Here is a 57,335-nt window from a genome sequence, read left to right as displayed (position 1 = left end):
CGAAAACACCCCCTGACTAGTGCAGGGGGTGTTTTTTTATGTATGGAAAAGAAAAAGCACAAAATAGGAAAACGAGAGATATTTAAAAAGAATAAGGCTAAACAATGCTAAAAATTTACATCAAGGTGAGCCTATATTCTTTATAGTGAAGTTCAATCTCCAATGTATAAAAAGAATAGGATGTACATATGCTCCAAGATCTCGATGAAGTCTCTATTTTAGAGATATTGCAGCAACGCTTTGAGGCAAACATGCAGCGTCATCCAGTATTGCTTTGGGATGATGTAAAAAAACAATTGATTGCACAGCCCTCAAAACTAAAAATTTTAATCGAAATGGAAAATACAGGCGGTGAGCCAGATATTGTGACGCTGAATCGGCAATCTCTTGACCTGATATTTTATGATTGCAGCTTAGAGTCGCCAAAACCTAGACGAAGCTTATGTTATGACCGTGATGCCTTGGAGAATCGGAAGAATCATCCTCCCAAAAATAACGTTATAGATATGGTGCGAGACATCGGTGCTCAGCTGCTGACAGAAGAGGACTATCGTGCGTTACAGCAAGTTTTTCATTTCGATTTAAAGACTTCGAGTTGGATCGTAACGCCAGCGGATATTCGGCAAAAGGGCGGGGCACTGTTTTGTGATCGACGTTATGATCATGTATTTAGCTATCATAATAGCGCGCAGTCATATTATGCGTCTCGTGGATTTCGCTGTAAGCTGGTGATTGCTTAATCTCAGTGCTATCAAGGTATTTAAAACAATCAAGAGCATTAAAGTGAGCTTTTCTAAAGATGTAATTGCGTTTGTTTTTTAGACATTTAAAATTTTTCTAAACTAAAGATAGAAATAAATGATGGTGTGTCGTTCTGAAGTTGAATGAAAGAATAGAAGAATTAGACCTAAAAACAAGGACATTATTATTTAAAAAAAGAAGTTAAATAATCATATATTGATAATGTTTAATAATTAAACTAAAGCATGAAAAATAACACAATTAACATGTACTTATAAGAGACTAGATTTATTAAACATACGTCTAATATCCCTAGAAAACACTGTTCCGTATATTCCGTGGCTGTTGAATTTTACTTAAAAATTCAATGAATGTTATGGACAAGTACTCATGGGAGATGAGAACGATGACAACGGAAAAAATAGACATAAATTCTGTAGTCGATAAGGCTAAATTTACCCCGTTCCACTTCAATGTAGTGGCTTGGTGCTTATTGATTATTTTATTTGATGGCTACGATTTAGCGATTAATGGCGTGGTTTTACCATTATTGATGCAAGACTGGGGCTTAAGTGCAATGCAAGCGGGGATGCTTGCTAGTACTGCGCTCGCAGGCATGATGTTTGGTGCCATGTTCTTTGGTTCTTTAGCAGATAAGATTGGCCGTAAAAAAGTCATCATGATCTGTATCGTTTTATTTAGTGGTTTGACCTTTGCTGGTGGTTTTGCGTCGAATCCAACAGAATTTGGTATTTTGCGTTTCTTGGCTGGTTTAGGGATTGGCGGTGTAATGCCTAACCTTGTGGCTTTAACGTCGGAATACGCGCCGCAGAAGATGCGTAGCACACTAGTAACGACGATGTTTAGTGGTTATGCAGTCGGTGGTGTGATGGCGGCACTTTTAGGTTCATGGTTCACCCCTGACTTTGGTTGGCAAATCATGTTCTTTATTGCAGGTATTCCACTTTTCCTTTTACCTGTGATTTGGAAATTCTTACCTGAATCTTTGGCATTTATGGTGAAAGAAAACAAACAGGAAAAAGCCCGCAGTATCGTGAAGCGCTTAGCGCCTGAAGTGAAAGTGACTGAAAATACAGTGTTCACTTTACCGCAAGAAAATGTACCTGAAGCTGCTAACGTGGTGAGTTTGTTCCGCCGTGGTCGTGCCGTAAATACATTGCTGTTTTGGGTGGCGTTCTTTACGTGCCTATTGACCATGTATGCGCTAAGCAGCTGGTTACCAAAACTGATGATGGCAGCCGGTTATTCTATGGATAACAGCTTAATGTTCATGATGGTCATGAACGTGGGCGCAGTTGTGGGTATTGTTGGCGGTGGTATTTTGGCTGACCGTTTCCATTTAAAACCTGTGCTGATGGTTTTGGGTATGATGGGCGCGATTGTGATGAGCTTGATGGGCTTCCAATCGAATCAGTTCTTGCTATACATTTTGGTATTCTTGGCAGGTGCTGCATCTATTGGTTCGCAAATGCTGCTGTACAGCTATGTGGCACAGTATTACCCACTTGCTGTACGTTCGACAGGAATTGGTTGGTCTTCTGCGATTGGTCGTATGGGCGCGATTGTAGGGCCGATTCTGATTGGTGGTTTGCTCGGTATGAACTTACCTGCACATTTCAACTTTATGGCGGTGGGTTTACCTGTACTGATTACTGCGATCGCGGTTGCATTGATCATGCATGAAAATGACAGTGATAAAATTGATGTTAAAGAGGCATCTACAGCCAAAGCTTAAGTTGTGATTCTTTAAAAAGAAAAGCCTCCGAAAGGGGGCTTTTTTTGGGTTATTTAAAATGCTAATAAAATAATTATTTTATATTTTCTAATATTCTATATTTATAAGTTTTTAAAAAAGATATAAAAACTTAACTATGACTATTTTATGGGGGGAGAGATGGAGTTTATTGAGCAAATTAAAGAAGTAATGAAGGAATCGCGAAAAGAAATGCATGTTGATCAAATAGCAGAAGCAATCGTAGCGAAATATCCTCATACTCAGCAGCATCTAGATGTTTTATCTAAGAAAATCTCTTCGATACTTTCAAAGGATATTGACAAATATAAAACAAAATCAGAGTTCACAAAACCAAAAAATTCTAAAGGTGCTCCAAGACGGGGAATTTACAGATTAAAAATCAAAAAAGTTGTACCTGATATTGTTCCACCGCCACCTACAGTTAATGCACTGTATACGGGCAAGGCTGGTGAATTTGCAGTGATGGCTGAATTATTATTTTTTGGATTTAATACATCATATATGGCTGTTGATGATGGTATTGATCTTGTCGCAGCAAAAGATAATAAATATTTTCATATACAGGTTAAAACAGCCAATATATCTGAATCAAATAATCAGTATAGATTCACGATAAATCAGAGATCTTATGATTCAAAGGATGCATCATCTACTTTCTATATTTTTGTATTACGATCATGTAATGGTCCATCTTATGTAAATAATTATATTATTCTTCCAAATAGTGATATCAGTCGATTACTGGAATCTGGAACTATTACACAAGCGGCTAAATTATCCATTCGTATTGAACGCGATAAAAATGGAAAATATTTATTAAATTCAAAGGAAACTGTGAATTACGCTTTAAATAGATTTGATAAAATTCGTTAAATAAACTGATTTATATGACCAATTCTGCCATGGTCATTAATTGACAAGCGATATTTATAGAAATTACAAATAGGTATTATGATCATGCAATTTAATTCTATCTCGCCAATCCCTGAAGATGATGCAGAACTGCATCTGCCTGAACTGGTGTACTGGGCATCTTTAGGTGAACTCGCAGAAGTCGAAAAATCTTTAGCGAATGGCACAGACGTAAACACTGCCGATGAAGAAGGCTATAGCGCACTGCATGCAGCCGCAGAAAACGGCTATTTAGACGTGGTGAAGCTTTTGGTAGCTAATGGTGCAAATGTACAGCATAAGACCCAATACACAGCATTAGAGCTTGCAGAAATGGCAGGCAATGATGATGTGGTAGCTTACTTAAAAAATTTGTAAGCCATAATATTTTATGAATCAACATTATAAAATACCCGCATGCAATATGCGGGTATTTTCATTTTAGTATTATTGTTGCTGTTGCTGTTGCTGTTGCTGTTGCTGTTGCTGTTGCTGTTGCTGTTGCTGTTGCTGTTGCTGTTGCTGTTGCTGTTGCTGTTGCTGTTGCTGTTGCTGTTGCTGTTGCTGTTGCTCAAGCTCCTGCTGAATCGCTTGATTAAACGCAGGCAAGTCATCTGGACAACGAGAAGTAATGAGCACCCAACCACCCGTATTACAGCGGTGCACCTGCTCATCGACCCAATGTGCACCCGCATTTTCCAAATCCAAACGAATACTTTTATAAGACGTCAGAGTTTTATCACGAATTCGTTCAGCATTAATGAGCGCCCAAGGACCATGACAAATTGCAGCAATAGGTTTTTGATGGTCAGCAAAGTTTTGAATAAGTCGCAGTGCATCTTCATCGATCCGTAGATGATCTGCATTGACAGTTCCGCCTGGAATTACTAACACATCATAGTCTTCAGCATTTACGTTGCTCAATTGGGCATTGGGTTGAACTTCAGCTTCGACCTTTTTGTCGGCTTTTACTGTTTGGACAACCGCATGTTTAATAGCGGCATGAATGGCTTCAATTCCCTTTTCATTTAAATAATTTAATGGTTGGATCAGCTCGTCATGTTCAACACCGACATTTGAAGTTATCACTAAAGCTTTTAAAGTCATGATTGACTCCTTGCAATGAGGATTGTCTACCACGCTAACAAGCTGACGGATTTGGGTATGTAATAATTTCGCAGGAAACTGTAAGAAGTTTTGACAGAGATGTTATGCGAAAGTTCTAGATTAGGGCGAATTCTTTAAAAAATCAGCTAGAAAAAAGAAAACCCCGACATCCTGTCGGGGTTTTCTTCGTATTTCGTGTTCTAGATACAACTCCTTATCATATCTCACGTCCTGATGCAGAAACTTATTGTTATTGTTTTATGTTTCGGAAACTTCCTGTCTCCTGATAACTGTAGATTAGGCCTGTTTCTGAAACTTGGAAAGCCGCAATTTTCTGCATGTCATGTAAGCCAAAACGTACAAAATTATTCTGTTACCTTTCCAAAGAAAAATCATCTGATTAATTGATTAGAATCAAATGATTATAAAAGGGATGGGAACAGTAGATGAAACAATGCATACAATATTTTCGAACGCCTAGCCTGATCGTTGGCATCCTGATGACAGCCGCATGCCATGCGGAAAACACCACAACTACAGCACAAGATCAAACACCAAGCCAAGCTCAAAAATCGGCACAAATCCAGCAAGAACAGCGCTTTAAAATACAAAAAATCGCTCAATTTAATGAGCCTTGGGCCATTCAGTCGCTCACAGATGGACGCTTATTGCTTACAGAAAGAAAAGGTCAGCTAATTATCTTTAATCCTCAAAACCAGCAAAAAATACAGGTGAAAAACCTTCCGAAAGTTGCCTATGGTGGACAAGGTGGATTAGGTGATATTGCACTTGATCCACAATTTGAAAAAAATCATCATATATATCTGAGCTATGCAGAAGCAGGACAGGGCGGTTATGGCGCTGTCATCGAAAAAGCCACATTAAACCTCAATGAAGCTGTGCCAAGTTTAAAACAGCGAAAAATCATTTGGAGGCAAATTCCAAAAGTAGAAGGTCAAGGCCATTATTCACACCGAATGCAGTTTGGTACAGATGGAAAATTATGGGTGAGTTCGGGCGAACGTCAGAAGTTTGATCCTGCACAAGATCTGCAGTCAAATTTGGGTAAAGTACTGCGCTTAAATAGTGATGGAACACCTGCTGTAGATAATCCATTTCAGACCCAAGGCGAAGTTGCCAAGCAAGTGTGGAGCTTCGGGCACCGTAACCCTTTAGGCATGGCATTTGATGCAAAACAGCAGCTTTGGGTGGCCGAAATGGGACCGAAAGGCGGCGATGAGTTAAATCTTGTGCAGCGTGGGAAAAACTATGGCTATCCGCATGTGTCGAATGGCGATCATTATGATGATCAGCCGATTCCTGATCATCATACGCGACCTGAATTTGAAGCGCCTGCCATTAGCTGGACACCGGTGATTTCACCGTCGAGTTTGATGTTTTACCAAGGGCAAAAGTTCCCCTTGTGGAAAAATAAAGCGCTGATTGGTGGTTTGTCGTCTCAAGCAATCCTGATTGTGGATACAACACATCAACCGGCAACAGAAATCCAGCGCATCGACATGAAACAGCGGATCCGTGGCTTGATTGAAGCCAAAGATGGTGCCATTTGGGGGATTGAAGACGGTGAAAAAGCATGGTTATTCAAAATTGAGCCAAAATAGCGGCTAAAAAATAAACAAAAAATTCAAAAAATAAAAAAAAGCCCCTACGGGGCTTCTCACATACAGGCCTGCACGAATTTTAAATCTGTTAGCTAAGCCGCATAGTGTTCATCGGCATTAAATGCATTGGCTTGAATTTGAATTAATTTACGATTTCCTTGTTCTCCATTCATTCGCCAATGCGCAATTTTAATATTATCGACGATCGCAACATCACCTTTATGCCACTGCAAAAGCAGGGCATCTTTATACATCGCATCAAAAAATTGCTGCTTTTCGGCATCGCTCCATTCAATTTGTTGACCTTCTGGCGTGTAAATTTCCCAAGTCAGTTGCATGCCGTCCGCTGTCGAATCGATTTCAATCTCCCCGCGATTTTCAAAGCAATTTTTGGCCGCCTGATGGGCAAATGGATTGGTATTATTAGCAAAAGCCCACGGCTGAATCACATGCTTTTTCGTATCGGGGTGATGAATCACCAGTGGCGAACGCTGCAAGGTCAGTTTGGCTTTTTTATCTTGTCGAATCTCTAGACTAAACGGGCTCTTTTTCAGCAATAATCGGTCAAATAGCCCCACCTCGCGCGCCGAGACATAAGAAAAATGGTTCCATGCACCAAGATATTTTTCCTGTAGATGTTTCGGAAAATTCTCCCAAATCTGCTCTAAGTTATTAAATCCTGTTTCTGCCAAATACGTCGAAGGTTTCTGACAAAATAAGGCGATATAACGCGAGCGTTCTGAGCGCACGCCACCTTCAACATGTGGGCCTTGTACCGAGTTTTCGACTGGACCCAATTGCACTGTGTTGCGATCGATATAACGACGGTAGTCGCCTGCGCCGAGCAATTTCTCGCTGTATTTTCGCATCCAAGATGCAACCCAGCTGGGCATGTTGGGGTTAAATGCATTCCATGGCGTAAACTGAAAATATTGTTCAATCAGTTGGTTAAATTGTTCGGGTTGCTCGATGTTAAAACCACGGAACAGCAAGATGCCATTTTCATGGATTTGTTGTAAAAGCTCTTGTCGATGCGCGCCAATATATTGTGCAAGATCTTGCGGGCTATTGTGTTCTGGAGCGGCATGAAAAATGCGGGTAAAACTATTCAGTTGTTGCTGTTGCAATTGCATAGGTCATTCTCTAATTTTTTAATTCAATTTTTATTGTTGTCGCCTAATCCCTAAGCGCTGACAGTTCGAGCTGCTGAACTCGCAGCCGTTATTCTGTCTAAAATCTCTGCCGATTATAAGTACAGTTTTACTGTTGCGATGTAAGTATTGTTGATAAATTGCGATTTTTCGACGAATAGAGTGCGATAGCTGAATGAATGACGACATGAAAAAAGCCCTCGACATCCTATCGAGGGCTTTTTAGATTCATTCTAAAGATATGACTCCTGTCATACCGATCAGCGTTCCTGCTGCATGTGCATTATTTATTTTTATTGCAAGACATCCTGTCTCTGTATGTTCTTACTATAGGCGCGTTGCTGTTGAGGCCATAGGCGTAAATACTGCAAGCGCTGTAGGTAAATGCCTACAGCAGAACGTCGCTAAATCCTGCTAGTGTAGTGATTTAAATAACAACAATGAGTTTCGCGCATGCCTGCAACACAAATCGATATACGGATGCAATACAGCATAGAACAAGAACAACAGTTGATAAATGCTGTCTTTGACGCCTTACAACAGAGTTTTCAACTACCTTCATATGACCGCAATATGCGTTTGCAAGTGCATGCGCCACATCGGTTTCAGGTGTTTGATCATTTGACGCAGCCTGAGCGCTTTACACATATCACCATTGATTGTTTTGCGGGACGAACCGTAGCAACCAAGCGTAAGTTATATCAAATGTTGGTGCATAATTTGGTGGAATTTGGCATTCCAGCCGACCATATCATCATAACATTACGTGAAAGCCCTCTAGAAAATTGGGGGATACGAGGTGGTCAAGCCGCTTGTGATGTCGATTTAGGTTTTCAGGTCGATGTTTAGTCTGTGCAAATACATGGAATGTTGCTTTCACATCGCCTAAACGAAAAAAGCCCCGACATCCTGTCGGGGCTTTTTCGGATTCATTCTAGCGGTATAACTCCTGTCCTACCGTAAGCTTCCTGCTCATTGTCTTATCATTGTTGTTTTATGTTCAGTGACATCCTGTCGCTGTATGACCTTAATATAAAAGTAATCCAATAACGTGAATAGTGTCTATTATCCGCATCTGATGTAAGCCAAAACGTACAACACCTAAATTATCATTCTGTCCGTCGCGTCAATATATTGCACAGCATTAAGGCTCTCGATCGTTAGATCTATGTATCCATATTGATCTAAACCGCTTTTAAAACAGCAGGAAGCTGGTTTTGAAGTGACTAAAAGCTTTATCAGCGGTGTTACATATTTTTGCGATTAATTGGTTGAATGGTGAACTAATTTATCAGACATTAAAAATTCATAATGAAAAATATACAGGGAATAAGATCGATGCTAAGAATACTTACACAACAACGGACGACATCAAATCTTCAGCTCGCATTAGGCTGCGTTATTGCGCTTAGTGCTTCAGCAAGTTGGGCAGCATCTCCACAAGAGATTAAGCAAATTGCGGAAAGTCAAAAGCAAAGTTATTTAGAGACCTTGAAAACCTTGGTCAATATTGAATCTGGCAGTAAAGATATTGAGGGTTTGAATCAAATTGCTAAGGTGGTCGCAGAGCAATTAAAAGCCACAGGGGCTGAGGTGAACGTGATTCAGCCCAAAGACATCATGAAACTCGATGGTGCGCCAGATCAGACAGGGCCGATTGTCAAGGCGGTACTGAAAGGCAAAGGTAAAACGAACATTATGTTGTTGGCACATAATGATACGGTGTATCAAAAGGGCCAATTACAAGGTCAACCGTTTCGTATAGATGGTAATAAAGCCTATGGTTTAGGTATTTTGGACGACAAGCAAGGTGTTGCTGCAGTGATTCATGTCTTGGATATGCTGAAACAGCTGAAGTACCAAGATTACGGCACCATTACGGTGTTAATTAATTCAGATGAAGAAATCAGTTCACCCGGCTCGCGCCAATTGATTATGGATACAGCTCAAAATCAGGACGTTGTCCTCTCCTTTGAAACCGGTGGTTTAGAGGGAAGTTTGATGTTAGCCACTAGTGGGATTGGTGCGGCTTATTTAGATATTAAAGGGCGGGGTTCGCATGCGGGGGTAAAACCTGAAGCAGGGGTCAATGCCTTGACAGAACTGGCTTTTCAGATTCAACAATTAGAAAATCTATCCAATCCGAAAACGGGTTTAAAGCTGAATTGGACTGTTGCGACGGCTGGAAAAACCCGAAATGTGATTCCTGACCATGCGACAGCGCAGGCAGATGCTCGTTCCTTAAAACCACAAGATTTTGCTGAGTTGGAAAAAACCTTGAAGCAAAAAGTCAAAACCAAAAAATTGGCGGAAAGTCAGGTCGAGGTCAAATTTGAAGTCCGTCGACCACCTTTAGAAGCCAGTCCACAAGCCAAAAAATTGGCCGCGACAGCCCAGCAGATTTACACAAACGAATTAAAGCTGCCGATGAAAGTTGAAACGACCGCTTGGGGTGGTGGTACTGATGCCGCTTTTGCTGGGGTTAGTTCGAGAGCCGCGATCATTGAGGGACTAGGCATGTCAGGTGATGGATTACATTCAGATAAAGCTGAATATATTTTGACAGATTCTATCGTACCGCGTTTGTACCTGGTGACGCGTTTAATTGTGGAGAGTTCTAAAAAGTAATCGTATCCGATTGGGTGAGACCCATTGAGCCATGGCCCTGAGTTCGGTTGTGGCTCATGTTAGAGCTATTCTTGTGTAGCATTTGAAATGAAAAAAGCCTCGACATCCTGTCGAGGCTTTTTTCAGATTCATTCTAGCGGTATAACTCCTGTCCTACCGTAAGCTTCCTGCTTAGTCTTATCATTGTTGTTTTATGTTCAGTGACATCCTGTCTCTGTATGTTTTAACTTTATCGTGGATGATGCATGGGGTATAGCTGCCATCTGCCGAAAATAATGTAAGCCTGAACCTACAAAAGGCGGCATTTATCACGCGAACGGCAAGAATTAAGCACTCACATATTGCAGTAATTTTTTGAAAATCGCTTTAACCGCTTTGTTGTCAAATTCATTCGGTTCGAATTTATCTGTTTGATTACGCGAGAAAATGTCACGAATTTCAACTACAGCATTACTGTCAATTAAGCCCAATTGAGTTGCCACTTGGCGAATTTGATCAATCGAACGTGAACCATTGGTGCCACCATAGCTAACGTATGCCGCAGGTTTTCCGCCCCATTCTTTACCAAGGTAATCCAATGCATTTTTGAGCGCAGGGCTGTAGCCGTGGTTGTATTCAGGGCTAATGAAAATAAATGCGTCGCCTTGCGCGATTTTATCTGCCCATGCTTGTTGTTTGGGTTGGTCATAAATCCCAGTTAATGGTGGATGTGCGCCTGCAAAAATAGGCAGATCCCATTCTTTTAAATCGACAATTTCAGTTTCTACGGTACTGTAGTTATAGCTTTCGATTTCTGAAAGTAGCCAGTTTGCAATCTTAATTGCCGTACGGCCTTCGCGGACACTGCCGACAATAATATGCAGTTTCATCGTATTTCCTGTCTTGTTTTAAAGTCTTGCATTAAATTAATATGAATTCAATCTGTTGCATATACAGAAAATGTATCGAGTCGATTGATAGTTATAAAAATAGTGATAAAAAAAGCTCCCGAAGGAGCTTTTTATTTGCTGAAACTTAGATCAGTTTCACGCCTTGTTGACCGGCAGGGGTCACTTTGAAAATTTCAACTTCAAAGGTGATATTTTTACCGGCTAGAGGGTGGTTGAAATCCACTTCGGTAATGTCTTCACCTACAGTTTTGATTACTCCATACAGACTTTGTTTGGCTTTATCTTCAAACTCAATCATATGGCCTTCAACAGGACGTTGCTCAAATTTGACGGTATCAAATTTTTGTACGTTTTCTGGGTTCCATGGACCAAAAGCATCTTCAGGAGGAAGGCTCACGGTACGGCGGTCACCTGCACGTAAACCGAATAAAGCTTTCTCAAAACCCGGTAATAAGCTGCCATCACCCATGACAAGGCTGACAGGTTCAGCACGGCTACGGGTATTGTCAATTTCTACGCCATTTTCAATAGCAACAGAAAAGTGAAGGTCTACTTTAGAGCCTTCTTCAATACGAGTTTCCTCGTTAGGATTGATAAAATCAGTCATTTTGCGCTTCCGCACGTTGAATTCGGTGTTTTTCTAAGAAAAACGTATCGATAAGAAGCAGGATCGTGCCTAAAGTAATGGCACTGTCTGCAATATTAAATGCAGGAAAGTGGCTGTTGTTGTAATACACGTGAATGAAATCCACCACATAACCTAAAGATACACGGTCAATTAAGTTGCCGATTGCGCCACCTAAAATCAGGGCAATGGCAATCGGAAGGACTTTCACGTTTTTTGGCATACGCATGAGCCAAAATACAAAAATGACAGACACAAGTCCTGCGAGTGAAGTAAAGAAATAACGTTGCCATCCACCGGCATCGGACAAGAAACTAAAGGCAGCGCCATAGTTATGTAGTAATGTCCAATTTAAAAAGGGCATGACAGGTACAGGATCTGCGTAGTTCAGATGTGTACTTGCAATCCATTTAGTCCATTGATCCAAAATAATGGCAACAATGGATAAGCCCACCCACACTAAATTGTGTGGGTAGAATTGAAAGAAGCCCTTTTTTTCTTGTGGATTAGGCATATTTTCTCTCTTCGCCTTGACCTGTAGGAAGGTTAATAATACAACGAGAACAAAGACCTGGATGTTCGTGATGTGTATTCACATCTGGCAGTACATGCCAGCAGCGTGCACATTTTTCACCGTCAGCAGCAGAGACTTTGACATTTAAACCGTCAAGGTCAGAGGCTTCGCCTTGTGCTGCGTCAAATTCATTAACAATCACTTGAGAGGTGATGAGGACAAAACGCAGTTCTTCACCGAATTTGTCTAAAACAGCTTTCAGTTCAGCATTGGCCCAAAGTTCAACTTTGGCAGACAAGTTTGAACCCACAGTTTTTGCAGTACGTGCAGCTTCAATAAACTTGTTTACTGCAGATTTGACGGTGATCAAGGTTTGCCATTCAGCTTCAGTCACCAGATTCGCTGTAGAGGCTACAGGAATGTCATACCACTCCGCAGTAAATACATATTTCTCAGATTGCTCTGGAATCAACGGCCAAGCTTCTTGTGCGGTAAAGCTCAAGATAGGAGACATCCAACGGACAAAGGCCTGAACCAAGTGATACAACGCCGTTTGTGCAGAATGACGCGCTGCTGAGTCTGCTTTGGTGGTGTACTGACGGTCTTTGATGATGTCGAGGTAAAAACCACCCAAGTCATTAATACAGAAGTTGGTCAATGCGCTAGTCACGATATGGAAGTTCATATCTTCATAAGCTTGTTGAATAGTTTTTTGTACTTCCGCAGCACGTTGCAAGATGTATTGATCCAGTGCGATCAATTGATCGACAGGCAAAGCATCAGTCGATGGTTTGAAGCCATTCAAGTTAGCCAACAAGAAACGCAACGTATTACGGATACGGCGGTAACCATCTGATGCACGGCTGAAGATTTCTTTACCTGCAGTCATTTCATAACGGTAGTCTGCAGACGCAATCCAGAAACGTAGGCCATCTGCACCCATGTCTTTAATGATGTCTTGCGGAGTGATCACGTTACCGATCGACTTCGACATTTTGCGGCCTTTTTCGTCCACAACGAAGCCGTGAGTCAATAAGCCTTTGTACGGTGCGCGGTTATTAATCGCCATAGATGTTAACAATGAAGATTGGAACCAGCCACGATGTTGGTCAGAACCTTCAAGGTACAAGTCAGCAGGGTCTTGCAATTCTTCACGTTCACGAAGTACTGCAAAGTGTGTTGTTCCAGAGTCAAACCAAACGTCTAGAGTGTCACGAACCGCATTGTACTGCTCTGCATCTGCACCGATAAACTCAGATGCATCACGGTTATACCAACCGTCAATACCTTCTTGTTCAATCAGCTTCGCTACTTCTTCGATCAGCTCAGGCGTACGTGGGTGAAGTTCGTTAGTATCTTTATGCACGAAGAATGGAATCGGCACGCCCCATGTACGTTGACGTGAGATACACCAGTCTGGACGACCTTCAATCATCGATTGGATACGGTTTTTACCCCAATCCGGTACGAAGCTGATGTCATTTTCAATCGCGTTCAATGCACCTTGGCGTAAACCTTTTGCATCCATGCTGATAAACCATTGCGGTGTTGCACGGAAGATAATCGGTGTTTTATGGCGCCAGCAATGTGGGTAGCTATGTTTGATCACCACATGTGCCCAAAGTTTGCCTGCTTCGGTTAAAGCAGCAATGATTTTTGGATTGGCTTTGTAGATGTGTTCGCCTGCAAAAATTGGCGCACTCGGTAAATATACACCGTTGCCGCCGACTGGATTGTCGACTTTCAGGTTGTATTGTAGGCCAACTTTATAGTCGTCCACACCATGGCCTGGCGCGGTATGTACAGCACCTGTACCACTGCCATCAGTTACATGCTCACCTAAGATTACTGGTACTTGGCGTTCAGCAATTAACGGATGTTGTAGTACTAGGTTTTCAAGTTTTGCACCAGCAAACTCAGCAATCACTTCAACTGCATTAAAGCCATAACGCTGAGTTGCAGATTCAACCAATGATTTTGCAAGGATGAAGTTTTGCGCTGCTTTGTCTTCGCCAGTTGCTTTCACCAATTGGTATTCAAGTTCAGCGTGTAGAGCAACCGCTTGGTTGGCAGGCATAGTCCAAGGCGTAGTTGTCCAGATCACGATATCTGTAGAATCGCTAACTGTAACACCTAGGCGTGCAGATAAATCAGCTAAATCAACAACGCTAAAACCAACGTCAATCGCATCTGATTTTTTGTCTTCGTATTCCACTTCAGCTTCAGCTAAGGCAGAACCACAGTCTAAACACCAGTTGACTGGTTTAAGACCCGGCTCAATATGGCCTGCTTTGGCAATTTCACCGAGCGAACGAACGATGTCGGCTTCTTGTTTGAAGTTCATGGTGAGGTATGGGTTGTCCCAATCACCAAATACGCCCATACGCACGAAGTCTTTCTTTTGTAATTCGACTTGGGTGTAAGCATATTCACGGCAGGCTTTACGGAAAGTTGAGGCATCTACTTTCACGCCGACTTTACCGACTTTTTCTTCAACTTTCAGTTCGATTGGAAGACCGTGACAGTCCCAGCCTGGTACATACGGTGCGTCAAAACCGTCCATTACACGGCTTTTAATGATGATGTCTTTCAGGACTTTGTTTACCGCATGGCCTAAGTGAATTTGGCCATTTGCGTATGGAGGGCCATCATGAAGCACATATTTTTTCTTGCCAATACGCGATGCACGAATCTGCTGATAAATGTTGTCGGCATACCACTCTTCTAACCATTTTGCTTCACGTACTGCGAGATTTGCTTTCATCGCAAATTCAGTACCTGGGAGGTTTAGCGTGGCTTTATAATCCACTGCATTTTCAGGAGTTTGCTTATCGCTCATGCAAGTTGTCTTCCAAATTTATCAGCCCGTTGACTGACGCGTTTTACAATAAATAATCGGGGTTTAAAAGGGGAAATGAGGGTGCTGACCTCGAAACTCAAGGAGCTTTTCGACGTCGTCATCAATTCCGGCTTTCAGTGCTTCAAGCGAAGGGTAGTCCTTTTCGCCATGTAAAAAGTTCAAGAACGTCACCCGCATTAACAGGCCATACAGATTAGCAGAAACATCAGGAAAATGTACTTCTAATCGCCATTCAGGATGTTCCTGTTTAATTGCGGGACGCGTACCAACATGCCCTGCACCAAACAGGGCAGAGGGTGCATAACCTGCAACCCCTAATTTGTCAGCATTTTCGTTTTTTACTTTATCTGTTAAAGATTCGGTTTCACAAATGACATCGACTGCATAAATGCCATTTAAACAAGGTTTATGACGGTTTAAACGCACATTAATGGTAGGAAAATTAATCGTGCGACCGATTTGATCGCCATACTGTACACGACCTGTGATGCTATAAGGACGACCTAAAAGCTTTGCGGCATGGGCAAGGTCGCCTGCTTGTAATGTCTGACGAACCAGTGTTGAACTGACACGTTCGCCATCGACTTCGACATTTTGCAGGGCTGTGACTTGGAAGCCGTATTGGCGTAAAAATTCGCTATTGCCTTGACGGTTTTTACCAAAGTGATGATCTTCGCCCAAAACTAAACTTTGTGTATTGAGTTTATTTTTTAAAATATCGGCAAATTCTTCGGCGCTGAGATTACGAAAGGCATTGTCAAATTTCGCCACCACAATATAGTCGACGCCCAGTTCAGTTAAATATTCGACTTTTTCACGTAGTGAACTGATTCGAGGCGGTGCATCATAAGCTTTAAAGAATTCAAGCGGTTGTGGCTCAAAAATCATCACAGCTGTTTTTAAGTTTTGTTGCTGTGCTATGTCTTTGAGCTGGCTGACCATCGCTTGATGACCCAAATGTACACCATCAAAATTGCCAATGGTCACGGCAGTTTTGGGGAGTTCTAAGTGGGGCGCTAAAGCATTCAGACGGAGCAGCTTCATGGGCGAATCAATTGTTGAAAATGTTTGAGGGCTATATATTGCCATAATCTTCTGCGTTCGTCTTGTTGTTGTGTTTTTACTCAAGTTTTTTTATGCAGAGATGAATTCAATATCAATAAAATAAATTATAAAAATAAATATTAATCAATTTTTCTTATTTAATGGTGTGCTTAAACTATAGACATTCCATTTTGATGAGCATCATGCGATGAAAATGCCATTTTATCAACTCCAGCATAAACAAGACTTGATTCGTCATTTCACCCCAAACTGGTTTACGGTGGTGATGGGCACAGGTGTGGTGGCCCTCATTTTACCATCTATAGCGGTGGCGCCGCAGTGGATGTGGTCCTTCGGAGCAGCGCTGTGGCAGATCAGCATCGTGTTGTTCATATTGTTTAGTGGGATGTATCTCAGCCGATGGATATTGTACCCACAAGCAGATTTTCCAGCATCCAGTGATGAGTTTATTTCTTGGGGCGATCCCCATGGCACTGGCAACCCTGATCAATGGCGCATTGAAATTTGGCACCACGCTATACACAGAGTTTTTGGGCATGAGCATCATCACATAGGCTGAATATTTATGGTATGTCGATGTGTTGATGTCAATAGCGATTGCATGGTGTGTTCCATTTCTGATGTTTAGTCGTCAGCAACATGCGCTGCAAGGCATGACCGCAGTATGGTTATTGCCGATAGTGGCTTGCGAGGTGGCTGCCAGTTCAGGCGGTTTATTGTTGGCGCATTTACCTGCACAGGCTCATGCTGTCCATATTTTGCTGGGGAGTTATCTGCTTTGGGGAATCTCAGTATTTCCAGCATTTGCCATCTTAAGCATCTTGTTGCTGCGTCTAGCTTTACATCAATTGCCAAGCAAGGATATGGCGATCAGCAGTTGGTTGGCCTTAGGACCGATTGGGACAGGGGCTTTAGCGCTGTTACTTTTGGGAGAGCAAGCCCCGCGTATTTTGACAGTAGTAAATTTGGTTGATTTAGGACAGGTGTTGCTTCAAGGCGGCGTATTCGCAGCCCTTGTTCTACTTGGATTTGGTGTATGGTGGTTTGGAATCGCTATACTCATCACGCTAAAACATTTGCGAGATTTACCCTTTAATCTCGGGTGGTGGGCGATGACGTTTCCATTCGGCGTTTTTAGTTTGGCGGTCATCCATTTGGCGGAACAGACGCAATTACACGCTATTCAACAGTTCGGTACTTTTTTTGCAGTATTGCTCTGTACGCTTTGGTTATTGGTGATGCTGAAAACCATACAAGGGTTTTATCGCGGTAGCTTATTTTTTCTCCGTGTTTAAAAGCGTATTGTGATGCTCAGAGCGCATCTTAAATGATGTCGGGTGAATGTAAATCCGTTGAAGAAAACTATAGCGCGTTGGCTTTGACGGATTTCAGCAAACAAATATAGAGCTTGTGCAAGCGTGTGATGCAGTTACGTTATTTTGCTATCCAAGCAAAACATTCATGTATAAAATTTGCGCGTATTTTCAAGAGATCAATTGGCTTCGAGATATAAACTTGCTTGAAGTATAGGAACTAGAGCAAGGCATATGGATTAAAACAAAAAAGATAAAAATAAGGATTGAATTATGTGTAATCAAACCAGTTTTTGGGATGATGCCAAAGGATTATTAGAAGAGTGGTACGTCGCTTGTACCTCTAAAGAACTCAAAAAAGATCAACCTTTTTCAGCCACCCTGTATGGTAAAAAAATTGTTCTGTTCCGACAAAAACATGGAACAGCCGCTGCATTGCTCGATCAATGTGTGCATCGTGGTGTGCCTTTGTCTCAGGGTAAAATGACTGATGGCTGCGTGAGATGTCCATATCATGGTTGGTCGTATCAGGGTGATGGCCATGTGGCGCATATTCCCAGTGTCAATGGGCAGTTTTTTCCAGAAAAACCGCATCCCTTTAAACAGCGTAGTTTTGATGTGTGTGAGCAAGATGGGGTGGTATGGATTTATCTCGGTGAAAAGCCCAAACAGGAACGCCCGGAAATATTTAAATTACCGTTTTATGATCAAGCCGGCTGGGTCAGCTATTACATGGTCGGCAGTTATGATGGCGAGATGGGCGCTGTTGCACAAAATATTATGGATGTAACCCATACCATATTTGTCCATGAAGGCTGGTTTCGTTCAGAGTCGGGAAAAGCCGTGGATGCCACCATAGATGTCGGGCCGCGCAAAGTAGTCGTTGACTATCATGACCATGATGCAGATGTCGGCATGATGCCATGGCTGACCAATCCGCATGGTGCTGAACAGGTCCACCGCGACAGTTTTATCGCGCCGAATATTACCTTGGTGGAATACCATTGGGGAGAGCCATCGGGCATGGTGTTTAATAGTCTGATTAGCCCTGTGGGGCCGTATGAGTCACGGGTTTATACCTGTGTCAGTTATAAATTTCCGATTCCAAAATTGTTGTCTAAGGCATTGATGCCGGCTGTGAATGCCTATACTTGGGTGGTCAACAAACAAGACATTAAAATTTTGTCAGCGCGAAGAGCTGGCATCGAGCATATGCCGATGACCCATTCGCATAGTGTACGAGGGGATATGGCACATATTGCCTTAGAGAAGATTTTAGATGCCTTACGTCATGACCAACAATTGGTACCATCTTTTATTGGCAAGCGGCCGATGCAATTTCAAATTTGATAGCATTCAAATCTGCGTGAGGAATTTATTTTCTGAGCAATGTGATTTTTGAAGATGATTTTTTCTGCGCACGTGCAAATGTATGCTATATGAAGGCATCAATTTGAGGAGACCGCTATGCGTCAGCAAATCGCTTTAATTATGGCACTGCCGAGTGAATCTAAAGGCTTGTTTGAAGCCGCAGGCATTGAAGTACATTACAGTGGTATTGGTAAAGTCAATGCCGCATTTAAAGCCTTTGATGTGATTCAAAAAACCGGATGTCATACTTTGCTGAATTTGGGCACTGCGGGAAGTTCACATTTTGATGCACATGCTTTGGTTGAAGTAGCTCAATTTGTACAACGGGATATGGATGTATCGCCTTTGGGTTTTGATGTGGGGGTGACGCCGATGGATACCGATCATCCTGCTGAAATTCAGCCAGAGAGCATGTTTAGCCATTTGCCTAAAGGAATTTGTGGTACAGGCGACAGCTTTGAAACTGGGCTGCCGAAAGTACCGTGTAATCTTGTCGATATGGAAGGCTACGCAATCGCTAAAGTATGTAAAAAACTGGGTGTTCGCTTTGTATCGGTAAAATATATTACCGATGGTGCGAATGACACAGCGCATCTGGATTGGGAAGAAAATTTATTATTCGGCGCAAAGAAATTATTGAAATTATATCAAACAGTCAAATAAGGCATTTAGCTAATTTCGGTCGGCGACCATAGAATGCTATGGTCGTATGCCAATTCGACCCAATTCAATTTACTTTTCTGGGCGTGGAATTACACCGTAAAGCATCATATGAACGGTATGTTGAATAATCCGTTGTTGCATACTGCGATTACGTAAGGTTTTTCCAGTGACCATTTCCATTTGGGTTGCAAAGTCAGCATAGTTTTGCGTAATTGCCCAAATGTTCAGAATTAAAAGTTCTGGATCAATATCTTTTGAAATTTTACCTTGCTCTTGCCAGTTGCTAATGACTTTGGCTTTGCGTTTCACTAATTTTTTTAGTGGGCCTTTTAAAATTTCAAGAATGTGTGGTGCGCCCTGAATGACTTCAAGTGCGAACAAACGTGAGGCTTTCGGTTGCGTACGAGATACTTCAATTTTCTGCAATAGATAATTGGTGATCGCTTCTTCAGGCTCAAGGTCTGCTTCCAACATTTGTAGCGGAGCAAGCCACTTTTGTAGAACCGTTGTCAGAACTTCAACATAAAGCGCTTCTTTATTTTCATAGTAATAGAAAATATTCGATTTATGCATTTCTGCAATCTGTGCGATCTCATCCAAGCTGGCGCCATTGAAGCCATACAGGGAAAAGACATCCAGTGCTGCATTAAGTAACTGGTGGCGTTTCTGGGTACTCTTTTTTTGTTCCATTAGCTCTTTTAAGAAAATGAAAAGGGAATATTGAATTGTACGGCAAATCAACAGATTTGTGCACAATCATCGTTTCTAATTTTATGAATTTTGGCAGTTTATTCTATTCAACGGTCAAATAAATACGACGAATGCCATAATATTTCAAATAATCATTTTAGGGTGAAATTTAAATAAATCATTATTTTTAGTCATGGATTTATATGATTTGTCGTAATTTTTGTGATGTATTTGTCAACAGGCGATAAATCTCCCCTCAATGCTAAACGTGGTTATGTTGCGATATTGCTTTAGAACAGGACAGGAAGTCACACAGTTTAAGTGATGATTTCCTGCACAAGTATAGCTTAAGTGGCCAAGACTGCTTGTAAGACTTGTTGTTCAAGTTCAGTAAATTCAATGCCTTTTTTTCGTGGGCGGGCCAAATCGACACTAAACTCTTTGGCGATATGGCCTTTATCGAGCAAGATTATACGGTCTGCTAACTGTACGGCTTCACTTACATCATGCGTGACCAAAATCGCGGTAAAACCTTGTTCAGTCCAAAGTTTTTCAATCAAATTCTGCATATCTAAACGTGTTAAGGCATCGAGCGCACCCAGTGGTTCATCTAGCAGCAAAATGCGTGGCTTATGTGATAAGGCCCGTGCCAGTGCAGTACGTTGACGTTGCCCCCCTGATAGCTGTGTTGGCCAAAGCCCCGCTTTGTCTTTTAAACCAACTTTCTCGAGGAGTGCTGTGGCATTGGCATGTTGGTCTTTGCTTAAACCGAGTTGCACATTTTTCTCAATACTACGCCAAAGCAGGAGGCGAGGGTCTTGGAACATCACACGAATATCATCACTTGTGATGCCTTCACGAATATGACGTGCAGACTTAAATTTAATTTCGCCATAACTCGGTTTTTCTAAGTCGGCGATGAGGCGAAGCAGGGTACTTTTACCACAGCCACTACGACCGACAATTGCCAAGAATTCACCGGGTTGAATATGCAGGTCTAGGTCTTCAAGGACTTTAACATCGCCATAAAATTTGTGTAGTTGTTCAATCAGGATCTCTGCGCCCAACACCGCATGGGGGGTGATATCCTCGACTGAAGAACGCTGAGGTTGGGTTGAGTCGTCTGCATGACGGCTTATGCTTAAATCGGTCATCACATGCTCCTTATTTTTGGTAACCCGAGTGCCAACGGAGTAAATATTTTTCTAAGGCAACAGCCAGTACATCGGCCAATTTACCGAGTAGGGCATACAATAAAATCCCGACCAAGACGATGTCGGTTTGTAGAAATTCGCGCGCATTCATGGTCATATAACCGATGCCGGCTTGTGCTGAAATGGTTTCTGCCACAATCAACAAAACCCAAACGAGACCGAGTGAAAAACGCAGACCAACCAAAATAGACGGCATCGCCCCTGGCAGAATAATTTCTTTATACAGTTGCCAGCCACTCAAACCGTAGCTTTTGCCCATTTCAATCAGTTGAGGGTCTACAGAACGAATACCATGATAGGTATTGATATAAATGGGAAAGAATACGCCAATAGCGACTAAAAAAAGTTTGGCCGATTCATTGATCCCAAACCATAAAATCACCAAGGGAATCAGGGCAAGAGCAGGAATATTACGGATCATTTGCAGCGTGGTATCGAGTAGCGTCGATGCTGTTTTGGATGAACCATTCAGCAGCCCTAAAAAAAGACCTAATCCACCGCCGACTAAAAGCCCAACCAAAGCACGACCGGCACTGATTTGAACATGCTTCCACAGTTCACCACTGATCAGTAAGTTCCAAAAGGCCACCACCACCGCACTTGGCGCAGGCAAAATACGACTTTCTAACAGCCCTGTAACAGAGGCAATTTGCCAAACAATAATTAATGCAATAGGAAACAACCAAGGCAGCAAACGCTGCCCGAGTTGTGTTCCACGTGAAACCTTCGGTGCTTTGAAGGTTTCAACAGAAACAGTTTTGGACATTAGGCCGGCTCCTGAATCTTTTCAGCTTTTTTATTTTCATCTGGTGTGTAATTGTTCGCGACAATCTCACCAAATGGGCCGGTTAAGTTAGGTTGAACCAATTTCTGACGTGTTTCCAATGGCAGTAATGGAAACACTAATTCTGCAAAACGGATCGACTCTTCAAGGTGTGGGTAACCAGAGAAAATAAAGGTGCTAATCCCGAGATCGGCATATTCTTGGATACGTGCGGCGACGGTTTCAGGATCACCAACGAGTGCCGTACCTGCACCACCACGAACCAGACCAACACCGGCCCATAAGTTTGGCGATACTTCTAATTTGCTACGGTCGCCATTGTGCAGTTCAGCCATACGGCGTTGACCAACAGAGTCCATGGTTTTGAACTTGGCTTGCGCGGCTGCAATGGTGGCATCGTCGACATATTGGATCAGCTCTTCTGCTGCTTTCCATGCCTCTTCATTGGTTTCGCGCACAATGACATGTAAACGAATGCCATAATTCAGTTCACGTCCTTTGGCTTTGGCTTTTTCACGCACCACTGCAATTTTTTCTTTTACCGCAGCAGGTGGCTCACCCCAAGTCAAATAGGTGTCAACTTGATCTGTTGCCAGTTCAACAGCAGCCTCTGAAGAACCGCCAAACCATAATGGTGGGTACGGTTTTTGTAGCGGCGGATAGAGTAATTTGGCGTCGTCCACACTCAGACGTTCACCATGGAAGGTATAGCTTTCACCGGTATGTGAGCGGGTTAAAATTTCACGCCAAATGGTGGTGTATTCCGCGGCAGTTTGGTAACGCGTTGCGTGATCTTCATAGACACCATCACCCTTGAGTTCCTGCTCATCACCGCCTGTAACTAAGTTCAGTAAGATACGGCCGCCAGATAAACGGTCAAAAGTTGCAGCCATACGTGCAGTTAGTGCAGGCGTTGTCACCCCCGGACGTAGCGCCACTAGAAATTTTAAATTTTTAGTGGCATCAATCAAGCTTGCAGCTGTAAGCCATGGATCTTCACATGAACGACCTGTTGGAATCAGAACGCCTTCATAGCCAAGATTATCCACCGCTACTGCAATTTGCTTCATGTAGGCATGATCGACTTGGCGTGCACCTTTACTTGTTCCTAAGTAGCGACTGTCACCGTGGGTAGGGATAAACCAGAAAATTTTCATGTTCAGTTCCTTGTATTTTTGATGGCTCGGGTATCAATGTGATGAAGGTGTCCAAACTTGCTTTTGGACTTGAATGTTGTTTGGAATCAGTTGGACTTGTTTAAATAAGTCCGCAATATTTTGCTGTGCTTGTATGACCTCGGGTGTCAGCGAGCGCACAGGAGATGGTTTAGATCGGCGTGAAAAGGCTTGCGCAGCAATATTCTTTTGCAGCCCTGTGCTGGTTTGATAAATCTCTAAAGCCACATTTTGGTTCTTCACAATCCACTGATCGGAAGCGTCTAAGGCCTTTAAAAATTTAGCTGGGGCATCAGGGTGCGCTTGAACGACTTTTGGATTTGCCACATAAAATGAATAGGTCTTTGGAAAATCACCAGATTGAATCAGCACTTTAGCCTGAGCATCCAACTCCGCTGCAGATAAAAACGGATCCCAAATGGCCCATGCATCAATTGATTTTTTATCAAATGCGGCACGTGCATCTGCTGGTGGAATCCAAATCGGTTGAATGTCATTCCAAGTCAAACCGGCTTTTTCTAAAGTTTTGGCTAATAACTCATGCGCACTCGAGCCTTTTTGTACAGCAACGCGTTTGCCACGTAATTCTTGAATGGTTTTGATTGAGCTGTCCGCTGGAATCACGACAGCAAGCGACTGTTCAGGCACCACTTCATAGCCAATATAATTCAGGTCTTTATTGGCAGCTTGGGCAAAAATAGGCGGGGTGTTGCCGACATAGCCATAATCCACCGCACCGACGGCAAGGGCTTCTAACATTTGTGGGCCAGCAGGGAATTCCTTCCATTCAATCTGAGCGCCGGGAAATTGTTGTTCAAAGAGCTTTTGTTCACGGGCAACCAGTAAATTTAGGGCTGATTTTTGAAAACCAATAACCAAGGTTTTTACGGCTGTTTCAGTTGGTTTTTCACGATCCTGCTGTGCTGTTTCTTGTTTTTGGCACGCACTGAGTCCAAGGCCCAAAGTGGCTAAAGTCAGTATGGAAAATGTTCTTAGAATACGCATGGCATCGCCCTTATGCTGTGGTCGGCTTATTTGATAATGGCCGACTCAATATTTAATTTATTTGGAATTAATTTTTCGTTATAAAACGCATCAGCGACTTGCTGCTGCTCTTGCGCCACTTGTGCAGTAATCGGCGTCACTTGATTGCCTAAGCGGGAAATTGATGTTTTAAGCACATCTAGACCTAAGCCGGTTTTGCCTTCGAGTAACTTGGCCGCTTCATCTTGATTTTTAGAAACCCATTGTGTGGTCAAATTCAACTCATTCACCACAGCTTGCAGGACTTTAGGATTTTCCTGAGCAAATTTGCGATCGGCCAAATAGAACTGGTAGTTCTTCACCAAGTTTTCGCCATTGGCAATGGTGCGAGCATTAAGTTGATGCTCAGCGGCAGAAAGGAACGGATCCCAAATTACCCACGCATCGACTGCACCTTTTTCAAAGGCAGCTCGTGCATCAGCAGGCGGTAAATACACGACATTGATGTCGCTAAACTTAATTTGATTGGCTTCCAACAGCTTGAGTAAGAGGTAATGCACGTTTGAGCCTTTGTTTAAGGCCACGCGTTTACCTTTTAAGTCCTGAATACTGTGAATAGCCGAATCTTTTTGCACAATTAACGCTTCAGCTTTTGGAACAGCAGGTTGGTTGGCAATGTAAACCAAATCGGTTTGAGCGGCTTGAGCAAAGATAGGTGGTGCTTCACCGACTTCACCAAATGAAACACTGCCCACATTGAGGCCTTCAAGCAGCTGTGGACCCGCAGGAAATTCCACCCATTTGATATTTACACCTTGGCTTTTTAAGGCTGTTTCTAAGGTTCCGCGTTCTTTTAAAATTGGCAATAAGCCATATTTTTGGAAACCAATATTTAAGGTGACATTTTCATCAGCCTCTTTTTTGCCACAGCCCGACATCATCATGGCACCCACAACCGCTGTAGACAGTACAAGTGTTTTTGTCCAAAGTTTTGCTTTGTGCGTACGCATGTGTTGCTCCTATAAAGGTCTAAATTTGCAGAACTGTTGATTTATGAACACATAAGCTAAAGAGTTTTCTTTTTCGAAAAAAATAAGAAAACTTAAATTTAAAATCAGGAAAAAAGATAAATAAAAATCAGCAAAACTTATGAAAAATTATGATTTTAGAAAAATATATAATGTGTCGAAGTATTGTTTTAAGTTGTTGAAATTATTTTATTTATTATGGTTATTTAAATGGTAGATATGGTTATTCTGTGGCTTGCAAAGTAATTTAAGGGTATTGCCAAGGGATTCGGCATAACCTTATGCAAAATAATGCTATTCAGCGCATAAAAAAAGCCACTTTAAAGTGACTTTTTACAAACCAATGAGTTTCGTTGGTAGTTATATAAGGCCTGACGGGCATTCGGTAAGTCATCGACACTGACTTGTTCAAAACCTTGTTCAAGGAACCAATGCGCTGTCCGTGTGGTCAAAATAAACAATTGTTCAATACCTAAATCTCGCGCTTTTTCTTCTAAATAATGCAAAATTTGGCTACCGCGATTTGATTTTCGATACCCCGGATGCACAGCTACGCACGCGATTTCAGCAGAGCGTTTTTCATTCCCTGTGACAGGAATCGGGTATAACGCAGCGCAGGCCAAAATCGTACCGTCACGTTCAATCACTGCAAATTGTCCAATTTCATTTTCTAGACGTTCGCGTGAGCGATAAACCAAGATGCCTTCTTGTTCGAGAGGGCGTAAGAGATTGATTAAGCCGCCAACATCTTGAATATCGGCAGTACGCACTTCTTCATAATGCGCATCAGTGATCATGGTGCCAGAGCCGTCACGCGTGAACAATTCTTCGATCAATGCGCCATCATAGGCATAGGAAATGAGATGAACACGGTGTACGCCTTGAAGGGAAGCATCTTTGGCAACGCTTAAATGCAGGGCTATGTCGGGGTTAGAATCTTGATATTGCAAAATATGCTGATCAAGTTGATGAGGCGTAATTTCGCGTTGTAGCTGCCCATGTTCATTGTGCAAACCATGTTGTTTGCCCAAGAAAATTAACTTATCCGCTTTTAAACTGATGGCGGTTTTGGTCGCAACTTCTTCAGCCAATAAATTAAACACTTCACCTGTCGTGGAATAACCTGTTGGCCCAAGCACCACAATATTTTGGCTCTCTAAATGACGTTGAATCGCATCAATATCGACGGAACGAACTTCACCAGACAGTTGAAAATCGATACCGTCACGAATGCCATACGGTTTTGCCGTGACCAAATTACCTGAGACCACATCAATGCGCGCGCCGTACATTGGTGAGTTGGCTAAACCCATAGACAGGAGCGCTTCAATTTGCAGACGAATGGAGCCGACGGCATTCATCACCGCAGGTAAGGATTCGCGCGTGGTGATGCGACGGTGATGATGAAATGGTGTCTTGATGCCGCTGCTTTGTAAATTATGATTGATTTGCGGACGGGCACCATGTACTAAAATTAGACGAATACCAAGCGAGTGTAATAAGGCAATATCGTGAATAATGTGTTGAAAATTTTCATGTTGCAGCGCTTCACCATCAAACATGATGACAAAGGTTTTGTTGCGATGCGCATTAATATAGGGTGCAGAATGACGGAACCAATGCACATACTGTAAGGTTGTGCTGGAAGATGGTTCAGTGATATTCGTTTGCATGCCTATGCCTGTTTATTCGCTTTGGTATGGATGATTCTAAACAAAAACATATGACAGCGGAAAGCAAATTTGACATCCTCACCCCCTTAAACGAGGGTGATTCCTACAGCTAGACGCTTATGCCCAAGCGCAAGAATGTTTAGAGCTGAGTTTATATCTCGATCATGAGCTGTACCACAGCTCATGCACTCCCATTCTCTTATTCCAAGATCTGTCTTACCTTTTGGACTACTTGAGGTGATCTCACCGCAGCACGAACAGATTTGGGTGGTATAGGCTTCTTGGACTTCTTCAAACAATACGCCTGCGTTCTCGCATTTATACTTGAGCATTGTTTTTAGTGCCGAAAATCCTGTATCCAAAACAGATTTTGCCATTTTGGTTTTTACTAATTTTTTAGCACTCAAGTCACCTGCAATAATCAATGCATTTTCATTCACAAGCTTGGTGCTTGCTTTATGCAAATGATCTTTTCGGCTATTTGCAATCTTGGCGTGTAATGCACGAACACGCTTCTTATTCCTGGCTCTCTGAGCAATACCTAATTTCTGCTCATATTTTCGATAGAATTTTGGATTTGAAATTACAGTGCCATCAGAACAGGTGGCAATATCTTTTAAGCCTAGATCAATACCAATCGCTTTGGTTGCTGTCGATTTATCTTGCTTAGGCGATTCAACAACAAGACATACATACCAACGCCCACGGCTATCCTCTACAAATGAACCTGTTTTTAACGTGTATTTGCTTAAACCGTAGCTATCCCAAAGCTTAAATTGGTGTTTTCCATACTGGACATATCCATTGGCATATTTGATAGCCAACTTTTTAAAGGGAACCCATCCCAAAGAGCGCCTTGCTGATTTTTTATTGCTGACACGCCATTTCAGCTTTGCCTTTTTAAATTGCTTTCTTAGGGTGACTAATTCTTCAGTTACAGCCTGAATGGTTTGACTATGTAAATTACATTCTTTGGATGTGCCTTTCGTATATTTGGCAATATCAAAAGCAGAGAGAAATTCACCTTTCCGCTTCAAATGTCTAAACCCTAAATCATTGACATAATTCCAGACGAAGTTCACTTCTGATGCTAGTTGGTCTAACACCTTGCAATGTTTGTCTTTTATACGTAATTTAAGGGTTTTCATGTACTTATATTAACAATCAAAACTCAAGAAAAATAGTCCTTAGTTAAATCAAACGACACTTCATGTCGTGTCGCTTATATCTCTGACCTGAAGGACAGAGTTTTACGCTCCATTTAATAAAAAAACACCTGAACAGTGTTCAGGTGTTGGGAAAGGGACTTAAGAGATCGTCGAATGATTAGCCATTCTTAATGCGAATGATGCGATCGGTACGATCATTGACTAGCACGTAGTCACCATTGATTTTGTACCATTGTTGATAACGACCGGTGTTCGGTAAGCGGCGCGCTTCACGATCACTCACTTTGTAGCGGCTTGAATCGAAATAACGAGGAAAGCTTTGACCAACACGCCAATCGCGGCTTGGATTTACACGACGAAAGTCATTACGGTCGTAGCGATTATTGTCATAACGGTTGTTGTTATTCCAATTGCTCGGACGGTGATCTTTGTCCCAACGGTTGTCTTGATGTTGGTATGACGGATGGTAACGGCGGTCATCTTGACGATGGTCTGGCGCAGCAATGGCTGCTGTTGTTGCCATCAAAGCCGATACGGAAAGAACTAAACTCGATACGATTTTGTTCATGGGACACCTCTATACATTTCTAATCTGTTTTTCGATGATTCAAAATTAGCGAGAAAGTTCAGAGAAAGCGTGGGGGCAATATAGTTGAATTGTGAAATGTATGGAGGAAATTTGAAGGTGTGTAAATGATCTGAACGCTAGGCAGCATCAGCTTTTGCGGTTAAACATTAAAAAAAACTCATAAAAAAGCCCAGAGTTGATCTGGACTTTAAAAATATGGCGAAATTAAATTCAAAACGGCTTACATACCTAAAATTTTCAGAATACTGTTACTATCTGAGTTGACCAATATGTAGTCATTATTGATTTTATACCATTGCTGATTACGCGATGGTTTAGGTAAGTTATGGTCTTTATAATCGACTTTATAACCATTACCACGATAATGCTGTGGCATCACATAGCCCGTTTGCCATTTATGTTGTTGCAAACGTTTGACTCCACGTTGTTCACGCATACGGCGTCGATCTTCAAGATCGTCATCGTCCTGATAACCACGGAAATCACGATCTTTTTTCATTTGACCATATGCATTGCCGCGTGGGCCATCAAAGCCACGTTCATCGTTCTTGAAGTGAGGCGCTGCAGACGTGATGCTGCTTGCTATTAAAGCACTGAAAGAAATAGCCAAAATTGGCAAAATCTTTTTCATGTTCAACCCTCATGAGTAATTTATCTTCAATATCACTACTGTACGCATTAAATGCAGAGAAACTGTGAAGAAAGATGAATATTTCTTTAAATAAAACGAAGAGATTGCGGATATTATGCGATAAATTTCGCGCTGAGAACAATCTTTCCATCTTGGAAGAGATGGTCCGATAATGCGCGCTTTTTATCCTTGCAATTCAGCTTTGATTAAATTTGAGGTCTATTGTAAGCACGATCAAAACAGCCCATCAAGTCTTGACAGGCAAATGAGGGGAGAGATGAAAGACTGAAAATGTTGAGTAACTTCGGGTTTTAGTACCACTGCTCGTTTAGGCATTGGAGTGAATAAATTGCTTGAGCCACAGATTCAGCTTGCTCGGCATCGTCCATTGCAGAGATCAAATTTTCAGTCAGTTGTAAGTTTTCAATTGAACGAATGGTTTCAATTTTGCGTTTTTGATCAGCCATTTGGGTCTCCTTGCCGTCGGTCTATGTCATGGCAAGCAGTCTATGCTTTTATATTTAATTTGAAAAACCGAATATTATTATAAAAATAATTTAAAAATACGATCAATAGCAAATTGGGTAATGAAGCTGTCTATTGATCAAAGCTTATTGAATTTCAAATGCTAATCTAAGAGTTTAAAAAAAGGGCATCAAATGGCCCTTTTTAAACATGAATTTTTCACTTGGAACACACTTAGTATGCGTATTTCAGGTCAGTATAATCCGTTAATGATTTTTGAATATGAGCTTGAATAAATTCATTAATATCTTCAGGTGTCATTGCTGCACCTTGTTTGGTAATCACATGCTCAAACGGTGCTTGATCTTGCGCAATGATGCGATAAACAAAGTTAGTGATCACTTGAAAGCCTGCTTCTTGCTTTTGAATGCAAGTGATATAGAAATAGGCATGCTCAAAGTTTAAGTCAGTATGCGAAAAAATAAATTGTTCAAATAATTTTGCATTTTGACCGACATCTAATCCTTTTAAATCGTCCACGATACTCGGGTCGAATTTCATCCCATATTTTGCTGAAATCGGTTGACCATCGACCAGTAGGTTAACCATGCCATCCTCAGTTGGAGTCACTGTAATATTGCTAAAGTCAGACATGTATCAATCCAATGTTTTTAAAGAATGCCCCAAGTATCGGCAAATTTGCTAAAAACTCAAGTCGACTTTCGCGTGGTCACTGCAAAATCAGTCGGTTAATGATGCGTTGTAAAGATTCAAGACATAAAAAAAGGAAGCGCGATCTTCCTTTTTAAATTGGGTTTTCACCCTATTCATCTTGGGCATCTATGCTGGCACCGGTTAAATGCAAGCTGTCGTCACCCATTAAATATAAATATGCAGGCATGATGCTTTCAGGCGTAGGCAAAGTTTTTGGATCTTCGTCTGGATACGCCTTTGCACGCATGGCAGTACGTGTCGCACCGGGATTAATGCAGTTAAAACGAATATTGGGGTGTTCATTTTCTTTGGCGAACAATGTACTCACGGCTTCAATGGCAATTTTTGAGACCGAGTACGCGCCCCAACGTTCACGGGCTTCACGTCCCACACCCGAACTGGCAAAGACCACTGAGGCATGCTCAGATTTTTGCAGTAATGGCATTAGCTCTTGAGTCAGTACAAAAGGCGCACGAAGGTTCACCGCCATAACATCATCCCAAACATCCACAGGATAATGTTCTAGTTCAGTTCGCTCACCCAAGATCCCTGCATTATGCAAAATGCCGTCTAGGCGACCAAATTGCTTTTCTAAGGTGTCGACCAATAGCTCATAGTCACGAGGAGAGGCACTAGACAGTTGTAGCGGTAAAATCGCCGGTTGGGGGGCACCCAATCCTTCAATTTCATCGTAAATCACTTCTAGTTTATTCAGTGTGCGTCCATGTAAAACCACGGTTGCGCCATGTAAGGCATAGCTGAGGGCAGCCGCACGGCCAATACCATCGCCCGCACCTGTAATCAGGATAATGCGATCTTTGAGCAGATCGGGGCGAGGTTGATATTCTGAATATTTCATCCGTACCTCCTCGTTTTATTGTGTTGTGTTCTATCGTTATAAAGTCGCTGTGTTTAGCGTTTTCGGTTTGATGACCAAATCATGAATGACTTCATGCAATTCAGCAACAGTCTTCACTATACAATCTGCATGCCAAGCTGTTAAGTCATCTTTGTGTTGTAAAGGTAAATAGCCATAAGCCGCAAGAATTGTGTACATCTGTGCATTACGACCGGCATCGATATCACGTGGATGATCACCGACATAGATACAGTCTTGAGCATCTAGATGAATGTGCTTGGCTGCTAAATACATCGGCTCTGGGTCTGGCTTGGTTTTACTGACATCGTCTGGGCAAACCAATACCGAGCAGCGCTCATTCAAATTCAACGCTTTGAGCAACGCTTCACTGAGTGAACGCGGCTTATTGGTGACAATACCCCACGGAATTTGATACTGTTCAAGTTCATCGAGTAGCGGATACATGCCTTCAAATAGGTCTGTATCGACGGCTATATCAGCACCATACAGATCTAGAAAGCGTTGACGATGTGTCAGAAAGACAGGATCTTCAACGTCTAACTCTGGATAGACCAGTTTGACCATGGCACGCGCGCCTTCAGATACTTGTACACGAATGTCTTCTGCACTGACCACCGCAATGCCTTTGTCACGGCACATGTCTTGAATAATACGAATAAAATCAGCCGCGGTATCAATCAGTGTACCGTCAAGATCAAAGAGTACAGCTTTCATTAGGCTTCTTTCACCGTATGAACCATATAGTTCACATCCACATTGGGTGCGAGCCAATAGCGTTTGGTGATCGGGTTATAATGTAAACCAGTCATATCTTTGAGTTTTAACTCGGCTTGACGAATATCATGAGCTAATTCTGAAGGTTTAATAAACTTGGAATAATCATGAGTGCCTTTCGCCAACATACGTAAAACATATTCCGCTCCAATAATCGCAAACAAATACGCTTTAGGATTACGGTTAATGGTCGAGAAGAACACATGACCACCCGGTTTTACCAGCTTTTGACAGGCTAAAATGATCGAAGCTGGATCGGGTACGTGTTCGAGCATTTCCATACAGGTGACGACGTCATATTGACCTGCTTGCTCTTCTGCCAATTGCTCTACAGGTACTTGGCGATATTCAATATTTTGTACATTTTCTTGTTCGGCATGTAAGCGTGCAACATTTAATGGCGCTTCACCCATGTCGATACCCAATACTTGCGCACCGCGACGTGCCATGCTTTCAGCTAAAATACCGCCGCCACAGCCCACATCTAATACTTTCTTGCCAGTGATGCCATTTGAATGCTCATCAATCCAGTTCAAACGCAGAGGATTAATCATGTGCAAAGGGCGGAACTCAGAATGCTGATCCCACCATATGGCTGCGAAAGCTTCAAATTTGGCAATTTCTTGTGGATCAACATTCAATTGCGACATCGGTTGCACCTCAATCAAGTCTTTATATTTTAGAAAAAAGTTTATGGGAGTTAGTGTAGCGCGTCCTGAAAAAAAAGCGATAAAAGCCTTAAAAAAGTTCACAGAATGAAAACGAAATCGACAGATTTGATTTATAGTGTTGCCATAAACTAATCATAATGATTTTGAGGACGATAAGTTCAATGAAAAAATTCCTTTTAGGCACGATTACAACAGCTATTTTGGCTTTTTCTGGCAGTGCGATGGCAGCGCAATTTGTCGCGGGGACTGATTACACAGTTATTCCAAAACCGATTAAAGTCGAACGTCCGGGTAAAATCGAAGTCCGTGAGTTCTTTTGGTATGGCTGCCCACATTGTTTTACATTAGAACCGCATATGCAAACGTGGTTAAAGCAATTGCCTAAAGATGTACGTTTTGTCCGTACACCTGCAGCAATGAATCCACTTTGGGAACAAGGCGCGCGTGCTTACTATGCATCGGAAGCACTGGGTGTTCGTCAAAAAGCACATTTACAATTGTTCCATGACATTCATGTGGGTCAAAAAAATATCTTAGAACAAGGCGCATTTGCTAAGTTCTACACCCGTTATGGTGTTCCTGAAGCGAAATTTAACAGCACATTTAAATCATTTGCTGTGTCTTCAAAAATTGCTCAAGCGAAAAGCTTAGCGGCTCAATATCAATTGAGCGGCGTGCCTGCGATTACCGTCAATGGTAAATACATCGTACAAGGTGAAGATGCACGTACCGTTGAAATCGTGAAATTCCTTGTTGATAAAGAACGCAAAGCGAAATAACAGATGTCATAAAAAAGCCGCACTCGATGCGGCTTTTTTTATGACGGTACATTTTGCGTTTTAGGTCGATAAATTTTGCGGATCAGCGATTTGAGCCAAAGATCGATCCCAATGTAAGATGCCACGAAATAAGAGCTGAACTTGAGTCTGAGCTTGGCGGCGAAATTGTTGTAGCGCATCCGTACGTTGTGGAAGGTCAATATGTCGATGTAAGTCAATCCACTGCATGGCCCAACTTAAGGCCAATTCAAACAAAATTTGTCCCAATACTTTGAGGTCTTGTTCGGATTGAATATGTTGAGTCGCTTCAACTTGAGCCAGTGCATGGGCCAAATCGGTACTGAGAAAATTAAACTCACGAGTAATGGCTTGTCTTAAGAATGCTGAACCACCCCAACGTTCAGCAATAAGAAACATCCATGCCTCAGGAAATTGCTCAACGGCATGAAATAAATAATCCAGACTTTGTCGTGTGCGTGCATCTGGTGCTTGAAAGCATTGCTGACTCAGTTGATTGAGGACATTGCGAAGGTGCAGGGCCATTTGGTCGACTAGTTCCAAACCGAGTTCGTCCATGTCTTGAAAATGGCGATAAAATGCAGCGGGAACCAAGCCGACATGACGGGAAATTTCGCGTAAGCTCAGGCTACTGAAAGAACGGCCCGTAGTACTCAATGCAAGCGCTGCATCAAGGATAGCTTTACGACTTTGTTGCTTACGTTCTTCCCGTATCGACATGCAATTCGTCCTGAATATTGCGTGGCTTCAGTCTAACAAATTTCCTGATGTCGTACGATGGGCTTATCAAAACTTGGATGAATGGATTTTGTAAATGCACACGAATGCGTCCCGAATCTGGCTGTACCTTCTGTTATAATGTACCGCAATCAATTTTGTCAGATTAAGGACTCATTATGCGTATCGACCAACGAGCATTAGATCAATTACGTGAAGTAAAAATTACCCGTAACTACACACGTTATGCGGAAGGTTCTGTATTGGTTGAATTTGGTCATACAAAAGTTCTTTGTACTGCAAGTGTCGACAACTCCGTGCCGCGTTTCCTTAAAGGCAAAGGTCAGGGTTGGGTGACTGCTGAATATGGCATGTTACCTCGTTCAACACATACACGTACTGACCGTGAAGCGGCACGTGGTAAACAAAGCGGTCGTACTCAAGAAATTCAACGTCTGATTGGTCGTAGCTTACGTGCGATGGTCGATTTGAAAAAATTGGGTGAAAATACCATTAGTATCGACTGTGATGTGATTCAGGCAGATGGCGGTACACGTACAGCATCAATTACAGGTGCAGCAGTTGCCTTGGTCGATGCGATGAATGTCTTGCTTGAAAATAAAAAAATTAAACAAGATCCATTAAAAGGTCTCGTTGCTGCGATTTCTGTAGGGATGTATCAAGACGAGGCATTACTTGATCTTTGCTATGAAGAAGATTCAAGCTGCCAAACAGACATGAACGTAGTGATGACGCAAGCCGGTGAGTTCATTGAACTTCAAGGCACAGCAGAAGACAAACCATTTACACGTACACAGTGTAATGAAATGCTTGAATTGGCTGAAAAAGGCATTCAAGAATTGATCAAAAAACAACAAGAAGCTTTAGGCTGGTAAGTTGTTTGATTCAGTTCAAACTGAATAAAGAACGCATCTTCGGATGCGTTTTTTATGCGCTGAATATAGAAAATCCAACATGAATCGGCTATTCAGTAACGTGTCTTTGACTCAAATTAATAGAATCAGGATGCTTTGAAGGACTAAAAATGAAAAATTGGATGATGCATTTTTCTTTATTCAGCGTATTTTTGATCAGTGGTTGTGATTTTTGGGAAATCAGGTTCAAGAGCGTGAAGGTGGTCGTTTTTCTGAACAAAGTGAAAACTCAAAAGATCATGACGATGATCAAGATGAGCGCGAGCAGCATGAAGACGATGCGGAGCATGAAAAGGACTCTGAACATGAAGATGAAACTGAACGAGCTAAACAACAGCAAGATGATGATTACGTCATGCTAGAGGTTAAGCATCAAAAAGGGTGCAATAGCACCCTTTATTTATGTTTAGAGCAAGTCTAGAGCGTTAGGCATTAAAGCGCATAGATAAATCAATCGCTGTGACATCTTTGGTGAGCACACCCATCGAAATATAATCGACCCCTGTCGTTGCCACTTCACGTAAGTTTGCAATAGTGATATTGCCTGAGGCTTCAAGTTTACAGCGACCATTGACGTGTTTAACGGCATCAATCATTTGTTGCTGACTAAAGTTATCCAACATCACAATATCCGCACCTGCTTCTAACGCTTGGTTGAGTTCATCCCAAGTTTCGACTTCAACTTCCACAGGTTTACCCGGTGCAATCTGGTGTGCTTTGGCAATCGCTTGTTGGATGCCACCTGCTGCCATGATGTGATTTTCTTTAATTAGAAATGCATCAAATAAACCTAAGCGATGGTTTTGACCACCTCCGACAGCAACCGCATATTTTTGTGCAATACGTAGGCCTGGCAAGGTTTTACGGGTATCGAGTAGACGAGTATGCAAACCTTCAAGCTGCTGGACATAGGCAGCAGTTTTGGTCGCAACTGCAGATAAGGTTTGTACAAAATTTAAGGCAGGACGCTCAACCGTAAGTAAGCTACGTGCAGAACCTGCGAGTTTTAAAAAGGCTTCGCCTGCGGCCACACGGTCACCGTCATGTTTCAACCAAGTGACTTGGACAGCGGCATCATAAGCCTGAATGAGTGCATTGACCCAAGGCTGACCCGCCAAGATCATCTCTTCACGGCTGATAATCGTTGCAGTGGCTTGTTCATCTTCTGGAGTTAATAGGGCAGTAATATCGCCTTCGCCAATATCTTCTTGTAGTGCGTGTTGAATATTGATTTGGATTGATTGTTCAAGCAAAGATTGCGATATGCTCATAAGAAGTTCCGTATCTTTTTTAACCCAGGAAAATGTGCGCGTTATATTAGCATTGTTCCTGAAAAATGAGCGATTTTTAACTACTTTCACAGACTTGAATTGAGATTTCAATGTGAAAGTTTTAGCATTAAAACTTTCAAGTAGGGCTCGGCGTTTTGATCTGCAGCATAGCAGGCCGGCTTAGACACAGGATTCTTTTATGTCACAAGCAACAACATTTCAGGTGCAGGATGGGCAATTGCTAGGTGCGCGTCAAATTCCATCACCGAATTTTAACCAGCGTCCTGAAGATACCGAAATTCAGCTTGTCGTCATTCATAATATTAGTTTGCCACCTTCTCAGTTTGGCGGTGGTTATATCGAACAATTTTTCCAAAATCAGTTGGATTGGTCGAAACATCCTTATTTTCAGACCATTGAAGGGATGCAAGTATCGACACATTTATTGATCCTGCGCACAGGTGAAGTTCTACAGTTTGTCAATTTTAATGATCGAGCTTGGCATGCAGGTCGTTCAACCTATTTAGCACAAAAAGAATGTAATGATTATTCGATTGGCATTGAACTCGAAGGAAGTGATGATTTACCTTTTGAGGCTGCACAATATGCCGTGCTGACCGAGGTCGTGGCGTGTTTACAACAGGCTTATCCTAAAATTCAACAACATATTGCAGGGCATTCAGATATTGCACCGGGACGTAAAACCGATCCAGGTCCATTTTTTGAGTGGAACGCTTTTCGTCAGCAGCTGCATCATTTTAAAAACAAATAAACAATACACACTGCGTTTAATAAACCAATGAAATTCCTTGATGAGTTTCATTACAATAGGCGCACTTTCAAAAGTGAGAAATACCGATGGCGCTTTGGCGTTCGACAGTCATTGTCAGTGCAATGACTATGTTGTCCCGTGTATTGGGACTGGTACGGGATATTGTCCTGTTAAATGTATTTGGTGCAGGTAAAGACTTCGATACCTTCGTGGTTGCCTTTCGTATTCCTAACTTTTTTAGGCGTTTATTCGCAGAAGGGGCATTTTCACAAGCCTTCATTCCTGTATTGACTGAATATAAAACCAGTCGAACCCATGCCGAAGTCCAGATTCTGATTAGCCGTGTTTTTGGCTGTTTAGGTCTGGTGATGACCAGCTTGACGTTCATCGCGATGGTGGCCGCACCCGCGATTATCTATATCTATGCACCGGGTTTCCATGGTGATGCAGACAAATTTGCATTAGCCACCGATATGTTCCGCCTAACGATTCCTTACTTACTGTTTATGTCTTTAACGGCATTTGCCAGTAGTATTTTGAATAGTTATGGCTCATTCAGTACACCTGCGTTCGCTCCAGTGTTACTCAATGTCGCGATGATTGCCGGTGCGCTATGGTTAACCCCTTATATGGCTGAGCCAATTATGGCTTTGGGTTGGTCTGTTGTCGCTGCAGGCTTCTTGCAATTGGCGATTCAGATTCCTGAGCTATGGCGTAAAAAATTACTGATTCCACCAAAAGTTGACTTCAAACATGAAGGTGTTGATCGCATCATGAAGTTGATGCTGCCAGCACTGTTTGGTGTCTCAGTGACGCAGATCAACCTACTGTTGAACACCATTTGGGCGTCTTTCATGCAAGATGGTTCGGTGTCATGGTTATACAGTGCCGAACGGATGACCGAATTGCCATTGGGCTTAATTGGTGTCGCGATAGGTACCGTAATTTTACCTTCGTTGTCTGCGCGTCATGCTGAACAAGATCAAGAAAAATTCCGTCGTATGATTGATTGGGCAGCTAAGGTCATTATCTTGGTGGGTGTGCCTGCAAGTATTGCGCTTTTCATGCTCTCTACACCTATTATTCAGGCCTTATTTGAACGTGGTCAATTTAGCTTTGAAGATACACAGATGACCGCATTGGCATTGCAATGTATGAGTGCCGGTGTGATTTCATTCATGCTCATTAAAGTGTTTGCACCAGGGTTTTATGCGCAACAAGATACCAAAACTCCTGTACGTGTAGGTTTAATGGCGGTCGCAGCCAATGCCATTCTTAACGTGGTGTTTATTGGATTCTTTAAACTGATTGATTGGCATGCTGAGCATATGGCCTTGGCATTGGCATCCTCTGGTTCCGCATTAGTGAATGCAGGGATGCTGTATTTTTATTTACATAAGCGCAATATTTTTCGCTTTGGCGCACATTGGAAAAAGTTGGTGATTCAGTTTGCGATAGCCAATGCTGTGATGATTGCTGCACTGTGGTATGGCTTAACATGGTACAACGGTGATGTATCTGCGTGGATGCGTGTCGCGGAAATGATCATCTTATGTGTGATTGGTGTTGCTGCTTATGGTATCGCCTTAATTGCAACAGGCTTTAGACCACGTCACTTAAAACCTTAAAGCTAAAACCTACAGCGTAATGCGTTTGACGTTGATGTAAAAAAATAAGAGCCTATAGGCTCTTATTTTTTTGATTGAGACTCAAGATGATAAAAACATACGTTTCTGATTCATGAGTCTGAGGGGAGTAATTTGTAGTTTAAAACGACATTGAATCAGTCACTCAGTCGCCTAAACTTTTCCTCGAGAGAGGAAACCAACAATTGCGAGAATGACTGCAATAACCAAAAGAATAACAGCAAAGTCTTTGGATAAGCCTGCCACACCACCAAAACCTAGCAGACTCGCAATCAAAGCAATTACAGCGAAAATAATAGCCCAGCGGAACATAGTTTTATCTCCATGTGATTTTTTATTCTGTCTCATCAGTATAGGAGTCACAGAAAGCATGCTATGTATTCTTTTGTTTATTTAATGTTCAATATTCGGTAACTTAAATGAGGAATTTATGTGCGGGTTCAGTTAATATGCCTGCCACCTTCGTTGCGAGCGAGAAGATGACCGATACTCTACGCCCACATTTTTGGAAAAAGCATGCTTTGACTGAACTCACCCATTTGGAGTGGGAGTCCCTCTGTGATGGTTGCGGGCTTTGTTGTTTAATCAAGCTTGAAGATGAAGATACGCAAGAGGTGGCTTACACCAAAGTGGCATGCAAACTTTTAGATTGTGAAACCGCCAGTTGTTCCGATTATCCAAATCGCAAATCACACGTTGCAGACTGCATACAGCTGACACCTGAACAAATTCACCAATTTCATTGGCTACCGCCGAGCTGTGCTTATCGTAGAATTTCTGAAGGGAAAGATTTACCGCGTTGGCATCATCTCGTGACGGGAAGTCGTGACAGTATTTTGAAGGCACGAAAGTCTGCCGCAGGGCGTTGCATCAGTGAAGAAGACGTCAACCCTGATGATATTGAAGATTATATTGTGCGTTGGGTACGCTAAAGGACATAGATACGCTCTATCTTGGGGCTAGAGTTGATCTTGTATCATGGCCAGAAAGTCTTGTTCTGACAGAACCTGAAAACCATGCTGTTTGAGGAGTGCTGTGGTTACTCCATAGCCTTCAATTTTTGTACGCGTAAAGGTGCCATCATAAATATAATGACTGCCGCACGACGGGCTACGATCTTTTAAGACCACCACATCAACCTTATGCAATTGGGCCAATTCCAACATGCGGTGGGCACCCGCGATAAATTCAGCACTGACATCTGTGCCCAAGACATCTTTGACTTGGGCTGTACCATTGAGCACATCAGTGGCTTGACCATTTTGAATTTCTGCAGGAAAACGTGGACAGCTAAGGCCGCCCATCATTTCTGGGCAGGCCGTAATGACTTGGTGAGTCTGCATCAGTTGGCAAATTGCTTGTTGTGTATTTGATTTGGCATCATAACGAACGGGTTGGCCTGCCAGACAGGCACTGACTAAATACTTCAGTGTCATCGTGTCTTGCTCCACAAGTTTTAGTGACTCAAAAGTTCCATCGCATGGTCATAACTGAGCGGACGATAAAAGTAAAAACCTTGTCCAGTATGACAATTACATTCTTTTAAGGTATCGACCTGTTCCGGTTTCTCTATACCTTCGACTAATATATTCAGGGAAACACTCGCACCAATTTGGGTAATCGCTTTGACAATGGCAAGTGCTGAACAGTCGGTATGCATGCGTTCCACAAAATTACGGTCTATCTTAATACAGTCGACAGGGTAATTACTCAAACGTATTAATGATGAATGACCTGTACCAAAATCATCTAGAGAAATGTGTATGCCATGCTCTTTTAATAAATGGAGAGCGCGAATCACATAATTTGAGCCACGTTCTGACAGGCTTTGCTCGGTAATTTCGACCTCAATAATGTCGGGTGAAATACCAAACTGCTTTAAGCGATTCAGTAGTTTTTCCGCATAATCATCACGTAAAAATTCGACAGGGGCTGCATTTATTGAAATTGGTAGCGGTTGAAGTCCGAGTTCAATCCATTTTTGAATATCTTGAAAGATTTTAATTTGCATCGTTTCACTAATGCGTGAAGCCAATTCATAATCTTGAAATGCAGCAAAAATTTGAGAAGGTAATTGTAATTGTTGGTCTTTATCGTACCAACGCAGCAAAGCTTCAAAGCCGACCACTTGACTGTCAGAAAGGCGAACTTTGGGTTGATAAAACGGAATAATTTGATTGGACTTAATCAGGCTGCGGGCTAGCGTTAATTGGCGAGTGGTATTTTCAAGAATTTTAAACATGGTGTGGTTGAACATTCGCACCCCACCACGACCACTGCCTTTTAAATCATTCAGTGCAATATCTGCGCATTTAAGTAAATTCGAGGAATTTTGTGCATCGCGTGGGTAGATCGCACAGCCAATACTCATACCTATATTGATGCTTTGTCCATTATAGAAAATCGGCATATCCATTTGCTGACAGGCGATGCTGGCAATATCTGTTAATTGTTGTTGCGATTTTAAGTTCGGAATAGAAATGGCAAATTCATCGCCACCTAAGCGTGAAACCACGATATTTGCATCAAAACAGTGCTGAAAACGCTGTCCAAGGGTATGCAGTAAATGGTCTCCAGCACTATGCCCTAAGGTGTCATTAATATGCTTAAAATAATCCAGATCGATCAATAACAAACCCAGTTGTTGCTGATGTTCTCGTGCCACTCTTAAGTGACTTTTAAAGACTCGACTAAACGCACGGCGGTTTAATAAACCTGTTAAATCATCCTGTTCAATGATCCGTTGGAGTTTATTTTCCGCCAGTCGCTGTACCGTAATATCACGGGAGACACAGAGAATTTCTTTGACTTGACCATATTCATTGAATACTGGGCTGAGCATGTTATCCCAATAAGCCATGGGTTCATCGGCCACTTGGCTCATGCCGACAAAGCGAGAAGTTTTTCCTTGTTTGGCTTCTGCAAAAGCATTCAGACACGCGTCGCGGACTTCTTCAGGCAATAATTTGTGCCATGACATACCAAACTCAGTTTCAGTCGGCGACACACCGAGAGCTAAGCAACCAGCGCGGTTCATATGCAGAATATGACCGTCTAGGCTTAATAATTTAATACAGTCGACACTGGCATCTAACATTTGATTACGGCTGTCGAGTTTTTCGCGTAATTTTGCACATTGGGTATGTTGTAATTGTATATTCTTGGCTTGAGGCATTTGTTGAAATGAATATATAGATAGATCAATGCCTTGTTGAACTTGAGGTATTTGCTTTTGCTTTAATGATTGCTTCATACAATCTGTCCAATTGGGTCAGGCAAGCTAAAAATGGGATATCTAGCCGATCATACTTTAATTTGATCGATAAGGGATAAGATCTCTTGTTACATTATAGTTAACATTCGCCTAAGGATTTTTACATGCAAGATACTTAAATAATGACATCAAACCAGCCTCTTAAATTGAATATCGAATAAAGCAAAGATTCTGCCAAGGCAGTGTTAGAATAGAAAAAACGTCCCCAATTGCCGGAAACGAAATAATAAGATGTCAGACAGCCAAATTCCTCTTCCTGAACGCATGCGTCCTCATGATTTATCGCAAATTATTGGACAAGATCACCTTTTGGGTGAAGATGCACCGTTACGCCAGATGATTGACCAAGGGCATTTGCCATCGATTATTTTTTGGGGACCTCCGGGTGTAGGTAAAACCACAATTGCATTGTTGTTAGCGCAGGCCGTTGACCGACCATTTATTAGTTTATCTGCGCTCAATACTGGGGTGAAAGAGTTACGTGAAATCATCGCCGATGGTGGAGATTTATTGACACCTGTGGTGTTTATTGATGAAATTCATCGCTTTAATAAGTCACAACAAGATGCCTTACTGAATGCTGTCGAAAAGGGCAAAATTACCCTGATCGGTGCAACCACAGAAAATCCCTCATTTGAAGTCAACAATGCCTTATTGTCGCGTTGTCAGGTCTATACCTTAAATGCTTTGGATAATGACGCAATTCAGCGCTTATTGGATCAAGCCATTCAGCAAGATTCGTTTTTAAAAGAGCGTTATATTCAAATCGAAGAATATGAAGCTTTATTTCAATTTGCCGCAGGTGATGCTCGTAAAGCATTAAATCTTTTAGATTTAATCGCCAGTACGTTTGAGCCAGACTTAGAAAATATCATTAGCAATGCGGTGGTGGTCAAAGTGGCGCAGCAAAATATTGCACGCTATGACAAATCGGGCGAACAGCATTACGATTTAGTTTCGGCTTTTATTAAGTCGATTCGAGGCAGTGATCCAGATGCAGCTTTGTATTGGATGGCTCGAATGCTCAAAGGTGGTGAAGATCCTGTCTTTATTGCTCGTCGTATGTTGATTGCGGCATCAGAAGATATTGGCAACTCAAATCCAAATGCCTTGCTGTTGGCAGGAGAATGCTTCCGATCTGTGCAGGCAATTGGTATGCCTGAATGTCGAATCATTTTGGGGCAATGTGCGGTGTACTTGGCAACCAGTGCAAAAAGTAACAGCACTTATTTGGCCATAAACAAAGCTTTAGATTTGGCAGAAAAAACCTCGAATCTACCCGTGCCATTGCATTTGAGAAATGCACCAACCAAATTGATGAAAGAGCAAGGCTATGGCGTGGACTATTTATATCCACATAATTATCCTGAACATTTTGTCATGCAAGACTATATGCCGCCTGAACTGAAAGGCACTAAGCTGTATGAGTCTGCACGCAATAAACGTGAAGTCGAAGGTGAGCGTTTGCAGCAACGCCGTTGGATGCAACAACAACAGCAACAATGATTTGAATGATCATAATGAAAAGGCGCTTCGGTGCCTTTTTTTATGTCTAATTCACGCAAAAAAAAGCCCAACTCAAGGCGAGCTGGGCTGAAAAAATAGGATGCCTTTGGGGAGATACATCCTAGAGGGTAGATGGAAAATCTGGTCGGCATACACATTGGAAACTTATAGATCCTAATGCTGCCTGGTATGTGGCTATCTTAGTGTGAACTTGGCTAAATGTGAAACAGAGGATTTTTATGGTTAACATTTGTTTTTTCGATCATGGATTAATCGAGTAATATTTTATTAAAAAACCGAGCTAAAGAGCTCGGTTTTTTAAATCGATGAACGAATTAGATATCAGAAAGGTCGATACCTAAACGTGCAGCAACTTCTTCATACGCTTCAACCACACCGCCTAAACCTTGACGGAAACGGTCTTTGTCGAGTTTTTTCTTAGTGTCTTTGTCCCATAGACGGCAGCCGTCTGGAGAGAATTCGTCACCTAGTACGATACGGTCGTGGAACACGCCAAATTCAAGTTTAAAGTCAACAAGCAGCATGTTGCCTGCATCGAATAGACCTTTAAGTACTTCGTTTACTTTATAAGTCAATTCTTTCATTTGAGCGAGTTGTTCTGCAGTCGCCCAACCTAATGCAATCGCTTGTGATTCATTCACCATTGGGTCGCCTAACGCATCGTCTTTGAAGAACAATTCGAAAGTTGGCGGAGTAAGTTCTTTACCTTCTTCAACGCCTAAACGACGGCAAAGTGAACCTGCTGCATAGTTACGAATTACGCACTCTACAGGAACCATGGTTAATTTTTTCACTAAAACTTCAGTTGGAGAAAGAAGTTTTTCGAAATGAGTTTCGATACCAGCCGCAGCCAATTTTTCCATGATAAAGGCGTTAAAACGGTTGTTCACCTTACCTTTGCGATCCAGTTGTTCAATTTTTTCACCGTTGAATGCAGAAGCATCGTCACGGAAAACTAGGATGAGGTGGTCAGAACTATCTGTTTCATAAACAGATTTCGCTTTACCAGTATAGAGCAAGGTTTGTTTTAACATGAGGGAACCTTTTTCGAGAAAAAATGCCTAGTACGACTAGGCTGGCCAATTTTGGTAAATCTGAGCTAACAGATCTGCAGCTTTTTCTTTGTCTGCAAAACTGTTATCGGCATTGAACACAGCGATGTTATTGCTTGAACCTACAGAAGAAAGTCTTAAGACATAGGTCTGCTGATCGACCTTGACGGTTACTTCGTAACGGTTTTTGCTCTGACCAACAATGGTATGGTTAAGGCTACTGAGGGTAGCAAGTGTGTATTGCCAAATTGTAGCAGAATTTCCTTCAACTTTGATCAGTGGATTTTGATTTCCATCCACCAATAGTTGAGGGCGGCTAATATTTGTACTGTCTGTTGAGGAATCTGCGACGACATTATTTTTTTCCGCGGCTGGACGCGGAAGGGCATAGCGATTGCCACGCTTATTTTCAAGCTTTGGTGCATGCTCAATTGCTAGCGGGTCAACTGATGGAGCAGGATACAAAGGCGTTGCAGGACGAACCATTGACCCTTCAGGGTATTTCAGCGGTTCAACATCTGTGGTTTGTTTATAGTCCAGTGTGCCATTATTAAAGGCAAGTGAACTACAACCGGCTAATGTAAATACTGAAAGTGCCAGGCTAAGTCCTAAACGTAATTGCATGATGTTTGCTCTTCTTTATTTGATAACGCCCGCAGTGATGAGTGCTTCACGAAGCGGAGTACGATATTGTTCTGCAAGGGGTGTTAATGGTAAGCGAATGCCTGTTTCAATCAGGTTCATCTCATGAAGTGCCCATTTCACAGGAATTGGGTTCGATTCGCAAAATAAAATTTGATGTAAATTTGCAACAGTATTGTTTTGTTGCTCGGCTTGGACTGCGTCACCCGCCAAAGCGCTTGCACACACTTCGCTCATTTCTTTTGGCGCCACGTTCGCAGTAACCGAAATGTTGCCTTTAGCACCTAAACCCATTAACTGATAAGCCGTTGCATCATCACCTGAGTACACCACCATATCTTTGCCTTTAAGGCCTTCAATGAGTTCTTGACCACGAGGAACATCGCCAGTGGCGTCTTTAATGCCCACGATTTGTGGAATATCAGCAAGACGGATCACGGTGTCGTTGTGCATGTCTACACCGGTTCGGCCAGGTACATTGTACAAAATTTGAGGTAAATCAACAGCTTCAGCAATCGCTTTGTAGTGTTGATACAGGCCTTCTTGGGTAGGTTTGTTATAGTATGGTGTAACTAATAATGCCGCATCTGCACCTAATTCTTTGGCTTCTTTGGTGAGTTCAATTGCTTCGTGGGTTGAGTTTGCACCTGTGCCGGCAATAATTGGAATGCGTTTGTTCGCCACACGGATGATTTCTTTGATCACCTGAGTGTGTTCGGCCATGCTCAAGGTAGAAGCTTCACCTGTAGTCCCTACAGCAACAATACTATTGGTGCCTTGCTTTATATGCCACTCAACCAGCTTCTCGAGGCTCTTCCAATCTACGCTGCCATCTTCAAACATTGGGGTGACGATTGCGACAATTGAACCTTGAATGGTCTGAGCTTGCTGAGTCATTTTGAAAAGCTATCCTATTTGTCCATCCGACAAGATGAAATATTGATTTCTGGATGGTTTCGAATTTTGATTTGTAGCATGTTCATTGGGCTATACCCAAGTTGAATAATGCTTACGCAAATTATGACTGATCAAACGCATAAGAACAATATGCTTTGGTCAAAGCCATAAAATTCTTTATACAAATCAAACTTAAAACAATCAAGTGTAAAATAGCGGTTTTTTTGCAGCCTGAAAATTGTTCAGCAAGGGCTGAATCTTGAAAATGTTTTATTCAATCGAGAGGGTTGGCATGGTTGATGGGATTGATTAAATCATCAGCAAAAGGTTGATCTATGTGTATTCCGTGCTTTTTAATCAGAATTTAAGATTAAATAACAATGACTAAAGATTTAAAAACTATATCAATTCGCTCGGGTTTTATTACAAATGATTGTTAAAAACTTGGGTAATAATCTTTTTTATATCTAATAGAAATAGACATGTTTTTATGAGTGTTTAAAAAGATCGCTTGATTTGACTGTTCATTGCACGATTCATATTTTTTTATTTTAAATTTTTAATTGTTTTTACGACTTTGTGACTTAAAGCACAAAAACTATTACACCATGCACGTAATCCAATTTTGGACGAAAGGCTTCAACTTATTGGTAGTTATATCCTTTATAAGGCTCAGCGATGATGCGACTTAATTTGAACGCTGATGACAACAAGGATTCTCCAATGGAAAAGTCAGATAATAAGCATGCTATTGTCACGGTAGCAATCTGCTTCCTTATTGCAGTAATCGAAGGTCTGGATATTCAGGCTGCAGGTATTGCAGCAGCAGGGATTCGTGAATATTTCGGGCTGGATAGCTCGCAGCTAGGGGTGTTTTTTAGTGCCGGTATTTTAGGATTATTACCTGGTGCTTTGTTGGGTGGTCGGATTGCAGACCGAATGGGCCGTAAAAAAGTATTAATTTGGTCTACGGGGATGTTCGCCATCTTTACCTTATGTACGGTATGGGTAAATAGCTTCCATAGCTTACTCGCTGTACGTTTTCTTGCAGGTGCAGGTTTAGGTGCAGCAATGCCAATTTTAATTACCTTGGCATCTGAAGCGGTAACGCCACAAAATCGTGGTCGTGCAGTCGGTTTGATGTACTGTGGTATGCCTGTGGGTGCGGCAATCTTATCATTGGTCGCAATGACGGACTTCGGTGCAAACTGGAAAAATATTTTCTATTTAGGCGGTTTATTACCGATTGTTGTGATTCCATTGATGATTTGGTTCCTGCCCGAATCGCGTGAATTCTTGAAAGCCAAAGATCAAGCGGTTCAAGCGACTGCCAATGGTGAAGTGCAACAAGGTGCTTTCAAAAACCTCTTTAACACAGAAAACCGTTTACGTACTTTCTCAATTTGGGTGAGCTACTTCTTCACCTTGATGGTGGTGTACATCATGTTGAGCTGGTTACCGTCGTTGTTCACCGAACTCGGTTTCACTCGTAAAGATGGTGCAACTGCGCAGTTCTACTTCATGGTGAGTGCAACCATTGGTACGATCATTTTAGGTATGTTGACTGACCGTTGGAAGAAAGCTTATGTGATCATTTTGATGTACGGCGGTATTTTGGCAGGTCTATTTGCGCTGAATGGTGCAGGTTCATTGACTCAAATGTACATGGCGTCAGCTTTAGTCGGTGCATTCGTGATTGGTTGCCAAGGTGTATTGTATGCCTTCGGTGGTATCGTGTATCCGACACAGTTACGTGGTACGGGTGTTGGTGTAGCTTCAGCCGTTGGTCGTGTCGGTGCAATGTTAGGCCCTGCAATTGCGGGTCAGTTATTGGCAGCAGGTTTTGGTGCGGCAGGGGTGATTACCGCGGCAATTCCATGTATCGCAATCTCTGCAATATTTATGTTGATATTGGTACGTCGTATTCCATCATAAGGAACATGCCATATCAAAAAAAGCCCGCATCATGCGGGCTTTTTTTATGGCGACAATAGAAGTCGCACTAATGCTCTAAACCAATATAAATAAACGTATTTTATGTAAAAATACAGCAGAAAGAGAAAATAAAAAATCAACGTAGAGGGGCTATGTCAGCAAGAAAACTGGTCGCAATTTTTAAAGTTGATCAACGTGAATTCAGTTTGTATCTACATCAATACGAATTTATCTTAGAACTCAAACCTGTATTTCAAAGAAATCGCCAACAGCCGAGACAAAATGCGTGGTTGGCCTTTGCCGATGAACCTACCCTAGAAGATGTTGCTGAAAATATTAATGCGTTTGAGGTCATGCAACAGACACGCAGCCGTTTATTAAAATATATCTTTCACCATCAACCGCGATATTTTTATTTTCATGCTTCGACTCGGCGAAAAGCCCGTATTTACCCACGATTTGCACAGCGGCTGGTTGAGCATTTGCCCAAGTATCGGTATTGTCAGGAAGGACAGTCATTTTATTTTTATGCACAGGACTGAATACTAAGGCTTTTAAAATATGAGCGAATCAGTAGAGTCGCCGACAATGCATGACAACGGATGGAGAGATATGCAAAAAAATACAGCGCTGATTGTGGTCGATGTACAAAATGGTTTTACCCCGGGTGGTCAGTTGGCTGTTGCCAATGCCGATCAAATTATTCCAGGGATTAATCAACTGGGACAATACTTTGCGAATATTGTGCTGACTCAAGATTGGCATCCAGCCGACCATATCTCTTTTGCTGAAAATCATCCTGAGCATGTACCTTATGACAGCATAGAGCTGAATTATGGAACGCAAGTATTGTGGCCGACGCATTGTGTACAAGGCACACAGGATGCCGAATTGCATCCTGATTTAAATTTACCAACGGCGCAGCTAATTATCCGTAAAGGTTTTCATCAGCATATCGACAGCTACTCTGCTTTTATGGAAGCAGATCAGAAAACTTCAACAGGTTTGGCGGGCTATTTGCGCGAACGTGGTATTGATACAGTCTTTGTGGTGGGCATTGCCACGGATTTCTGTGTTGCATGGACGGCAATGGATGCACGTAAGCTTGGTTTTGAAACTTTTGTGATTGCTGATTTGACCAAAGGGATCGATTTACAGGGTTCTTTACAGCATGCATGGCAAGACATGTTGGCGAATGGGGTGAAGCGTATTTACCTGAAAGATATTGTGCAGCAGCATGCACAGGCATTATCTTTGGCATGACCCAGTGGGCTCAGTTGAGAAAAGGCACAAGGGTGTGCCTTTTTTTGTCCCTGTTTTTAAATGGAAGATGCCTATGTCGGCTTTCTTAAAATTCACTCAATTTGTGCAGAAAACATTTGCGATTTGGGTGGTGCTGTTTGCAGCGCTCGCCATGTTTTTTCCCGATGTATTTGTTTGGTTAAAAGCATATATCCCATGGATGCTAGGCATCATTATGTTGGGTATGGGCATGACCATGACACTGCAAGATTTTAAAAGTGTATTGCAAAGCCCTAAAGCTGTGATGATCGGGGTTTTGGCACAGTTTATTGTGATGCCGGGATTGGCTTTTTTCTTGTGTAAATTATTACAACTGCCGACAGAAATCGCGATCGGGGTCATTCTTGTCGGTTGCTGTCCGGGTGGAACGGCTTCTAATGTCATCACCTATATGGCAAAAGGTAATACCGCATTATCTGTTGCCTGTACCTCTGTTTCGACATTACTCGCACCGGTTTTAACCCCTGCGATTTTCTATTTGTTAGCAAGCCAATGGATCGAAATTAATGCGGCATCGATGTTGGTTTCAATTTTACAAGTGGTTTTATTTCCGATCATTGTGGGGTTAATGATTCGAACTGTCTTTAAGCACCGAGTGGATGCCTATATACAGGTCATGCCATTGGTTTCTGTTGTGGCAATTGTAGCGATTGTGGCAGCAATCATTGCGGGTAGTCGAACACAGATTTTGCAATCAGGTTTACTGATTCTTGGGGTAGTGGCCTTACATAATGGCTTGGGCTATCTATTGGGTTTTTGGGCCAGCCGACTGTTTAAATTGCCCTATGCAGACTGTAAAGCAGTGTCGATTGAAGTTGGGATGCAAAACTCAGGTTTGGGTGTGGCATTGGCGGCGACCCATTTTGCCGCTTCACCTCTGACCGCTGTGCCGAGTGCGATTTTTAGTTTGTGGCACAATATCTCGGGTCCTGCACTGGCAACCTATTGGGCAGCACGGACGAGTGAGGCCAAAGCATCGGGACAAGACAAGCCGGTGCAATAAACAAAAAAACAATGCAGTAAAAAAGAGGGCAATGTCCCTCTTTTTTGATGTCGAAAATAAATTTTACGATTTGATGAACACGGTTTTAGGGAATTGCATGCTTTTTTAATTGATTAATGCTATTTGTAACATAAGTGTCATCTCCGCTGCCTAACATGCCGGCAACCACTTTAGATATAGACTGTTTCAAACAGCATTGAGAGGGTATGCAACATTTTCAGCATTCATCAGAGACCTATTATAATCGTGAATTGTCGCTTTTAGATTTTAATCGGCGGGTCTTGGCTCAGGCACTCGATTCAAGTTTACCGTTACTTGAACGCTTGAATTTTCTCATCATTTTTTCACGCAATTTAGATGAATTCTTTGAAATTCGCATTGCGGGGCTAATGAAACAACGAGATTTGAATGCAATTGCACGGACGCCAGATGCCATTCCGACTGAAGTGGTCTTAGATGAACTTTCCCAAGTGATTCATGACACGGTTGCACAGCAATACCAAACCCTCAATCATGCTGTATTGCCTGCACTACAAAGTGAAGGCATTCGTTTTATTCAATTTAAAGATATTTTAGAAAAACATCGGGCGTGGATTAGCCATTATTTTAGTAAAGATGTTCAACCGGTCTTAACGCCGATTAGCTTAGATCCATCGCATCCGTTTCCACGCTTGGTCAATAAAAGCCTCAACTTTATTGTGAGTCTAGAAGGCAAAGATGCCTTTGGTCGTGCCATTGAAATGGCAATTGTGCCTGCGCCACGCTCATTGCCGCGTTTAATCAAAATGCCCGCCGAGGTTGAAGGCAGTTCAGAGACACAAATTTTCCTGACCGCCATTATTCAGCAACATATCAATGATTTATTTCCGGGGATGAAAGCGACAGGCTGTTATGCCTTTCGAGTGACACGCAATGCAGATTTGGTTCTGGCTGAAGATGTAGATGACTTGGCGGTGGCATTAAAAGATGAATTGTCTTCACGCCGTTTTGGTCGGGCAGTTCGCTTAGAAATTGAAGATGATTGTCCACAAAGCATTATTGATTATTTGTTAGATGAATTTGATTTGAGTGAGCAGGAGCTCTATCGCATTGAAGGCCCGATCAATTTATCACGTCTCAGTACTAGTTTTAATCGACCTGAACTGAAATATCCGGTCTATACACCGATTATTCCTAAAGTTTTTCGTAAACAAACCGCGATTTTTGATGTATTAAAAACACAAGATGTGTTGTTACATCATCCGTTTGACTCCTTTCAACCGGTCATCAACTTATTACGTGAAGCTGCAAAAGACCCTCAGGTATTAGCCATTAAGCAAACGCTCTATCGTAGTGGGCCAGATTCGGACATCGTACAAGTTTTGGCGGAGGCGGCACGCAACGGCAAGGAAGTAACCGCCGTCATCGAACTTCGGGCGCGGTTTGATGAAGAATCCAATATTACCGTGGCCAATATATTGCAAGAAGCGGGCGCTGTCGTGGTGTATGGCATTGTGGGCTATAAAACCCATGCCAAGATGATTTTGATTGTACGCCGTGAAAATAATCAGTTGTTACGCTACGCCCATTTGGGAACAGGTAATTACCACGCAGGCAATGCGCGGATGTATACCGATTATGGCCTGATGACGACGCATTCCGATATTTGCGAAGATGTGCATCGTATGTTTCAGGAACTGACCGGCATGGGCAAGATGGCGAAGCTGAAAGCCTTACTGCATGCACCATTTACCCTGCATACTGAATTACTGAAACTGATTGAACAGGAAATTGTTGCCGCACAAGCGGGAAAATACGCAAGAATTATTGTGAAGGTCAATGCACTCACGGAACCGCAACTGATTGCTGCTTTGTATCGTGCATCGCAAGCAGGGGTACGTGTAGATTTAATTATCCGTTCGATTTGTTGTTTGATTCCTCAGGTCAAAGGTATGTCTGAGAATATTCATGTGAGATCTATCGTTGGGCGCTTTTTAGAGCATACTCGAGTGTATTATTTTGAGCATGCAGGCGAAAAACGATTGTACTGTGCCAGTGCCGATTGGATGGGACGTAACTTATTTTCACGGGTCGAAACCTGTTTTCCCATTTTGGAAAGCCGTTTGAAAAAACGCATTATGAAAGATGGTCTACTTAACTATTTGGAAGATAATCAAAATGCATGGGAAATGCAGTCGAATGGGCAATGGGAGAAAGTCGCGGTTGAAGCAGGTACCGAACCGCATAACGCGCAAAAATATTTGATTGCACAGAAAATTTCGACTGTTTAAGACAAAAAAATCCCGACTCAAGTCGGGATTTTTGATTGCGCTAAAACCTTTACGAGGCTTTTGACTGTTTGGATTTTAAAATTTCAGTTCTGAAGTTTTGAGCCAATTCAGCGGCATCACTGTCCATTCCATTGAGCATAAACGCATGACGCGTCAACACATTGGTCGGATTTGGCAAGCTGACCAATTGGAAATGATCTGAAATCTCTTTGAGCAAAGTTGTCGGCACATGAATGGCACTTTCTTTGGCAACCAATTGTTGGACTAAACGTTCAGCCGCTTGTACAGAAGACAATTGCATAGCTTCGACAGAGCTTGAAATCGCACTACGGGTTTGTAAAACGAAACGTTTTTCTTCACGGTAGCGTTTATATAAAACATCTGAGAGCAATTGGAATACTGAGCTGATCATAGTGAGACAGCGTAGCGCATCTGGAGTGTCAGCGGTCATGCTGATGGTTGCGCCATGTTCATCAAACTTATGCACTGTACTGATGTCAGAACTGTTCAATTTATAATGTTGAACACAGAGTTCTGTGGTTTTATTCAAGAAAATTTGGCAGAGATTAAAATACGGCACAGACACGGTTTTGTTGACGCTATCGAGAAGCTGTTTCGGATCATAAAATTGAATATTTAATGCCAAGCTGTTGCTGTCGAGAACCACTGGTTTCATATCTTTATGCTGTTTTGCTTTGGCTTGCGCATTTTGCTGCGCTTGAGCAATCGCCACAGCGGCATTGTGTTTTTCTTGTTCTAAAGCCTGCGCTAGCGTTTGAATTTCATGTTTTAGACGTGATTCATTGTTGATTCGCGCTAAATATTCAGTACGACTTGGACGTGCAATTGCGCGATACGCTAACCACAACAAGCCATGTAAGAATAATGAAAATAGAATCGCGGCCCATTGCGTACGTAAGATTTCACCAATACTTGGTTTAATTAAGGTGATTTCAACCGTTCCAACTTTCTTTTCGTTTTGCAGCGCATCACGAACAAAGATTTCACCGTCACGGGTTTTGGTCAAACCGCCTGTAGCCAAGACTTGATTATTGGCATTTAAGATGCGGATGGAAGCCACGCTCGGGTTGGTTGCATAGCGGTCAGCAAGTAAGGCTAATGATACGGTATTGGCCGGCTCAAGCTCAGATAGGCTGTCTGTAACCAATTGACTGGTCATCAGTTGTCCCTGACTGGCACGGTTTTCGTTCAGTTGGTGGGTTGTTGCCAATACCAATAAAAAGGTATGCAAAGCAAAACAAACTACTAATAGGCTAGCAAATAGCCCTTGTCTAGGCGCATTCAACGTAAACTTCCAAGGCAATTCTATTCAATTTAGATTATGATTCTTACATTAGTTGTAGCTCAGACCCGAGTCAATTCATGCGAGAAATCATTCTTATATCACTTTTAGGACCTGACCAACCTAATCAATTTACACGATTAATGCAGGTTTTGTCCGCACATTCCTTACAGATTTTAGATGTCGGACAAGCAGTCATCCACAATCAGCTGACTTTAGGTATTGTTGTTTCGTCGGAAGACCAGACTGCGACAGCATTAGCCATGAAGGAGATGTTGATTTTAGCACATGATATTGGCTTAACTGTGCGCTTTAAACCAATCTCTACAACAGAATATCAACAATGGGTAAATGAGGGAGGCCGCACACGTTATATCGTTACGGCACTTGCGCCAGAATTACAGGCGTCTCATTTACAGGCAGTTACAAATATTGTGTCGAGCCAAGGCTTCAATATTGAAACCGTGACTCGTTTATCTGGCCGTCCTGAGTTAGATGGATCAAGCGAAGGTCCGCGCCGTGCCTGCGTTCAATTTGGCTTAAAAGGCCAGATGTTGGATGCCACTGCGATGCGTGCAGCATGTTTACGTCTATCTACCGAACTAGGGGTAGATGTTGCCGTTCAAGAGGACAATGCTTACCGTCGTAATCGTCGTTTGGTCTGCTTTGATATGGACTCGACGCTGATTGAGCAAGAAGTGATTGACGAATTGGCGATTGAAGCGGGTGTCGGCGCTCAAGTGGCTGAAATCACTGAACGTGCTATGCAAGGTGAACTCGATTTCCAACAAAGTTTCCGTGCACGTGTGGCACTGCTCAAAGGTATGGATGCTTCGGTATTGCCTAAGATTGCAGAACGTCTGACTGTCACAGAAGGTGCGGAACGTCTCATTTCAACGCTTAAATCATTGGGTTATCGCACGGCTATTTTGTCAGGTGGTTTTCAGTATTTTGCTGAATATCTACAAGCAAAACTGGGTATCGATGAAGTCCATGCCAATGTATTGGACGTCCAAGATGGCGCGGTAACCGGTGAAGTGAAAGGCCATATTGTGGATGGTGCTCGCAAAGCCTTCTTGTTGACTCAAATCGCTGAAGAAATGGGGATTTCATTAGAACAAGCCATTGCAGTCGGTGATGGTGCGAATGATTTGCCAATGTTGTCTTTAGCCGGCTTAGGCGTTGCTTTCCGTGCGAAACCTTTGGTTCGTCAAAATGCCAATCAAGCCATTTCAAGCGTGGGTCTAGATGGTGTTCTTTATCTGCTTGGTGTGCATGATAAAGATTTAAATCGTGCTTAAAACCATTTAAGGCACAGTCAAAAACGTAGCCAAAAGGCTGCGTTTTTTTATGCCAAGAATTCAGCTCATCCGATGAACGGTAGAAGAAAATTGTCGATAAAAACAACGATTAACAGCATTCGAAAAATTAATTTTTTTAGCCTAAAACCAGCTGTTTTTTTTGTAATGACACTCGAAACGAGATGCCATCATTGTTCTAGAAATTCTTTAAAAAGAAAAAATGTAATGACAAAATAATGTTGCGACAAGGTGTGTCGCATGGACAAAAAACGAGACTTTTTTTATGCAAAAAACTCAGCATAATGCTTGCAAGAGATTGAGATCGACCAAATCTATTTACTGAAGATACAGTAGTGAGACGGCTCAGCATCCTGTAAGACAAGAGATGTCAGTTGTCAAATGACGGAGGTTTTTATGTTAACAGCGAATTTAGCAACAATCGTTGGCCTGAGCTTGGTATCGGCGGCTGTGATTGCTGTTTTCTTCTCGCCTTATCGTCGCTGGTTAAGTTTTATGCTGGCGGGGATGCTGGTGTGGGGACTCATTGAAGTGATTCGATTTGGTACACAAACCATGTTTGAATTATCAGTGACTTATAGTTATTTAACGGCATTAATGGCCGCAATGGTGGTATTCACTTTAGTATTGTTACGTGAAGACCGCCGTGCAGAGCGTGCGATGGCAAAGCGCCAATGTATAGAGCACACGCCTGTATATGATGAAGAACAGCAATGTTCGAGCCGATAAGTGCCAGAACAAAATTTCAATGAAAATGCGCCTAAGGGCGCATTTTTTTATGAGCGCATTAGTCCGATTTGAGATACAAAGCCTTACTTCTCAAAAGCCAAGTTATGGTAGGATGAAACCAGTCAATTTTCCAACAATTACAATAGGCTTTAAGTCATGAAACTATCATCAATTCCTGTCGTAAAACTACCTTTAGTTGATGTCAGTACGGATCCACTTGATTTACTCGTGGCAGGTTTAGCGCTTCGTATGAAACAGCTTGCACGTACTAGCCCTAAATTCATTGAATTGGTTCATGAACGTCAATTCCGCATTCAAATCGGTACAGATTTGGGTGTTGCACGTCAAATTATTGTAAATAATGGACAGATTGATACTGTTTCAGGCGATGCTGAAAAAGCAGACTTTATTTTGCAATTTGCGGACAGCGAACAGGGCGTGAAAACCCTAATGAAAGGTGACCCAACTGCATTCATGACGGGTATGCAAAATGGCAGTATTAAAATGGAAGGTGATTTTGGTTTACTGGTTTGGTTTAACCAAGTGGCGAAGTTAATTCCACCTAAACTTCCAAAACCGGTTAAAGAAAAAATCAAAATCGCACGTGCGTTTATTAAAGAAAAAACAGGAAAATAATTTTAATTTTCGTTGAAAATTAACGTTTTTTTGGTAAAAATACCCCCCACTTTTTAGGGGGTATTTTTATGAAAAAATTAATTACGTCGGGTTTAATTGCTGCATCACTTACTTTGACAGGTTGTGCAAGTATCATTTCTGGATCGACTCAAACTTTAACCTTTAAGTCAGTTCCTGATGAAGCATCGATTTCAATTACAAATAAAGCGGGGGAAAAGGTACATACAGGTATCACACCTGCAACTGTAACTTTAAAACGCGGTACAGGATATTTTAAACCAGCAGCTTATGAAGTAACGTTCAAAAAAGATGGTTTTCAAACAAAAACTGTGCAGGTAACAGGGACAGTAAATGGTTGGTATGTAGCCAATATTATTTTTGGTGGATTAATTGGTTTATTAATTGTTGATCCAGCTACTGGTGCAATGTATACATTGAATCCCGCTGATGTAAATACTGTTCTAGACGCAAATCAAACAACAACGTCAAAGAAAAATGATCAGTCATTAACAGTCATGCTTGTGAAAGATATCCCTGTGGAAGTAATGCAACGTGCAAAACTGATTACAACCATTTAAGACCGTATTATTCTAGCTTGTGAAAGCCCTCAAAAGAGGGCTTTTTTAATGCTTCAGTGGTTATTCAACTT

Annotated in this window: 56 protein-coding genes and 2 pseudogenes (1 of these 58 cut by a window edge); 26 read left to right on the top strand and 32 right to left on the bottom strand. The window is 42.1% G+C overall.

What is annotated here, in order from left to right:
- Positions 1-188 precede the first annotated feature (188 nt).
- The 4 genes from FTV37_RS03835 to FTV37_RS03820 all read left to right on the top strand — a co-directional run bounded on the left by FTV37_RS03835 (position 189) and on the right by FTV37_RS03820 (position 3,787).
- Positions 189-740: a DUF4256 domain-containing protein gene (locus FTV37_RS03835; protein ID WP_180063071.1), complete on the top strand. Its 552-nt coding sequence runs from the start codon at positions 189-191 to the stop codon at positions 738-740.
- A 407-nt stretch (positions 741-1,147) separates the two neighbouring features.
- The gene (locus FTV37_RS03830; RefSeq protein ID WP_180005638.1) at positions 1,148-2,497 is read left to right on the top strand and encodes an MFS transporter; all 1,350 of its coding nucleotides are present in this window, start codon (positions 1,148-1,150) and stop codon (positions 2,495-2,497) included.
- Between the two features lie 159 nt (positions 2,498-2,656).
- A complete protein-coding gene (locus FTV37_RS03825) occupies positions 2,657-3,391 on the top strand; it encodes a group I intron-associated PD-(D/E)XK endonuclease (protein ID WP_180024683.1) in 735 nt (244 codons plus the stop codon).
- Positions 3,392-3,475: 84 nt separating this feature from the next.
- Positions 3,476-3,787 (top strand): ankyrin repeat domain-containing protein, encoded by a 312-nt coding sequence (locus FTV37_RS03820; RefSeq protein WP_180063070.1) that lies wholly within the window; start codon positions 3,476-3,478, stop codon positions 3,785-3,787.
- Positions 3,788-3,979: 192 nt separating this feature from the next.
- Here the strand turns inward: FTV37_RS03820 and FTV37_RS03815 are convergent.
- Positions 3,980-4,516 (bottom strand): annotated as a pseudogene (locus FTV37_RS03815) (type 1 glutamine amidotransferase domain-containing protein); the annotation flags it as partial.
- Between the two features lie 446 nt (positions 4,517-4,962).
- On the opposite strand from FTV37_RS03815, the gene FTV37_RS03810 reads away from it, so the two are divergent.
- Positions 4,963-6,138, top strand: a complete 1,176-nt coding sequence (locus FTV37_RS03810; RefSeq protein WP_373683557.1) for a PQQ-dependent sugar dehydrogenase — start codon at positions 4,963-4,965, stop codon at positions 6,136-6,138.
- Positions 6,139-6,230: 92 nt separating this feature from the next.
- Here FTV37_RS03810 and FTV37_RS03805 read toward each other — a convergent pair whose 3' ends face one another.
- On the bottom strand, positions 6,231-7,271 hold the full coding sequence (locus FTV37_RS03805; protein WP_180063068.1) for a TauD/TfdA family dioxygenase: 1,041 nt from the start codon (positions 7,269-7,271) through the stop codon (positions 6,231-6,233).
- Positions 7,272-7,742: 471 nt separating this feature from the next.
- Here FTV37_RS03805 and FTV37_RS03800 point away from each other — a divergent pair, with 471 nt between their 5' ends.
- Together FTV37_RS03800 and FTV37_RS03795 are read left to right on the top strand one after the other, a co-directional pair.
- Positions 7,743-8,138: a tautomerase family protein gene (locus FTV37_RS03800; RefSeq protein WP_180005605.1), complete on the top strand. Its 396-nt coding sequence runs from the start codon at positions 7,743-7,745 to the stop codon at positions 8,136-8,138.
- 489 nt (positions 8,139-8,627) lie between these two features.
- Positions 8,628-9,917 (top strand): glutamate carboxypeptidase, encoded by a 1,290-nt coding sequence (locus FTV37_RS03795; protein ID WP_180063067.1) that lies wholly within the window; start codon positions 8,628-8,630, stop codon positions 9,915-9,917.
- A gap of 326 nt (positions 9,918-10,243) precedes the next feature.
- Here the strand turns inward: FTV37_RS03795 and FTV37_RS03790 are convergent, their stop codons facing one another.
- From FTV37_RS03790 to ribF, 5 genes are all read right to left on the bottom strand, one after another.
- Positions 10,244-10,786, bottom strand: coding sequence for an NADPH-dependent FMN reductase (locus tag FTV37_RS03790; RefSeq protein WP_180063066.1), 543 nt, complete (start codon positions 10,784-10,786; stop codon positions 10,244-10,246).
- A 145-nt stretch (positions 10,787-10,931) separates the two neighbouring features.
- The gene (locus tag FTV37_RS03785) at positions 10,932-11,414 is read right to left on the bottom strand and encodes a peptidylprolyl isomerase (protein WP_078190656.1); all 483 of its coding nucleotides are present in this window, start codon (positions 11,412-11,414) and stop codon (positions 10,932-10,934) included.
- Positions 11,407-11,946, bottom strand: coding sequence for a signal peptidase II (gene lspA / locus FTV37_RS03780; RefSeq protein WP_078190655.1), 540 nt, complete (start codon positions 11,944-11,946; stop codon positions 11,407-11,409). Before lspA ends, FTV37_RS03785 begins: the two co-directional genes overlap by 8 nt.
- Positions 11,939-14,785: an isoleucine--tRNA ligase gene (gene ileS / locus FTV37_RS03775; protein ID WP_180063065.1), complete on the bottom strand. Its 2,847-nt coding sequence runs from the start codon at positions 14,783-14,785 to the stop codon at positions 11,939-11,941. The genes lspA and ileS overlap by 8 nt, the downstream gene beginning before the upstream one ends.
- A gap of 63 nt (positions 14,786-14,848) precedes the next feature.
- Complete coding sequence (ribF, locus tag FTV37_RS03770) at positions 14,849-15,850, bottom strand: riboflavin biosynthesis protein RibF (RefSeq protein ID WP_168379800.1); 1,002 nt, start codon at positions 15,848-15,850, stop codon at positions 14,849-14,851.
- A 208-nt stretch (positions 15,851-16,058) separates the two neighbouring features.
- Here ribF and FTV37_RS03765 point away from each other — a divergent pair.
- The 3 genes and pseudogenes from FTV37_RS03765 to FTV37_RS03755 all read left to right on the top strand — a co-directional run bounded on the left by FTV37_RS03765 (position 16,059) and on the right by FTV37_RS03755 (position 19,218).
- A pseudogene (locus FTV37_RS03765) lies at positions 16,059-17,198 on the top strand (TDT family transporter).
- Positions 17,199-17,457: 259 nt separating this feature from the next.
- A complete protein-coding gene (locus FTV37_RS03760) occupies positions 17,458-18,534 on the top strand; it encodes an aromatic ring-hydroxylating dioxygenase subunit alpha (RefSeq protein WP_180063064.1) in 1,077 nt (358 codons plus the stop codon).
- A 117-nt stretch (positions 18,535-18,651) separates the two neighbouring features.
- On the top strand, positions 18,652-19,218 hold the full coding sequence (locus FTV37_RS03755) for a 5'-nucleosidase (RefSeq protein WP_111886021.1): 567 nt from the start codon (positions 18,652-18,654) through the stop codon (positions 19,216-19,218).
- Between the two features lie 69 nt (positions 19,219-19,287).
- On the opposite strand, the gene FTV37_RS03750 is transcribed toward FTV37_RS03755, so the two are convergent.
- The 15 genes from FTV37_RS03750 to ubiG form a co-directional block, all read right to left on the bottom strand.
- A complete protein-coding gene (locus FTV37_RS03750) occupies positions 19,288-19,908 on the bottom strand; it encodes a TetR/AcrR family transcriptional regulator (RefSeq protein ID WP_078190649.1) in 621 nt (206 codons plus the stop codon).
- Between the two features lie 347 nt (positions 19,909-20,255).
- Positions 20,256-21,062 carry an ABC transporter ATP-binding protein gene (locus FTV37_RS03745; RefSeq protein ID WP_180063063.1) on the bottom strand — a complete coding sequence of 269 codons (807 nt, stop codon included), beginning with the start codon at positions 21,060-21,062 and terminating at the stop codon, positions 20,256-20,258.
- A 10-nt stretch (positions 21,063-21,072) separates the two neighbouring features.
- On the bottom strand, positions 21,073-21,888 hold the full coding sequence (gene ssuC, locus FTV37_RS03740) for an aliphatic sulfonate ABC transporter permease SsuC (protein WP_180063062.1): 816 nt from the start codon (positions 21,886-21,888) through the stop codon (positions 21,073-21,075).
- A complete protein-coding gene (gene ssuD / locus FTV37_RS03735; RefSeq protein ID WP_180009570.1) occupies positions 21,888-23,063 on the bottom strand; it encodes an FMNH2-dependent alkanesulfonate monooxygenase in 1,176 nt (391 codons plus the stop codon). The genes ssuC and ssuD overlap by 1 nt, the downstream gene beginning before the upstream one ends.
- 33 nt (positions 23,064-23,096) lie before the next feature.
- Positions 23,097-24,086 (bottom strand): aliphatic sulfonate ABC transporter substrate-binding protein, encoded by a 990-nt coding sequence (locus tag FTV37_RS03730; protein ID WP_180063061.1) that lies wholly within the window; start codon positions 24,084-24,086, stop codon positions 23,097-23,099.
- 26 nt (positions 24,087-24,112) lie between these two features.
- Positions 24,113-25,075 carry a sulfonate ABC transporter substrate-binding protein gene (locus FTV37_RS03725; protein ID WP_180063060.1) on the bottom strand — a complete coding sequence of 321 codons (963 nt, stop codon included), beginning with the start codon at positions 25,073-25,075 and terminating at the stop codon, positions 24,113-24,115.
- Positions 25,076-25,413: 338 nt separating this feature from the next.
- Entirely contained in the window at positions 25,414-26,766 is a 1,353-nt protein-coding gene (argA, locus tag FTV37_RS03720; protein ID WP_180004326.1) for an amino-acid N-acetyltransferase, read from the bottom strand.
- Positions 26,767-26,852: 86 nt separating this feature from the next.
- Positions 26,853-27,914, bottom strand: coding sequence for an RNA-guided endonuclease TnpB family protein (locus tag FTV37_RS03715; RefSeq protein WP_180063059.1), 1,062 nt, complete (start codon positions 27,912-27,914; stop codon positions 26,853-26,855).
- Between the two features lie 178 nt (positions 27,915-28,092).
- Complete coding sequence (locus tag FTV37_RS03710; RefSeq protein WP_168379728.1) at positions 28,093-28,503, bottom strand: RcnB family protein; 411 nt, start codon at positions 28,501-28,503, stop codon at positions 28,093-28,095.
- A 241-nt stretch (positions 28,504-28,744) separates the two neighbouring features.
- A complete protein-coding gene (locus FTV37_RS03705; RefSeq protein WP_078193274.1) occupies positions 28,745-29,155 on the bottom strand; it encodes an RcnB family protein in 411 nt (136 codons plus the stop codon).
- Positions 29,156-29,466: 311 nt separating this feature from the next.
- Positions 29,467-29,622 (bottom strand): hypothetical protein, encoded by a 156-nt coding sequence (locus FTV37_RS03700; RefSeq protein WP_180063058.1) that lies wholly within the window; start codon positions 29,620-29,622, stop codon positions 29,467-29,469.
- Between the two features lie 232 nt (positions 29,623-29,854).
- Positions 29,855-30,274: a hypothetical protein gene (locus tag FTV37_RS03695; protein WP_180063057.1), complete on the bottom strand. Its 420-nt coding sequence runs from the start codon at positions 30,272-30,274 to the stop codon at positions 29,855-29,857.
- A gap of 169 nt (positions 30,275-30,443) precedes the next feature.
- Positions 30,444-31,193: a YciK family oxidoreductase gene (locus FTV37_RS03690; protein ID WP_078190639.1), complete on the bottom strand. Its 750-nt coding sequence runs from the start codon at positions 31,191-31,193 to the stop codon at positions 30,444-30,446.
- Positions 31,194-31,229: 36 nt separating this feature from the next.
- Positions 31,230-31,928: an HAD family hydrolase gene (locus tag FTV37_RS03685; RefSeq protein ID WP_180063056.1), complete on the bottom strand. Its 699-nt coding sequence runs from the start codon at positions 31,926-31,928 to the stop codon at positions 31,230-31,232.
- Positions 31,928-32,638, bottom strand: a complete 711-nt coding sequence (gene ubiG, locus FTV37_RS03680) for a bifunctional 2-polyprenyl-6-hydroxyphenol methylase/3-demethylubiquinol 3-O-methyltransferase UbiG (protein ID WP_078190637.1) — start codon at positions 32,636-32,638, stop codon at positions 31,928-31,930. Before ubiG ends, FTV37_RS03685 begins: the two co-directional genes overlap by 1 nt.
- 182 nt (positions 32,639-32,820) lie before the next feature.
- On the opposite strand from ubiG, the gene FTV37_RS03675 reads away from it, so the two are divergent.
- Positions 32,821-33,438, top strand: a complete 618-nt coding sequence (locus FTV37_RS03675; protein WP_111885097.1) for a thiol:disulfide interchange protein DsbA/DsbL — start codon at positions 32,821-32,823, stop codon at positions 33,436-33,438.
- A 60-nt stretch (positions 33,439-33,498) separates the two neighbouring features.
- Here the strand turns inward: FTV37_RS03675 and FTV37_RS03670 are convergent, their stop codons facing one another.
- On the bottom strand, positions 33,499-34,176 hold the full coding sequence (locus FTV37_RS03670; RefSeq protein WP_180063055.1) for a TetR family transcriptional regulator: 678 nt from the start codon (positions 34,174-34,176) through the stop codon (positions 33,499-33,501).
- Positions 34,177-34,352: 176 nt separating this feature from the next.
- Here FTV37_RS03670 and rph point away from each other — a divergent pair, with 176 nt between their 5' ends.
- Positions 34,353-35,069, top strand: a complete 717-nt coding sequence (rph, locus tag FTV37_RS03665) for a ribonuclease PH (protein WP_078190634.1) — start codon at positions 34,353-34,355, stop codon at positions 35,067-35,069.
- 211 nt (positions 35,070-35,280) lie between these two features.
- Positions 35,281-35,529, top strand: a complete 249-nt coding sequence (locus tag FTV37_RS03660; protein ID WP_180063054.1) for a hypothetical protein — start codon at positions 35,281-35,283, stop codon at positions 35,527-35,529.
- A 4-nt stretch (positions 35,530-35,533) separates the two neighbouring features.
- Here FTV37_RS03660 and nadC read toward each other — a convergent pair whose 3' ends face one another.
- Positions 35,534-36,379, bottom strand: coding sequence for a carboxylating nicotinate-nucleotide diphosphorylase (gene nadC / locus FTV37_RS03655; protein WP_180063053.1), 846 nt, complete (start codon positions 36,377-36,379; stop codon positions 35,534-35,536).
- A gap of 199 nt (positions 36,380-36,578) precedes the next feature.
- Here nadC and ampD point away from each other — a divergent pair, with 199 nt between their 5' ends.
- A complete protein-coding gene (ampD, locus tag FTV37_RS03650) occupies positions 36,579-37,151 on the top strand; it encodes a 1,6-anhydro-N-acetylmuramyl-L-alanine amidase AmpD (RefSeq protein ID WP_078190631.1) in 573 nt (190 codons plus the stop codon).
- A gap of 86 nt (positions 37,152-37,237) precedes the next feature.
- Entirely contained in the window at positions 37,238-38,779 is a 1,542-nt protein-coding gene (gene murJ / locus FTV37_RS03645) for a murein biosynthesis integral membrane protein MurJ (RefSeq protein ID WP_180063052.1), read from the top strand.
- A 171-nt stretch (positions 38,780-38,950) separates the two neighbouring features.
- Here the strand turns inward: murJ and FTV37_RS03640 are convergent, their stop codons facing one another.
- Positions 38,951-39,109, bottom strand: a complete 159-nt coding sequence (locus tag FTV37_RS03640) for a DUF1328 domain-containing protein (protein WP_005006601.1) — start codon at positions 39,107-39,109, stop codon at positions 38,951-38,953.
- Between the two features lie 167 nt (positions 39,110-39,276).
- Here FTV37_RS03640 and FTV37_RS03635 point away from each other — a divergent pair, with 167 nt between their 5' ends.
- Positions 39,277-39,729: a YcgN family cysteine cluster protein gene (locus FTV37_RS03635; protein ID WP_168379729.1), complete on the top strand. Its 453-nt coding sequence runs from the start codon at positions 39,277-39,279 to the stop codon at positions 39,727-39,729.
- A 27-nt stretch (positions 39,730-39,756) separates the two neighbouring features.
- On the opposite strand, the gene FTV37_RS03630 is transcribed toward FTV37_RS03635, so the two are convergent.
- Positions 39,757-40,233 carry a DUF523 domain-containing protein gene (locus FTV37_RS03630; protein ID WP_180004334.1) on the bottom strand — a complete coding sequence of 159 codons (477 nt, stop codon included), beginning with the start codon at positions 40,231-40,233 and terminating at the stop codon, positions 39,757-39,759.
- 20 nt (positions 40,234-40,253) lie between these two features.
- On the bottom strand, positions 40,254-42,050 hold the full coding sequence (locus FTV37_RS03625) for an EAL domain-containing protein (RefSeq protein ID WP_180063051.1): 1,797 nt from the start codon (positions 42,048-42,050) through the stop codon (positions 40,254-40,256).
- Between the two features lie 252 nt (positions 42,051-42,302).
- Here FTV37_RS03625 and FTV37_RS03620 point away from each other — a divergent pair, with 252 nt between their 5' ends.
- Complete coding sequence (locus FTV37_RS03620) at positions 42,303-43,577, top strand: replication-associated recombination protein A (protein ID WP_078190627.1); 1,275 nt, start codon at positions 42,303-42,305, stop codon at positions 43,575-43,577.
- 335 nt (positions 43,578-43,912) lie between these two features.
- Here the strand turns inward: FTV37_RS03620 and purC are convergent, their stop codons facing one another.
- From purC to dapA, 3 genes are read right to left on the bottom strand one after another with little or no spacing between them, the layout of a single operon-like run.
- Positions 43,913-44,632 (bottom strand): phosphoribosylaminoimidazolesuccinocarboxamide synthase, encoded by a 720-nt coding sequence (purC, locus tag FTV37_RS03615; RefSeq protein WP_078190626.1) that lies wholly within the window; start codon positions 44,630-44,632, stop codon positions 43,913-43,915.
- Positions 44,633-44,668: 36 nt separating this feature from the next.
- Positions 44,669-45,274, bottom strand: coding sequence for a lipoprotein-34 precursor (NlpB) (locus tag FTV37_RS03610; protein ID WP_078193263.1), 606 nt, complete (start codon positions 45,272-45,274; stop codon positions 44,669-44,671).
- A 15-nt stretch (positions 45,275-45,289) separates the two neighbouring features.
- Positions 45,290-46,189: a 4-hydroxy-tetrahydrodipicolinate synthase gene (gene dapA, locus FTV37_RS03605; protein ID WP_078193262.1), complete on the bottom strand. Its 900-nt coding sequence runs from the start codon at positions 46,187-46,189 to the stop codon at positions 45,290-45,292.
- A gap of 723 nt (positions 46,190-46,912) precedes the next feature.
- Here dapA and mhpT point away from each other — a divergent pair.
- The 5 genes from mhpT (at position 46,913) to ppk1 (ending at position 52,699) form a co-directional block, all read left to right on the top strand.
- On the top strand, positions 46,913-48,124 hold the full coding sequence (mhpT, locus tag FTV37_RS03600; RefSeq protein WP_180063050.1) for a 3-(3-hydroxy-phenyl)propionate transporter MhpT: 1,212 nt from the start codon (positions 46,913-46,915) through the stop codon (positions 48,122-48,124).
- A 152-nt stretch (positions 48,125-48,276) separates the two neighbouring features.
- Positions 48,277-48,666: a hypothetical protein gene (locus FTV37_RS03595; RefSeq protein ID WP_180063049.1), complete on the top strand. Its 390-nt coding sequence runs from the start codon at positions 48,277-48,279 to the stop codon at positions 48,664-48,666.
- Between the two features lie 70 nt (positions 48,667-48,736).
- Positions 48,737-49,387 carry a bifunctional nicotinamidase/pyrazinamidase gene (pncA, locus tag FTV37_RS03590; RefSeq protein WP_180063079.1) on the top strand — a complete coding sequence of 217 codons (651 nt, stop codon included), beginning with the start codon at positions 48,737-48,739 and terminating at the stop codon, positions 49,385-49,387.
- Between the two features lie 73 nt (positions 49,388-49,460).
- On the top strand, positions 49,461-50,429 hold the full coding sequence (locus FTV37_RS03585) for a bile acid:sodium symporter family protein (RefSeq protein WP_180063048.1): 969 nt from the start codon (positions 49,461-49,463) through the stop codon (positions 50,427-50,429).
- Positions 50,430-50,635: 206 nt separating this feature from the next.
- Positions 50,636-52,699, top strand: a complete 2,064-nt coding sequence (gene ppk1 / locus FTV37_RS03580; RefSeq protein ID WP_180063047.1) for a polyphosphate kinase 1 — start codon at positions 50,636-50,638, stop codon at positions 52,697-52,699.
- A gap of 49 nt (positions 52,700-52,748) precedes the next feature.
- On the opposite strand, the gene FTV37_RS03575 is transcribed toward ppk1, so the two are convergent.
- Complete coding sequence (locus FTV37_RS03575; protein WP_078190618.1) at positions 52,749-54,005, bottom strand: hypothetical protein; 1,257 nt, start codon at positions 54,003-54,005, stop codon at positions 52,749-52,751.
- A gap of 77 nt (positions 54,006-54,082) precedes the next feature.
- Between FTV37_RS03575 and serB the strand changes: the two genes are divergently transcribed.
- The 4 genes from serB to FTV37_RS03555 all read left to right on the top strand — a co-directional run bounded on the left by serB (position 54,083) and on the right by FTV37_RS03555 (position 57,264).
- Entirely contained in the window at positions 54,083-55,303 is a 1,221-nt protein-coding gene (gene serB / locus FTV37_RS03570; protein WP_078193257.1) for a phosphoserine phosphatase SerB, read from the top strand.
- 414 nt (positions 55,304-55,717) lie between these two features.
- Positions 55,718-56,050: an AciT family ciprofloxacin tolerance protein gene (gene aciT, locus FTV37_RS03565; RefSeq protein WP_078190616.1), complete on the top strand. Its 333-nt coding sequence runs from the start codon at positions 55,718-55,720 to the stop codon at positions 56,048-56,050.
- A gap of 156 nt (positions 56,051-56,206) precedes the next feature.
- On the top strand, positions 56,207-56,686 hold the full coding sequence (locus tag FTV37_RS03560) for an SCP2 sterol-binding domain-containing protein (protein ID WP_078190615.1): 480 nt from the start codon (positions 56,207-56,209) through the stop codon (positions 56,684-56,686).
- A 68-nt stretch (positions 56,687-56,754) separates the two neighbouring features.
- Positions 56,755-57,264, top strand: a complete 510-nt coding sequence (locus FTV37_RS03555; RefSeq protein WP_168379710.1) for a hypothetical protein — start codon at positions 56,755-56,757, stop codon at positions 57,262-57,264.
- A 60-nt stretch (positions 57,265-57,324) separates the two neighbouring features.
- Here FTV37_RS03555 and dtd read toward each other — a convergent pair whose 3' ends face one another.
- On the bottom strand, positions 57,325-57,335 hold the end of the coding sequence (gene dtd, locus FTV37_RS03550) for a D-aminoacyl-tRNA deacylase (protein WP_168379709.1). 430 nt of this gene lie beyond the right edge of the window; only the last 11 of its 441 coding nucleotides appear in the window; the start codon falls outside the window, past its right edge; its stop codon occupies positions 57,325-57,327.

It is taken from the genome of Acinetobacter sp. YH16042, from assembly GCF_013417245.1.
Classification (GTDB): domain Bacteria; phylum Pseudomonadota; class Gammaproteobacteria; order Pseudomonadales; family Moraxellaceae; genus Acinetobacter; species Acinetobacter amyesii.
The sequence above is the reverse complement of the archived record's forward strand: the minus strand, read 5'-3'. Positions and strand labels throughout refer to the sequence as shown.

Excerpts from the sequence above, each read along its gene's own strand:
- FTV37_RS03690 (WP_078190639.1), bottom strand. The coding sequence starts at position 31,193 with ATGAAATATTCAGAATATCAACCTCGCCCCGATCTGCTCAAAGATCGC.
- FTV37_RS03835 (WP_180063071.1), top strand. The coding sequence starts at position 189 with ATGCTCCAAGATCTCGATGAAGTCTCTATTTTAGAGATATTGCAGCAA.
- ssuC (WP_180063062.1), bottom strand. The coding sequence starts at position 21,888 with ATGTCCAAAACTGTTTCTGTTGAAACCTTCAAAGCACCGAAGGTTTCA.
- FTV37_RS03670 (WP_180063055.1), bottom strand. The coding sequence starts at position 34,176 with ATGTCGATACGGGAAGAACGTAAGCAACAAAGTCGTAAAGCTATCCTT.
- dapA (WP_078193262.1), bottom strand. The coding sequence starts at position 46,189 with ATGACTCAGCAAGCTCAGACCATTCAAGGTTCAATTGTCGCAATCGTC.
- ubiG (WP_078190637.1), bottom strand. The coding sequence starts at position 32,638 with ATGTCGCAATTGAATGTTGATCCACAAGAAATTGCCAAATTTGAAGCT.
- nadC (WP_180063053.1), bottom strand. The coding sequence starts at position 36,379 with ATGAGCATATCGCAATCTTTGCTTGAACAATCAATCCAAATCAATATT.
- FTV37_RS03555 (WP_168379710.1), top strand. The coding sequence starts at position 56,755 with ATGAAAAAATTAATTACGTCGGGTTTAATTGCTGCATCACTTACTTTG.
- FTV37_RS03785 (WP_078190656.1), bottom strand. The coding sequence starts at position 11,414 with ATGACTGATTTTATCAATCCTAACGAGGAAACTCGTATTGAAGAAGGC.
- ppk1 (WP_180063047.1), top strand. The coding sequence starts at position 50,636 with ATGCAACATTTTCAGCATTCATCAGAGACCTATTATAATCGTGAATTG.
- FTV37_RS03825 (WP_180024683.1), top strand. The coding sequence starts at position 2,657 with ATGGAGTTTATTGAGCAAATTAAAGAAGTAATGAAGGAATCGCGAAAA.
- FTV37_RS03610 (WP_078193263.1), bottom strand. The coding sequence starts at position 45,274 with ATGCAATTACGTTTAGGACTTAGCCTGGCACTTTCAGTATTTACATTA.
- FTV37_RS03715 (WP_180063059.1), bottom strand. The coding sequence starts at position 27,914 with ATGAAAACCCTTAAATTACGTATAAAAGACAAACATTGCAAGGTGTTA.
- FTV37_RS03790 (WP_180063066.1), bottom strand. The coding sequence starts at position 10,786 with ATGAAACTGCATATTATTGTCGGCAGTGTCCGCGAAGGCCGTACGGCA.
- FTV37_RS03595 (WP_180063049.1), top strand. The coding sequence starts at position 48,277 with ATGTCAGCAAGAAAACTGGTCGCAATTTTTAAAGTTGATCAACGTGAA.
- mhpT (WP_180063050.1), top strand. The coding sequence starts at position 46,913 with ATGGAAAAGTCAGATAATAAGCATGCTATTGTCACGGTAGCAATCTGC.
- FTV37_RS03795 (WP_180063067.1), top strand. The coding sequence starts at position 8,628 with ATGCTAAGAATACTTACACAACAACGGACGACATCAAATCTTCAGCTC.
- murJ (WP_180063052.1), top strand. The coding sequence starts at position 37,238 with ATGGCGCTTTGGCGTTCGACAGTCATTGTCAGTGCAATGACTATGTTG.
- FTV37_RS03755 (WP_111886021.1), top strand. The coding sequence starts at position 18,652 with ATGCGTCAGCAAATCGCTTTAATTATGGCACTGCCGAGTGAATCTAAA.
- serB (WP_078193257.1), top strand. The coding sequence starts at position 54,083 with ATGCGAGAAATCATTCTTATATCACTTTTAGGACCTGACCAACCTAAT.
- FTV37_RS03585 (WP_180063048.1), top strand. The coding sequence starts at position 49,461 with ATGTCGGCTTTCTTAAAATTCACTCAATTTGTGCAGAAAACATTTGCG.
- FTV37_RS03640 (WP_005006601.1), bottom strand. The coding sequence starts at position 39,109 with ATGTTCCGCTGGGCTATTATTTTCGCTGTAATTGCTTTGATTGCGAGT.
- FTV37_RS03730 (WP_180063061.1), bottom strand. The coding sequence starts at position 24,086 with ATGCGTATTCTAAGAACATTTTCCATACTGACTTTAGCCACTTTGGGC.
- FTV37_RS03705 (WP_078193274.1), bottom strand. The coding sequence starts at position 29,155 with ATGAAAAAGATTTTGCCAATTTTGGCTATTTCTTTCAGTGCTTTAATA.
- purC (WP_078190626.1), bottom strand. The coding sequence starts at position 44,632 with ATGTTAAAACAAACCTTGCTCTATACTGGTAAAGCGAAATCTGTTTAT.
- FTV37_RS03710 (WP_168379728.1), bottom strand. The coding sequence starts at position 28,503 with ATGAACAAAATCGTATCGAGTTTAGTTCTTTCCGTATCGGCTTTGATG.
- FTV37_RS03800 (WP_180005605.1), top strand. The coding sequence starts at position 7,743 with ATGCCTGCAACACAAATCGATATACGGATGCAATACAGCATAGAACAA.
- FTV37_RS03695 (WP_180063057.1), bottom strand. The coding sequence starts at position 30,274 with ATGTCTGACTTTAGCAATATTACAGTGACTCCAACTGAGGATGGCATG.
- ribF (WP_168379800.1), bottom strand. The coding sequence starts at position 15,850 with ATGAAGCTGCTCCGTCTGAATGCTTTAGCGCCCCACTTAGAACTCCCC.
- FTV37_RS03630 (WP_180004334.1), bottom strand. The coding sequence starts at position 40,233 with ATGACACTGAAGTATTTAGTCAGTGCCTGTCTGGCAGGCCAACCCGTT.
- FTV37_RS03685 (WP_180063056.1), bottom strand. The coding sequence starts at position 31,928 with ATGAAAGCTGTACTCTTTGATCTTGACGGTACACTGATTGATACCGCG.
- ampD (WP_078190631.1), top strand. The coding sequence starts at position 36,579 with ATGTCACAAGCAACAACATTTCAGGTGCAGGATGGGCAATTGCTAGGT.
- argA (WP_180004326.1), bottom strand. The coding sequence starts at position 26,766 with ATGCAAACGAATATCACTGAACCATCTTCCAGCACAACCTTACAGTAT.
- FTV37_RS03830 (WP_180005638.1), top strand. The coding sequence starts at position 1,148 with ATGACAACGGAAAAAATAGACATAAATTCTGTAGTCGATAAGGCTAAA.
- ileS (WP_180063065.1), bottom strand. The coding sequence starts at position 14,785 with ATGAGCGATAAGCAAACTCCTGAAAATGCAGTGGATTATAAAGCCACG.
- FTV37_RS03750 (WP_078190649.1), bottom strand. The coding sequence starts at position 19,908 with ATGGAACAAAAAAAGAGTACCCAGAAACGCCACCAGTTACTTAATGCA.
- aciT (WP_078190616.1), top strand. The coding sequence starts at position 55,718 with ATGTTAACAGCGAATTTAGCAACAATCGTTGGCCTGAGCTTGGTATCG.
- pncA (WP_180063079.1), top strand. The coding sequence starts at position 48,737 with ATGCAAAAAAATACAGCGCTGATTGTGGTCGATGTACAAAATGGTTTT.
- FTV37_RS03760 (WP_180063064.1), top strand. The coding sequence starts at position 17,458 with ATGTGTAATCAAACCAGTTTTTGGGATGATGCCAAAGGATTATTAGAA.
- FTV37_RS03725 (WP_180063060.1), bottom strand. The coding sequence starts at position 25,075 with ATGCGTACGCACAAAGCAAAACTTTGGACAAAAACACTTGTACTGTCT.
- FTV37_RS03820 (WP_180063070.1), top strand. The coding sequence starts at position 3,476 with ATGCAATTTAATTCTATCTCGCCAATCCCTGAAGATGATGCAGAACTG.
- lspA (WP_078190655.1), bottom strand. The coding sequence starts at position 11,946 with ATGCCTAATCCACAAGAAAAAAAGGGCTTCTTTCAATTCTACCCACAC.
- FTV37_RS03745 (WP_180063063.1), bottom strand. The coding sequence starts at position 21,062 with ATGACCGATTTAAGCATAAGCCGTCATGCAGACGACTCAACCCAACCT.
- ssuD (WP_180009570.1), bottom strand. The coding sequence starts at position 23,063 with ATGAAAATTTTCTGGTTTATCCCTACCCACGGTGACAGTCGCTACTTA.
- FTV37_RS03620 (WP_078190627.1), top strand. The coding sequence starts at position 42,303 with ATGTCAGACAGCCAAATTCCTCTTCCTGAACGCATGCGTCCTCATGAT.
- rph (WP_078190634.1), top strand. The coding sequence starts at position 34,353 with ATGCGTATCGACCAACGAGCATTAGATCAATTACGTGAAGTAAAAATT.
- FTV37_RS03635 (WP_168379729.1), top strand. The coding sequence starts at position 39,277 with ATGACCGATACTCTACGCCCACATTTTTGGAAAAAGCATGCTTTGACT.
- FTV37_RS03805 (WP_180063068.1), bottom strand. The coding sequence starts at position 7,271 with ATGCAATTGCAACAGCAACAACTGAATAGTTTTACCCGCATTTTTCAT.
- FTV37_RS03675 (WP_111885097.1), top strand. The coding sequence starts at position 32,821 with ATGAAAAAATTCCTTTTAGGCACGATTACAACAGCTATTTTGGCTTTT.
- FTV37_RS03625 (WP_180063051.1), bottom strand. The coding sequence starts at position 42,050 with ATGAAGCAATCATTAAAGCAAAAGCAAATACCTCAAGTTCAACAAGGC.
- FTV37_RS03560 (WP_078190615.1), top strand. The coding sequence starts at position 56,207 with ATGAAACTATCATCAATTCCTGTCGTAAAACTACCTTTAGTTGATGTC.
- FTV37_RS03700 (WP_180063058.1), bottom strand. The coding sequence starts at position 29,622 with ATGGCTGATCAAAAACGCAAAATTGAAACCATTCGTTCAATTGAAAAC.
- FTV37_RS03810 (WP_373683557.1), top strand. The coding sequence starts at position 4,963 with ATGAAACAATGCATACAATATTTTCGAACGCCTAGCCTGATCGTTGGC.